Origin of the sequence: Aliirhizobium smilacinae (assembly GCF_006335145.1) — a bacterium.
Taxonomy (GTDB): Bacteria; Pseudomonadota; Alphaproteobacteria; order Rhizobiales; family Rhizobiaceae; genus Neorhizobium; species Neorhizobium smilacinae.
On the sequence record NZ_VDMN01000004.1, the window covers coordinates 283,793 to 341,463 of the forward strand.

Annotated in this window: 53 protein-coding genes and 1 other RNA gene (2 of these 54 running past the window's edge); 19 read left to right on the forward strand and 35 right to left on the reverse strand. The window is 58.9% G+C overall.

Going from position 1 to position 57,671, the window contains the following annotated elements; genetic code table 11:
* A protein-coding gene (locus tag FHP24_RS19300; protein ID WP_139677859.1) for an alpha/beta hydrolase crosses the window boundary here: on the reverse strand, positions 1–464 show its 5' portion. Its footprint begins 412 nt before the window's first position; 464 of the gene's 876 nt are visible here — the first part of the coding sequence; its start codon is at positions 462–464; its stop codon lies beyond the left edge, outside the window.
* 148 nt (positions 465–612) lie between these two features.
* On the opposite strand from FHP24_RS19300, the gene FHP24_RS19305 reads away from it, so the two are divergent.
* Complete coding sequence (locus FHP24_RS19305) at positions 613–1,758, forward strand: amidohydrolase (protein WP_139677860.1); 1,146 nt, start codon at positions 613–615, stop codon at positions 1,756–1,758.
* Between the two features lie 47 nt (positions 1,759–1,805).
* Here the strand turns inward: FHP24_RS19305 and FHP24_RS19310 are convergent, their stop codons facing one another.
* The 3 genes from FHP24_RS19310 to FHP24_RS19320 all read right to left on the reverse strand — a co-directional run bounded on the left by FHP24_RS19310 (position 1,806) and on the right by FHP24_RS19320 (position 6,566).
* Entirely contained in the window at positions 1,806–3,122 is a 1,317-nt protein-coding gene (locus FHP24_RS19310; RefSeq protein ID WP_246091839.1) for a DUF2778 domain-containing protein, read from the reverse strand.
* A gap of 512 nt (positions 3,123–3,634) precedes the next feature.
* Positions 3,635–4,855 (reverse strand): YeeE/YedE family protein, encoded by a 1,221-nt coding sequence (locus FHP24_RS19315; protein WP_139677861.1) that lies wholly within the window; start codon positions 4,853–4,855, stop codon positions 3,635–3,637.
* Positions 4,856–5,081: 226 nt separating this feature from the next.
* Positions 5,082–6,566, reverse strand: a complete 1,485-nt coding sequence (locus tag FHP24_RS19320; protein WP_139677862.1) for a hypothetical protein — start codon at positions 6,564–6,566, stop codon at positions 5,082–5,084.
* Positions 6,567–6,736: 170 nt separating this feature from the next.
* Between FHP24_RS19320 and pncA the strand changes: the two genes are divergently transcribed.
* The 3 genes from pncA to FHP24_RS19335 all read left to right on the forward strand — a co-directional run bounded on the left by pncA (position 6,737) and on the right by FHP24_RS19335 (position 8,628).
* Positions 6,737–7,363 (forward strand): bifunctional nicotinamidase/pyrazinamidase, encoded by a 627-nt coding sequence (gene pncA / locus FHP24_RS19325; protein ID WP_139677863.1) that lies wholly within the window; start codon positions 6,737–6,739, stop codon positions 7,361–7,363.
* A 203-nt stretch (positions 7,364–7,566) separates the two neighbouring features.
* The gene (locus tag FHP24_RS19330) at positions 7,567–8,295 is read left to right on the forward strand and encodes an AzlC family ABC transporter permease (RefSeq protein ID WP_139677864.1); all 729 of its coding nucleotides are present in this window, start codon (positions 7,567–7,569) and stop codon (positions 8,293–8,295) included.
* Positions 8,296–8,628: an AzlD family protein gene (locus FHP24_RS19335; protein WP_139677865.1), complete on the forward strand. Its 333-nt coding sequence runs from the start codon at positions 8,296–8,298 to the stop codon at positions 8,626–8,628. It begins immediately after the preceding gene.
* 2 nt (positions 8,629–8,630) lie between these two features.
* Here the strand turns inward: FHP24_RS19335 and FHP24_RS19340 are convergent, their stop codons facing one another.
* The gene (locus tag FHP24_RS19340) at positions 8,631–10,466 is read right to left on the reverse strand and encodes an aminopeptidase P family protein (RefSeq protein ID WP_139677866.1); all 1,836 of its coding nucleotides are present in this window, start codon (positions 10,464–10,466) and stop codon (positions 8,631–8,633) included.
* Positions 10,467–10,694: 228 nt separating this feature from the next.
* On the opposite strand from FHP24_RS19340, the gene FHP24_RS28785 reads away from it, so the two are divergent.
* Positions 10,695–10,868: a hypothetical protein gene (locus FHP24_RS28785; protein WP_180356055.1), complete on the forward strand. Its 174-nt coding sequence runs from the start codon at positions 10,695–10,697 to the stop codon at positions 10,866–10,868.
* A gap of 183 nt (positions 10,869–11,051) precedes the next feature.
* Here the strand turns inward: FHP24_RS28785 and FHP24_RS19345 are convergent, their stop codons facing one another.
* From FHP24_RS19345 to FHP24_RS28790, 3 genes are all read right to left on the reverse strand, one after another.
* Entirely contained in the window at positions 11,052–11,930 is an 879-nt protein-coding gene (locus FHP24_RS19345) for a 50S ribosomal protein L11 methyltransferase (RefSeq protein ID WP_139677867.1), read from the reverse strand.
* 87 nt (positions 11,931–12,017) lie between these two features.
* On the reverse strand, positions 12,018–12,617 hold the full coding sequence (locus tag FHP24_RS19350; protein WP_139677868.1) for an SCO family protein: 600 nt from the start codon (positions 12,615–12,617) through the stop codon (positions 12,018–12,020).
* Positions 12,618–12,715: 98 nt separating this feature from the next.
* Positions 12,716–12,874 carry a hypothetical protein gene (locus FHP24_RS28790; RefSeq protein WP_180356056.1) on the reverse strand — a complete coding sequence of 53 codons (159 nt, stop codon included), beginning with the start codon at positions 12,872–12,874 and terminating at the stop codon, positions 12,716–12,718.
* A gap of 190 nt (positions 12,875–13,064) precedes the next feature.
* Between FHP24_RS28790 and FHP24_RS19355 the strand changes: the two genes are divergently transcribed.
* Both FHP24_RS19355 and FHP24_RS19360 read left to right on the forward strand, forming a co-directional pair.
* On the forward strand, positions 13,065–13,532 hold the full coding sequence (locus FHP24_RS19355; RefSeq protein WP_112457808.1) for a chemotaxis protein CheW: 468 nt from the start codon (positions 13,065–13,067) through the stop codon (positions 13,530–13,532).
* Positions 13,533–13,798: 266 nt separating this feature from the next.
* Positions 13,799–14,125 (forward strand): hypothetical protein, encoded by a 327-nt coding sequence (locus FHP24_RS19360; RefSeq protein WP_139677869.1) that lies wholly within the window; start codon positions 13,799–13,801, stop codon positions 14,123–14,125.
* Positions 14,126–14,199: 74 nt separating this feature from the next.
* Here FHP24_RS19360 and FHP24_RS19365 read toward each other — a convergent pair whose 3' ends face one another.
* Both FHP24_RS19365 and FHP24_RS19370 read right to left on the reverse strand, forming a co-directional pair.
* Complete coding sequence (locus FHP24_RS19365; protein WP_180356057.1) at positions 14,200–14,709, reverse strand: CreA family protein; 510 nt, start codon at positions 14,707–14,709, stop codon at positions 14,200–14,202.
* Positions 14,710–14,784: 75 nt separating this feature from the next.
* Positions 14,785–15,396: a 3'-5' exonuclease gene (locus FHP24_RS19370; protein ID WP_139677870.1), complete on the reverse strand. Its 612-nt coding sequence runs from the start codon at positions 15,394–15,396 to the stop codon at positions 14,785–14,787.
* A 274-nt stretch (positions 15,397–15,670) separates the two neighbouring features.
* On the opposite strand from FHP24_RS19370, the gene FHP24_RS19375 reads away from it, so the two are divergent.
* Positions 15,671–16,210: a GNAT family N-acetyltransferase gene (locus tag FHP24_RS19375; protein WP_139677871.1), complete on the forward strand. Its 540-nt coding sequence runs from the start codon at positions 15,671–15,673 to the stop codon at positions 16,208–16,210.
* A gap of 63 nt (positions 16,211–16,273) precedes the next feature.
* Here FHP24_RS19375 and FHP24_RS19380 read toward each other — a convergent pair whose 3' ends face one another.
* Together FHP24_RS19380 and ligA are read right to left on the reverse strand one after the other, a co-directional pair.
* On the reverse strand, positions 16,274–16,732 hold the full coding sequence (locus FHP24_RS19380) for a nuclear transport factor 2 family protein (RefSeq protein ID WP_139677872.1): 459 nt from the start codon (positions 16,730–16,732) through the stop codon (positions 16,274–16,276).
* 124 nt (positions 16,733–16,856) lie between these two features.
* Complete coding sequence (ligA, locus tag FHP24_RS19385; protein WP_139677873.1) at positions 16,857–19,022, reverse strand: NAD-dependent DNA ligase LigA; 2,166 nt, start codon at positions 19,020–19,022, stop codon at positions 16,857–16,859.
* A 209-nt stretch (positions 19,023–19,231) separates the two neighbouring features.
* Here ligA and FHP24_RS19390 point away from each other — a divergent pair, with 209 nt between their 5' ends.
* Entirely contained in the window at positions 19,232–19,801 is a 570-nt protein-coding gene (locus FHP24_RS19390) for a cytochrome b (RefSeq protein WP_139677874.1), read from the forward strand.
* 26 nt (positions 19,802–19,827) lie between these two features.
* On the opposite strand, the gene recN is transcribed toward FHP24_RS19390, so the two are convergent.
* The 7 genes from recN to FHP24_RS19425 all read right to left on the reverse strand — a co-directional run bounded on the left by recN (position 19,828) and on the right by FHP24_RS19425 (position 28,852).
* Positions 19,828–21,501 (reverse strand): DNA repair protein RecN, encoded by a 1,674-nt coding sequence (gene recN, locus FHP24_RS19395; RefSeq protein ID WP_139677875.1) that lies wholly within the window; start codon positions 21,499–21,501, stop codon positions 19,828–19,830.
* Between the two features lie 27 nt (positions 21,502–21,528).
* On the reverse strand, positions 21,529–22,371 hold the full coding sequence (locus FHP24_RS19400) for an outer membrane protein assembly factor BamD (protein WP_139677876.1): 843 nt from the start codon (positions 22,369–22,371) through the stop codon (positions 21,529–21,531).
* 216 nt (positions 22,372–22,587) lie between these two features.
* Entirely contained in the window at positions 22,588–23,547 is a 960-nt protein-coding gene (gene lpxC, locus FHP24_RS19405; protein ID WP_139677877.1) for a UDP-3-O-acyl-N-acetylglucosamine deacetylase, read from the reverse strand.
* A 307-nt stretch (positions 23,548–23,854) separates the two neighbouring features.
* Complete coding sequence (ftsZ, locus tag FHP24_RS19410; protein ID WP_139677878.1) at positions 23,855–25,594, reverse strand: cell division protein FtsZ; 1,740 nt, start codon at positions 25,592–25,594, stop codon at positions 23,855–23,857.
* Between the two features lie 83 nt (positions 25,595–25,677).
* The gene (gene ftsA, locus FHP24_RS19415; protein ID WP_139677879.1) at positions 25,678–27,009 is read right to left on the reverse strand and encodes a cell division protein FtsA; all 1,332 of its coding nucleotides are present in this window, start codon (positions 27,007–27,009) and stop codon (positions 25,678–25,680) included.
* Entirely contained in the window at positions 27,006–27,917 is a 912-nt protein-coding gene (locus FHP24_RS19420) for a cell division protein FtsQ/DivIB (protein ID WP_139677989.1), read from the reverse strand. Before FHP24_RS19420 ends, ftsA begins: the two co-directional genes overlap by 4 nt.
* A gap of 8 nt (positions 27,918–27,925) precedes the next feature.
* Positions 27,926–28,852, reverse strand: coding sequence for a D-alanine--D-alanine ligase (locus FHP24_RS19425; RefSeq protein WP_139677880.1), 927 nt, complete (start codon positions 28,850–28,852; stop codon positions 27,926–27,928).
* Between the two features lie 383 nt (positions 28,853–29,235).
* Between FHP24_RS19425 and FHP24_RS19430 the strand changes: the two genes are divergently transcribed.
* Positions 29,236–30,540 carry an MFS transporter gene (locus FHP24_RS19430; protein ID WP_139677881.1) on the forward strand — a complete coding sequence of 435 codons (1,305 nt, stop codon included), beginning with the start codon at positions 29,236–29,238 and terminating at the stop codon, positions 30,538–30,540.
* Positions 30,541–30,647: 107 nt separating this feature from the next.
* Positions 30,648–30,992 carry a hypothetical protein gene (locus FHP24_RS19435; protein ID WP_139677882.1) on the forward strand — a complete coding sequence of 115 codons (345 nt, stop codon included), beginning with the start codon at positions 30,648–30,650 and terminating at the stop codon, positions 30,990–30,992.
* Positions 30,993–31,010: 18 nt separating this feature from the next.
* Here the strand turns inward: FHP24_RS19435 and murB are convergent, their stop codons facing one another.
* The 15 genes from murB to FHP24_RS19510 form a co-directional block, all read right to left on the reverse strand.
* Positions 31,011–31,985 carry a UDP-N-acetylmuramate dehydrogenase gene (gene murB, locus FHP24_RS19440; RefSeq protein WP_139677883.1) on the reverse strand — a complete coding sequence of 325 codons (975 nt, stop codon included), beginning with the start codon at positions 31,983–31,985 and terminating at the stop codon, positions 31,011–31,013.
* A gap of 2 nt (positions 31,986–31,987) precedes the next feature.
* The gene (murC, locus tag FHP24_RS19445; RefSeq protein ID WP_139677884.1) at positions 31,988–33,397 is read right to left on the reverse strand and encodes a UDP-N-acetylmuramate--L-alanine ligase; all 1,410 of its coding nucleotides are present in this window, start codon (positions 33,395–33,397) and stop codon (positions 31,988–31,990) included.
* On the reverse strand, positions 33,394–34,533 hold the full coding sequence (gene murG, locus FHP24_RS19450) for an undecaprenyldiphospho-muramoylpentapeptide beta-N-acetylglucosaminyltransferase (protein WP_139677885.1): 1,140 nt from the start codon (positions 34,531–34,533) through the stop codon (positions 33,394–33,396). The genes murC and murG overlap by 4 nt, the downstream gene beginning before the upstream one ends.
* A 4-nt stretch (positions 34,534–34,537) precedes the next feature.
* Positions 34,538–35,692: a putative lipid II flippase FtsW gene (gene ftsW, locus FHP24_RS19455; RefSeq protein ID WP_139677886.1), complete on the reverse strand. Its 1,155-nt coding sequence runs from the start codon at positions 35,690–35,692 to the stop codon at positions 34,538–34,540.
* A 4-nt stretch (positions 35,693–35,696) separates the two neighbouring features.
* The gene (murD, locus tag FHP24_RS19460; protein WP_139677887.1) at positions 35,697–37,103 is read right to left on the reverse strand and encodes a UDP-N-acetylmuramoyl-L-alanine--D-glutamate ligase; all 1,407 of its coding nucleotides are present in this window, start codon (positions 37,101–37,103) and stop codon (positions 35,697–35,699) included.
* A 16-nt stretch (positions 37,104–37,119) separates the two neighbouring features.
* Positions 37,120–38,220 (reverse strand): phospho-N-acetylmuramoyl-pentapeptide-transferase, encoded by a 1,101-nt coding sequence (gene mraY / locus FHP24_RS19465; RefSeq protein WP_139677888.1) that lies wholly within the window; start codon positions 38,218–38,220, stop codon positions 37,120–37,122.
* A 28-nt stretch (positions 38,221–38,248) separates the two neighbouring features.
* A complete protein-coding gene (locus FHP24_RS19470; protein ID WP_139677889.1) occupies positions 38,249–39,682 on the reverse strand; it encodes a UDP-N-acetylmuramoylalanyl-D-glutamyl-2,6-diaminopimelate--D-alanyl-D-alanine ligase in 1,434 nt (477 codons plus the stop codon).
* A complete protein-coding gene (locus FHP24_RS19475) occupies positions 39,679–41,139 on the reverse strand; it encodes a UDP-N-acetylmuramoyl-L-alanyl-D-glutamate--2,6-diaminopimelate ligase (protein ID WP_139677890.1) in 1,461 nt (486 codons plus the stop codon). Before FHP24_RS19475 ends, FHP24_RS19470 begins: the two co-directional genes overlap by 4 nt.
* A gap of 56 nt (positions 41,140–41,195) precedes the next feature.
* Positions 41,196–42,941 carry a peptidoglycan D,D-transpeptidase FtsI family protein gene (locus tag FHP24_RS19480; RefSeq protein ID WP_139677891.1) on the reverse strand — a complete coding sequence of 582 codons (1,746 nt, stop codon included), beginning with the start codon at positions 42,939–42,941 and terminating at the stop codon, positions 41,196–41,198.
* Positions 42,941–43,405: a cell division protein FtsL gene (gene ftsL / locus FHP24_RS19485; RefSeq protein WP_139677892.1), complete on the reverse strand. Its 465-nt coding sequence runs from the start codon at positions 43,403–43,405 to the stop codon at positions 42,941–42,943. Before ftsL ends, FHP24_RS19480 begins: the two co-directional genes overlap by 1 nt.
* A 2-nt stretch (positions 43,406–43,407) precedes the next feature.
* Positions 43,408–44,433, reverse strand: a complete 1,026-nt coding sequence (gene rsmH / locus FHP24_RS19490) for a 16S rRNA (cytosine(1402)-N(4))-methyltransferase RsmH (RefSeq protein WP_139677893.1) — start codon at positions 44,431–44,433, stop codon at positions 43,408–43,410.
* 403 nt (positions 44,434–44,836) lie between these two features.
* Positions 44,837–45,239: RNase P RNA component class A (rnpB, locus tag FHP24_RS19495), an RNA gene on the reverse strand.
* Between the two features lie 101 nt (positions 45,240–45,340).
* Entirely contained in the window at positions 45,341–45,973 is a 633-nt protein-coding gene (locus FHP24_RS19500; protein ID WP_139677894.1) for a lytic transglycosylase domain-containing protein, read from the reverse strand.
* 247 nt (positions 45,974–46,220) lie between these two features.
* A complete protein-coding gene (locus FHP24_RS19505) occupies positions 46,221–46,994 on the reverse strand; it encodes an N-acetylmuramoyl-L-alanine amidase (protein ID WP_139677895.1) in 774 nt (257 codons plus the stop codon).
* Positions 46,991–47,734, reverse strand: a complete 744-nt coding sequence (locus tag FHP24_RS19510; RefSeq protein WP_180356058.1) for a J domain-containing protein — start codon at positions 47,732–47,734, stop codon at positions 46,991–46,993. Before FHP24_RS19510 ends, FHP24_RS19505 begins: the two co-directional genes overlap by 4 nt.
* A gap of 354 nt (positions 47,735–48,088) precedes the next feature.
* Here FHP24_RS19510 and FHP24_RS19515 point away from each other — a divergent pair, with 354 nt between their 5' ends.
* From FHP24_RS19515 to FHP24_RS19525, 3 genes are all read left to right on the forward strand, one after another.
* Complete coding sequence (locus tag FHP24_RS19515; RefSeq protein ID WP_139677896.1) at positions 48,089–49,300, forward strand: pyrophosphate--fructose-6-phosphate 1-phosphotransferase; 1,212 nt, start codon at positions 48,089–48,091, stop codon at positions 49,298–49,300.
* Between the two features lie 40 nt (positions 49,301–49,340).
* Entirely contained in the window at positions 49,341–49,976 is a 636-nt protein-coding gene (locus tag FHP24_RS19520; protein ID WP_180356059.1) for a hypothetical protein, read from the forward strand.
* Positions 49,977–50,136: 160 nt separating this feature from the next.
* The gene (locus tag FHP24_RS19525) at positions 50,137–51,120 is read left to right on the forward strand and encodes a lytic transglycosylase domain-containing protein (RefSeq protein ID WP_246091840.1); all 984 of its coding nucleotides are present in this window, start codon (positions 50,137–50,139) and stop codon (positions 51,118–51,120) included.
* A gap of 3 nt (positions 51,121–51,123) precedes the next feature.
* Here the strand turns inward: FHP24_RS19525 and FHP24_RS19530 are convergent, their stop codons facing one another.
* Positions 51,124–52,464, reverse strand: coding sequence for a serine hydrolase domain-containing protein (locus tag FHP24_RS19530; RefSeq protein WP_246091841.1), 1,341 nt, complete (start codon positions 52,462–52,464; stop codon positions 51,124–51,126).
* Positions 52,465–52,628: 164 nt separating this feature from the next.
* On the opposite strand from FHP24_RS19530, the gene FHP24_RS19535 reads away from it, so the two are divergent.
* From FHP24_RS19535 to FHP24_RS19555, 5 genes are all read left to right on the forward strand, one after another.
* A complete protein-coding gene (locus tag FHP24_RS19535; RefSeq protein WP_139677899.1) occupies positions 52,629–53,879 on the forward strand; it encodes a DUF3419 family protein in 1,251 nt (416 codons plus the stop codon).
* Between the two features lie 35 nt (positions 53,880–53,914).
* The gene (locus tag FHP24_RS19540) at positions 53,915–54,532 is read left to right on the forward strand and encodes a class I SAM-dependent methyltransferase (protein ID WP_139677992.1); all 618 of its coding nucleotides are present in this window, start codon (positions 53,915–53,917) and stop codon (positions 54,530–54,532) included.
* 131 nt (positions 54,533–54,663) lie between these two features.
* Positions 54,664–55,446: a glycoside hydrolase family 25 protein gene (locus FHP24_RS19545; protein WP_139677900.1), complete on the forward strand. Its 783-nt coding sequence runs from the start codon at positions 54,664–54,666 to the stop codon at positions 55,444–55,446.
* A 148-nt stretch (positions 55,447–55,594) separates the two neighbouring features.
* Positions 55,595–56,809 carry a lytic murein transglycosylase gene (locus FHP24_RS19550; RefSeq protein ID WP_139677901.1) on the forward strand — a complete coding sequence of 405 codons (1,215 nt, stop codon included), beginning with the start codon at positions 55,595–55,597 and terminating at the stop codon, positions 56,807–56,809.
* A 96-nt stretch (positions 56,810–56,905) separates the two neighbouring features.
* On the forward strand, positions 56,906–57,671 hold the 5' portion of the coding sequence (locus FHP24_RS19555) for a DMT family transporter (RefSeq protein ID WP_139677902.1). Its footprint extends 149 nt past the window's final position; the window shows 766 of its 915 coding nt (coding positions 1–766); it begins with the start codon at positions 56,906–56,908; its stop codon lies beyond the right edge, outside the window.

The following is a 57,671-nucleotide window of genomic DNA, read 5'->3' on the forward strand; positions in this document are numbered from 1 at the left end:
GCGCCGGCTGAATGTCCCATCAATACGATCTTCGAGGGATCACCACCCCATGAGCCAGCTCGTCGCTGGGCCACCGCCATTGCGGCTGCAACGTCTGCCGCCTGCTGAAGTGGATCGGCAGCCGGCATCAATCTTGTCTCGACCGATACGAAGATGAAGCCCTTCGGCAACCAGTGCGCAACCTTGTTCTCTACTACACCTCGGGCGGATTTCGAGCCAACCGTCCATGCTCCGCCGTGCACCATAAGTATGATCGGGGATTTTCGAGCGTTTTTTGGTAGATAGACATCCATCCTTTGCTCGGACATAGGACCGTAGGCAATATCGCGTTCAACGCGTGCGCCAAAAAGATTATCCAATGGCTGTTGCGCGTAGACCGGGGCTGCCAGGGAAGCCGTCAGCATGGCCAATATCAACAACGCACGCTTCACAAACGAGCAACCCAAAAGACCGATGTCGGTCATATTTCTATTCCTTCAAAAACTTATCCAACAGAGGCGACTTGACGCCTCATTTGTTGCCGGAAAATTTCAGACGCGAAATTCTTTCGTCGCATTGCCGCGCTCAAGCGTGTTCGTTAGGTCTTTTGTCCAGCCACACGGAGCACATATAATGTCCCTCACCAATCACGACATCATCGAAACCACTGCATGGCGCCGCCATCTTCATACCATGCCGGAAGTGTCCGGCGAGGAGGTAGAGACCGCCAGGGAAGTCGTTCGCTTCATGCGAGAGACAGGGCCGGATGCGATCGTGGAGGGACTTGGCGGCACAGGTGTGGCGGTGATCTATGACAGTGGCACTCCCGGCCAGTCGGTGATGATCCGCGCCGAACTCGATGCCCTGCCGATCGAGGAACTGGGAGAGCCGGAATATAGGTCGAAAATTCCCGGCAAGAGCCACATGTGCGGACATGATGGCCACATGGCGACGCTTGCGGCTGTCGGCCGCGCGCTTGGCCGAGAACGCCCGAAGAAGGGTCGCGCGATCCTTCTCTTTCAGCCGGCGGAAGAAAACGGCGCTGGCGCCGCAGCCGTCATCGCCGATGAGAAATTCGCTGCACTGACGCCGGATTTCAGCCTGTCGCAGCATAACATGCCCGGTGTGCCCTTCGGTCATGTCTGGCTGAAGAATGGACCGGCCAACTGCGCTTCCCGCGGCATGAAGATCACGCTGACGGGCAAGACGGCCCATGCCGCCTATCCCGAAACGGGGACCTCTCCGGTAAGTGCCGTCGCGGCCCTGATGCCCGGACTCAATACCTTGTCGGTCGGCACGGTATTGGACGGCGACCTTGTCCGCGCCACAGTCACCCACGCCGCGATCGGAGAGCCAACCGTCGGTGTAGCGCCCGGCCACGGCGAGATCTGGGTAACGTTGCGAACGTCCACCGACGATCAGATGGCCGCGCTCGTCGATAAGGCAGAGACCATGGCCAGTGAGGCTTCCGCGGCGAGCGGACTGAAGCTTGAGATCGAATATCAGGAAGTGTTCGGACATTGCGTCAACGACGCTGAAGCCGCCGACATCCTGCGTGCCGCAATGGATGCGGAAGGCGTATCCCATGAACCGGGCGAAGGGTTCCGCGCCTCGGAAGATTTCGGTCGTTTCGGCGCGGTATCCAAATCGGCCATGCTGTTTCTCGGTGCCGGAGAAAACCACCCCGCTCCGCACAACCCGAATTACGATTTTCCGGACGACCTGATCCCGATCGGGGCAAAGATCTTCCTGCGTGCCATCCGCAATACGCTTGGCTGAACAAGACATGGCTGAATACGAAAACGGAGCCCTGAGGCTCCGTTTTTTTATGCGTCGTTGTTGTTGAACAGCTTGGCCAGGAAGCCACCGCCAGAACCTGAGCCGGGGCGTTTTCCGTCCCACTTGTTCACGATGATCATGTGGGTGATCTCGCCGCGCTGAAACGCCTTGAGGAAACGGTCGTAATCGGCGAAGGCGACGCATCCATGCGAATCGCCACGGACACGAAGCAGAAAACTGTGTGCCAGAAGGCCTGTGCGGCCCTGCGGCGGCTTGCCGTCAGTCGGCGTCAGGCGAATGGCGGCAACGCCGTGGAACAGAGATTCGCGCATCGAAAGCTTGTAGGTGCCGGGAGGCGTCGGACCGCGCATCTTCACATGGGTGAATTTAGGATTGTCGCGCATGCTGCCGATGCCGGAATGGGCTTCTAGCTTGGTGCCGTTCGGCATATGCACGACACCATTGGTGATGTCGTAGATTGCAACCTTGGTACCGAGACCCTGCCACTTGGGCGAAGGCGCAGACGGGGTTACCGGCTCCTCGCGCATCGGGTTGTCCGGCTTGGCGAAAGCAAGCACCGTCGGCTTGTCATCCCCGTCAGCCTTGCCCGGTTTCTGCGGCGCGACCGATGCGATCGCAGCAAGCGCATTGGCGCGGCCTGCCGGCTTTGCATCGTCGCCACGCATGCCAGCCGCTGGCCGGATGACGGGAAGCGGACCAGCCTTCGGAAGCGCGTAGGTGTCAGCAGCCGGCGGAACGGCGAGTGCCACCACATCCTGCGTGATTTCGACCGACGGCTGGTTGATCGAAACATCATCGCCATCCGACGTATCGAGTGAAGCCATTTCGACTGGCTTCATATCCTTCAGTGCGGCGACGTTGGTGACGTTTTCCGCGTCCTGGATCATGTCGGGCATTGCGCCCTCGCCTCGCGGCGCAACCAGAACGGTGCCTTCCATTGCCTGCCCAAGCGCCGAGCGTATGGCATCGCTGCCGGGACGTTTGGTCGTCAGAGCAGCAAACTGCTGGTCCGTTTCCACCCGACGCGCAGCTTTCGCCATGGCGTGGTGAAGAGCTTGCCGGACGGTTGAACCTTCAGGACGCAAAGCTGCCAAGGCAGCGATCTCGGCCCCGGCGAGACGCGAACCTTTGGGTTCAGCGGCTGCACGGCCAGGAAGCCGGGAGAATTTGGAGACGTCGAGGGTTCTCTCGCCGAGATCCCGCGTCAGATGCCCGCCTGTGACGACGGGCGAAAGAAGCGCGGTCTGAAAATGCAGATCCTTGGCAGGCTTCACCGCGGTTGCCACGGTGACGGCCGAAGCGCCGATCAGCGCTGCAACGGTAAGTCCGATACCGATGGTCATATTCAAGAGAATCGATCGGCCGCGCTTGCGCTTTGCCGATCGCTTCGAGACCTGATTCCGCTTCGTGGAGGCTTCGACCCTACGCACCATCACTCGTTACCCGAACCGTTACTCATCACTGCAAAGGTCGCAAAGGGCGCCTCGCTTACCAGACTGGGGTGGTTTTGCGAAACGGAATGATTCCGCGTAAAACCGCCCTGCGAATGGGTGAGAGAATGAACGATTATGGTAACCAATGTCTTTACGCCGCCCCGATCAGTTTCGATGGCGCTCATAAAAGCGCATGCCGCCGGAAGTTTAGCCGAAATGCGGCGAGGCTGTGTTTCTGGCCTCGGGAATTAAGGCGGGTCAAGCTGACGACCGTTGCTGTTTAGCGACAAAAGACCGGTTATTCAAGGCAAGGGGCTTAAATTACCGGGTATGCGGCACTATGCGACAGAAAAACAAGGGCGCTCGGCAACGGAAAACGGCCACGAAATACGTGGCCGTCAGGTTCTGCTCGGTCAGTATTTTCAGCCGTCGATCCGGCGGATCGTGCGGCCTTCGTTGAAGAACCACGGCCTGAACTTGACGCCGACGACATTGCCGACAAAAGCGGCCACCGCCCAAAGGTAACCATGAAGGCTCCCTGAAGCGATCCCCGAAAAATAGGCGCCGATGTTGCAGCCATAGGCAATCCGGGCGCCATAGCCCAGCAACAGCCCGCCAATCACGGCAGCGAAAACAGAGCGTAGCGGAATATCGAGGTTCGGCGCGAACTTGCCGGCGAGAGCCGCGGCCAGCATGGCACCGGCAATGATGCCGAAATCCATCACCGAAGTCACATCGGCAAATACGCTAGCTGCCAGCGCCTTGGCATTGCCCGGCTGCTGCCAATAGGGCCAGGAGGCCGGATCGATGCCGATCAGTTGCGCACCCTTGGCGCCCCACAGCGCGAAGGCCGAAGTGACGCCCCAGGGGCGACCCGCGATTGCAAGCGTTGCAAAGTTAAGGATGACAAGCGCGATCGCACCGAAGACCAGCGGCCATGGCCCACGCAAATACCGGGCAAAACCTTGGCGTGGCGACGGCGGAGCCTGTTCAAGCGCGCCGTTCCGCTTCTTTTCGACGACGACCGTGATGGCGGCGATAGCGCCGAAAATGGCCAGAGACACTGCAATGCCACCGACAGCACCAAAGGTCTGGAAAAGCGCGGTCGGCGGCAGCGCAGGCAGCGCCGCCCACCAGCCCGTATGCAGCGTGGCGACGAGCGAGCCGACAATGAAGAAGAACAGCGTGACCAGCATACGAGCATTGCCGCCGCCGGCGGTGAACAACGTGCCGGAAGCGCAACCGCCGCCAAGCTGCATGCCGACGCCGAACATGAAAGCGCCGGCAATGACACCGATACCGGCCGGCGAAATATTGCCGCGCACTTCATTGCCGAACAACGTGCCGCTGGCCAGAAAAGGAAAGAACAGGATGACTGCAAGGGCAAGCAGGATCATCTGGACGCGCAGGCCGCGTCCCCTGCCCTCGGCGATGAAAACCCGCCATGCCGAGGTGAAGCCGAAGGCCGCATGATAAAGCGAAATGCCCAGCGCACCACCGACAAGAAAAAGCGCGCCCTGGGCTGGTCCGTAAATGGCACCGAGCGCCAGCGTGCCGGCAACGAGAACGACAAGGGAAACGAGACCAGGCGTTCCGAGCGGCGGCACAGTCGCTCCTGATCCCAGGGAGGACGAAATCGACATCGAATTATGCTCCTTATTATACGCCTTACCTATTGGTATCGCCGGAGCATGACGAGGTTAGGTTTTCTGACCGCTGGCACATTTATGAGAATAAATTTCTCTCACGGCACCGAAAACCAGTCAAAGCAATGCTTAAAACATTCCACCCCGCGAGGGGAATCGCGGGGTGGAACGAGCCGAATGGCGGGGGGAGTACCAGTTCGGCAGGGGTTAGGAAGGGATACGATCAGAACTCGCCGGAGAGACCGACACGAACGCCGGGCGCGCCACCGCCAGGCGAATAACCGACCGAGGCATCGAAGACGACCGGATAGTTGCTGTCGAACATATGAGCCACCGCAAAGCTCGTCGCCATTTCGCCGTGGTACCCGGCGATGTTCGTCGACCAGGATGTCTTGCCCGGTGCAGAAGGTTTTGGCGCAGCCGTCATCGACATCGCAGCAGCAATACCCTTGCGTGTTTCGCTGCGCAGGCTGGAAATATCACCGCGTAGGCTGGAGATATCCGAGCTGATCCGGTTCACGTCGATATTGGCAGACGCTATATTGCCGGCCGCATCTGTCGTCAGAACCTGCGTGGGGCCGCTCTGCGCTGCCCGGCTTGCAGTCGATGTAACGCCCGGCATCGTGTAGGTATTCGTGGACGTACCGATCATCACCTGACCGGCCCGGGTCGTGGTCGCGCCACGACCGATCGCGGTGCTGTTGGCGTGTGCGGCACTTGAACCGTAACCGACGGCAGTCGCATCGGCACCGGTGGCAACGGCATTCGGCAGGCCGCTCGTGTTGTTGGCTGCCAAGGCCCCATTGGTGCCTGCACCTCCGATGAAGGAATTGATCGCCTGAAGCGCCGAGTTGACGTCGGTATAGGTGTTGCCCCGCAGCGTGTAGCTCGGGCCGGTGAAGACATTGGTGTTGCTGTTATAGCTGGATCCGCCGCCAAGCGCGATGGCCACGTCCCCCAGCCCGGTCGTGACGGTATTGCTGACTGCCCGCAGCTGCCTGACGTTGACGGCATCCGTATCGGCCGTGCCACCCGCGACATTGGTGATTTGGCGCTCGCCGCCTGCCGTACCGACTGAAACCGCACCGGCGGTCGAAGAGACCGCAGTTCCCGAAAAGAGTTCTGTTGCACCGGCCATACCGGCACGAGATGCCACCGAACCGGAACCGAGCGCAACGCCACCGGCCGCACTTACATTCGTGTCAGCCCCGAGCGCGACACCGTTTGCGGCAGTCACCGTGCCGCGCAGGCCGAGTGCGATTGCATTCGTGGCCGCCACGCTTGTATTTGCCCCGTTACCAATGGCAACCGAGTTCACCTCACCCGCGACAGATGCCGCATTGCCCGCCCCACCGAGCCCGGTGAGACTGCCGCCGCCCATCGAGATACCCCGAGCATCGTCGATATCGATCGAGTCGGCCGCCAGCCCGCAATCCGCACTGTTGACCGCCTGCCCGTTGGTATCGAGAACGTTGACGCCGATATTCTTGCCGCTCAGGGCGCCGGTGAGGTTGAGATCGATCAATGACGACAATGGGCTGAGAATAGCCCCGAGCCCGGAAGTGAGCGGTTGCAATACCGGCAGATCGACACTCAGGCCCGAGCAGACATTGACGAGCGGTGCTGACTGCGCATGCGCGGTGGTACTGTAAAAGCTGGAGACAAGCGTGACGGGCAAGGCGATTGCGGGAAGAATAAGGCGTTTCATGGTGACCCCTCCAATTCGGATAACCAATCATTTCGCAACATGCTTAATAAGCTATTTCTAATTTAGATAACTCAACAACACCTTCGCGATGACCATGAATTGCTTGAATAATTTTCTTGATCGCCGAATGGTGCCTTGGCATTCTGCTGTCACAAACGCGGGAGAACATCATGAAAGCACTGCTGTTGATCGACATGCAGAATGGTTTTTGCCCAGGTGGAAACCTGCCCGTACCGGACGGCGATTCGGTGGTTGCCGTCGCCAACCGCCTGATTCGCGACGGCGGATATGACGTTGTCGTCGCCTCCCAGGATTGGCACCCGGTCAACCATGGCAGCTTCGCCTCCCAACACCCCGGCAAAAAACCTTTCGACATGGGTGAACTGTCCGGCCAGCCCCAGGTCATGTGGCCGGATCATTGCGTCCAGGGCACCCCGGATGCGGAGTTCCATCCGGACCTCGATGTAAGCGAAATCGACTATATTCAGCAGAAGGGCGAAAACCCCGCAGTCGATAGTTATTCCGCCTTTCGCGATAACGATCGTGCCGCGTTGACCGGGCTTGCCGGTTACCTCAAGGCGCAACAGGTGACGGAACTCGACATATGTGGACTTGCGACAGACTATTGCGTCAAGTTCTCGGCTATTGACGCGCGCGATATGCTGCCGGAGGTCAACGTCCGCTTCATATCCGACGCGAGCCGCGGCATCGATCTGCAAGGCGTGAAGGATGCCATTTCGGAAATGCGGGAGCGCGGTATCGATATCGTCAGCAGCGACGTGATCCTGGCCGATTAACGCGAAATTCTCGGACTTCCAACTCGATCTTCATTGTCCTGCACTGGGTATCGATCAGCAAAATCGATAAGTTGAATAAACGCAATTCAATTGCCAGTTGGTGCGACTGCTTCTACACGCACATCCTATGGAGAAACATGCGGATAGTGCGGAAATCTGCCCAGTCAGACCCGCACCGAACCGCCGTGCCGCGGGAACAATGCATGGATAGTCACGAACAGCTGACAAACGGCCTGAAGAAGGGCGCCATCGTCGCCATTTCATCGGCCCCGTTCGGCATTCTTTTCGGCGCCATCGCGGTCGATAACGGTTTCAGCATAACCGAAGCCGCATTGATGAGTGGTCTCGTTTATGGCGGCGCCAGCCAGCTGGTCGGCATCGAACTTTTTGGCCACCACGTTGCGGCGTGGGTGATCGTGCTCTCCATTCTGGCGGTAAACTTTCGCCATATTCTCTATTCGGCCGCCCTCACACCCGTGCTTGGCCGTTATCCGCATGTCCAGCGCTGGCTGGCGTTTTTCCTGCTGGTCGATCCGCAATTCGCCGAAACGGTGAAACGTGAAGACAGCTGCAAGCCCGCGACTTTTCGATGGTACTTTGCCATGGGGGCCGTCGTTTGGGTCTCCTGGATACTGACGACGGTCATCGGCGCGTTCTTCGGCCGGATGATCGGCGATCCGAAAGCGCTCGGCATCGATGTGCTGCTGCCGATCTATTTCCTCGGCCTGACCATGGGTTTCCGTAGCCGCCACAACTTTATCCCCGTCATGCTCGCGGGAGCGATCGGTTCGGTCGCTGCTTTCCATATCGTCGGTTCACCCTGGCATATCAGCGTCGGAGCAGCGCTCGGCATTCTGGTCGCCGCCATCCTGCCGCCACCCAAGATGCATGAGGAACCGGACGTATCGGAAATAGAACGGGAGGCGATGTAAATGACCGAGATAAGCGCTTTCTCAATCGATCCCGACACGGCCATGCTTATCGTGGTCGCAGCGATCGCCACGTATTTCACCCGCATCGGTGGTTATGTGCTGATGAGCAGCATGAAACGCATTCCGCCACGAGTGGAATCGGCGCTGAACGCTGTGCCGGCAGCCGTATTGACGACGCTGGTGGCACCGCCTTTCATTTATGGCGGCTGGGACATCAAAATCGCCATGGTCGTAGCGCTGGTCGTTGGCCTGCGTTTTCCGGGCCTTACGATCCTTGCAGTTGGCTGGGCGGCCGTGATGGCCGCCCGTTACGGGCTTGGTCTCGGCGCCTGAAATCAGGCCGTGATCGGTGCGGTCGCTGTTTCAAGCCATGCCTGTACCGCGCTGTCCGTGATCAGCGGCACCAGCTTGTCACGCACAGTGACGTGATAGGCATTCAACCAGTCCAGTTCTTCAGACGTCAGCAACGCAGAGACGACGAGGCGGCGATCGATCGGGCACCAGGTCAGCGTCTCGAATGAGCGCATCATCATATCGCCGCCGGCAATTTCCTCGGCCTCGCGAACGAAGATCAGGTTCTCGATACGGATGCCGTAATGACCGGGGCGATAATAACCCGGCTCGTTCGACAGGATCATGCCGGGCAACAGCTCCTGCGTCGCCAGCCGAGAAATGCGCTGCGGACCTTCATGCACCGAAAGATAGGAGCCGACGCCATGGCCGGTGCCATGGGCGAAATCGCCGCCGGCCTTCCACAATGCGATACGTGCCAGCGGATCGAGATCGCAGCCGCGCGTGCCTTTGGGGAAACGCGCCGTGCTGATGGCAATCATGCCTTTCAGCACCAGCGTGAAGAAGCGTTTGCGATCTTCCGGGACCTCGCCGACCGCCACCGTACGGGTAATATCGGTGGTGCCGTTGATATATTGCGCGCCTGAATCGATCAGGAACAGTTCCCCGGCTTCGATTTTGCGGTCGCTTTGACGGGTGACGCGATAATGCATGATGGCGGCATGCTCACCGGCACCGGCAATGCTGTCGAACGAAACATCGCGCAACGGGTTCTGCAGGTTCTGACCGACACGCGCACGCGCTGCTTCGAGCGCTTCCACCGCCTGGATTTCGGTGATTGAGCCCGGCTTGGCCTGATCGAGCCAATAGAGGAACTCGACCATGGCGACCCCATCCTGCACATGTGCATCGGCTGAGCCCTTGAGCTCCACAGCATTCTTGATGGCGCGCGGCAGGCGTGCAGGATCGGTGCCCTCCACCACCACGCCGCCCGCCCTCTCTATGGCATAGATCAGCGCAAGCGCCGTCAGCTCAGGATCGGCGAGAATGCGACCACCATCGGCGGCATAACTGCCGATCCGGTCGATCAGCGAAGAAGGTTCCTGAACGATCGCGAGCGGCTGAAGGTGAGCGCGAGCCTCAGTGCCGAGCTTGCGCTCGTCGATAAACAATTCCGCCTTGCCATCCGCGCTGATCAGCGCGCGTGAAAGCGGATGCGGCGTGTGCGCCACGTCGGCGCCGCGAATATTGAATATCCATGCAACCGAAGACGGATCGGCGATCAGCGCTACCGCAATATCCTTTGCTTCAAGGCCGGCGGCGATCTCAGCTATCTTATCTGCCGCGGGCTTTCCGGCATGCACATCCTGCTGGACGGCAACGGCGCCAAGCGGCTCGGTCGGACGATCAACCCATGCGGTATCGAGAGGATTTTCGGAAAGAAGCACGAGCGATCCACCGATCTCCTCCAGAGCCTTCTCCAGTTTCCTTACCTCAGAGCCACCATGCAGCCAGGGATCGATACCGAGGCGAAAACCCTTCAGAGCATGCGATCGAAGCCAGAGGTGCGGCGGCTCGTTGACCAGATCGCCGGCAGTGAAAACGGCACCATCCACCTGTTCGGCAACCTGCGTGACATACCGACCATCGACAAAAACAACGGCCTCAGTCTGCGTGACAAGTGCCATTCCGGCCGAGCCGGTAAACCCGGTGAGCCATGACAAACGCTCGGCCGACTCCGGAACATATTCGCTTTGATACTCGTCGGCGCGTGGAACGAGAAAACCGTCGATATTCAGGTCGGCGAAACGTGCTCGAAGCGACGCAACACGCTCACCGCCGTACTGAGGAGAAGATTTATTGTCGAAGGACTGAAACATGACTGCCATTCCGCTGATGTGATTCCGCTTGTCATCGATATTAGGCGATCTGACCGAGATGTCGCCAGCCCGGCACGGGATGTTTGTCTGCCGCATATTCAAGCAGTCATCCGCCAAGCCATGCGATAATCACATGTCACCAATGAGCGAAGCCTACTCACTGTGCAACTCGATGGCGCATATATTCTCTCCATACTGAGTGAAACATCAGACCGAAGGATGAAATCGATGGCCAACTCCATTTTCCGCAATGCGATGAACCGTATGGTCCAGGCCCGTGAAAAGCAGGCTTCCCGTTATGCCAACGGCGCACTCTTGAGCCTCGATAACGAGACGCTGAAAAACCTCGGCACCAGCCGCGAAGAGCTTCGCCGCAAGGGTGCCAAGCCCTGCACCTTCTGATCTGCCGATCACAAGGAGCGGACCTGATCCGACAGAATAAACGCCGGCTTGAGCAGATCCTCCCTCGTGCTCGCAGGCAGTCAGGCTGAAAAGCCTGCAAAGGCGGCGCGAAAGCGCCGCCTTTTGATTTTCGGAAAATTACGTATTGATGTCATGCACACAGTGCAATGCTGAATAGCAGCTTCACCGATTGGTGAAATGCATCGTAACCCAGCCGTTTCTCCAGATCGTGGAAAGATGCCGCATACCCGCGCCGTTATAGGCGGCGATGACCTTCCAGCGCTGAGTGGCCAGAATTCCGGACAGGATCACCGATCCGCCGGGTGCCAGATGATGTTCAAGCTCCGGCGCCATCTTCATCAGCGGACGAGCAAGGATGTTGGCGATGATCAGATCGAACGGCCCGTCTTCGCGGAAGGCCGGAGAGTGAAACCCCGGTGCAGTTTCCACCCGTATGCCGTTGGCGATACCATTGCGCCTGACATTTTCCCGCGCAACCCGCACGGCGATGGGATCGATATCTGTGGCCAGAACCGGGATCTTTCTGACTTTTCGCACAGCAATAGCAAGCACGCCGCTACCCGTCCCCAGATCAAGCGCATTTTTGATCGGTCTGGCGCGCAGGACCTTGTCGATTACCTCTAGGCAACCAGCTGTCGTGCCGTGATGCCCCGTGCCGAAAGCCTGACCGGCATCGATTTCGATAGCGATGTCGTTCTCGCGAACCTTGTCGCGGTCATGCGAGCCATGGACGATGAAGCGCCCGGCGCGAACCGGCTTCAGCCCCTCCAGCGATTTTGCGATCCAGTCGACATCGGGAATGATTTCGCGAGCAATTGCGAGGTCAGGGAATGGCTCTGCGAGCGCCGCAGCGATCCGCTCACGGATCGCCGCTTCATCGTCGGCCAACATATAGACCGAGGCTTCCCATATATCGCGCTTTTCATCCACCTCGGTGGTGGCGATCGCGAGGTCTTCTTCGCCGAAGACATCCGACAGAAGGTCGAGAACTTCGCCCGCCGTTACTTCGGTGACTGTCACATAGAGGCGGATCTCACTCACGGTCTTCTCTCTCAGCTGATTGTTGCGCAGACCATTGCCACAGAAGCCGGGCGCCATTCAACCGGGAACGCACTCAACGGCTATCAATCAGCCCTTGATCAGATTGGCGAGTTTCTTTTCGGCAGCCTCGGGGTTTTCGCCATAGGCGATCGTGCCCGCGAACCGACCACTTTTATCGAGGAGAAAAACTGATGCTGTGTGGTCCATTGTATAGTCGCCGTTGGGATCAGATTCGTCCACCGGCACCTTTTTCGCGTAAACCTTGTAGCCCTTGATCATCGCAAGAACATCGGTTGGCGGTCCCGAAATGCCCTTGATGCGATCGGTGACGTTGGAAATGTAGAGGCCCAGCAATTCCGGCGTGTCACGCTCCGGATCGACGCTGACGAAATAACCGTTCAGCTTTGTACCGTCGGGGTCAACCTTGTGCATCCAGCCATTCAGCTCGAACAAGGTTGTCGGGCAGACCTCAGGGCAATGGGTAAAGCCGAAGAACAGGGCGGTGGGTTTTTCCCGGAAGGCCTGCTCCGTGATCGCCTGACCATCCTGTGCAACCAGGCGGAACGGCACGCCGAACGGACCTTCTGTCAGATCCTGTTTTTGCCGGGTTACCTCCAGGGTCAACCACACGAGGACGCCCGCGAGAGCAAAGACGGCGATCCACAAGGCTATCCGAAGGCTTTTCATGGTCAGTCTCTTATTCAGGAAAACAACGTCGCAGGGATAAACGCAACGGATCGCCGGCGCAATTCAACATCCCGTACCGAAACCTTCGGGCCACGAGATCAAAAGCACCATGACAAAGCCGTCTCTCCCGCTGAAAGCAGAATGGAAGAGCCGTATTTGATCCAGCCTGCAAATGCGACCACCGACAGGACAAGCGCCGCCAGCCCGAAAAAGAGCGCGGCAGGCAGAACGAAGGGATGGACGGGACTTGGTTGCATGTCCGTGTTCTATACGAATCGGATCTGCCTGAACAGATTACTTGCTGCCCTATGCCGCAGCCCGAAAACAATCCGGATTTTGCAAAGGATTCACCGGTTTTTCACTTCTGCGCGGCAAAGATCATACCAACATGATTCCTGAAGCCCCTGTTGTTATCCGGGCCTCTCAGCCAAACGGAAGAGTTCTGATATGAGCAATGCGATAAAGCAGTCCGGCGCCTATCTCGAGATCGTCTCGTTCCATCTCGGAGACCAGGAGTTCTGCATCGACATCATGGCGATCCGCGAAATCCGCGGCTGGGCACCGGTCACACCGATGCCGCATACCCCGCCTTACGTCCTCGGCCTTATCAACCTGCGCGGCGCGGTTATCCCGGTCATCGACATGGCATGCCGTCTCGGCATGAAGATGACTGAACCGTCCGAGCGCTCTGCCATCATCGTCACGGATATCCGCGGCAAGCTCGTCGGCCTTCTGGTCGAACAGGTTTCCGACATGATGACCATCAAGAGCGAAGACCTGCAGCCGGCACCGGAAATCATTCCCGAGGCGCAGCGCGATTTCTGCCGCGGTATCGTGGCGCTGGAAAAGACGATGGTCTGCTTCCTCAACCTCGACACGGTCATCGCCGACGAACTTTCGCGCGAAGCCGCCTGAGCGCCGACAACGTTTGAGAAACTCCAAGACGCCCGGTGTGACCTCACGCCGGGCGTTTTCGTTTGCCGAAGCGCGATCCTCACCAAACCGTGTCGCACGCATATGTGATGGAACAATAAGCCATTGCAAAATAAAGATTTTTTTATGAAACCTTCTTGGACGATAGGCGGTTTAGTCCCTGTCAACTCAGACACGATGCAACGAAAAAACGCTCCCTATAACGTTATTTCGTCGCGTGAAAGAAAACGACGACAAGGAGAATTTCGATGAAAAAAGCTATTGCACTCGCAGCACTGCTTTCCGCTTCCACTTTTGCTGGCGCCTATGCCCAGGATACAGGTGTGACGGCACCCGCTCCCTCTGCCATGGACGTGACCGTGGTCAACGTCACCAACGACCCGAGCGCAGATAACGGCAGCAGACTGCCCCAGACCATTTCGAACCCCACTCCTGACGTGATCCAGGCCGCTCAGGCCCAGGTATCATCCGACCCGGCACTGCAGAGCGCACTCAAGGAGCAGAATGTCGAGCTCCAAAACGTCGTGGCGATCGAAACGGCAGCCAATGGCGGCAAGACAGTCTACATTCGCTAACATCACCGCTTCTGTGACAGAAAAGCCGGGCTCATGAGGAGCTCGGCTTTTTCATGCGCATAGTCAAGCGGCGTTTAAGGCGCCGGCTTACCCTTCGTCCACGTCACCTGCTGGCCGTAAAGCGGCACCGTGGAAATCGCCATCTTGGCAGAGCCTTCCACAACCTGACGGGAATGGGCGAGATAGATCAGCGTATCATTGGTCTTGTCGTAGATGCGCTTGACCAGAAGGTCTTTCCAGATCAGCGACCTGCCCTGCCGAAACACCTCTTCGCCGCCCTTGTCCAACTCGATATCGCCAATCTCGATCGGTCCGGTCTGGCGGCAGGCAATGGAATTGTTGGAAGGGTCTTCGAACCAGTTGCCGTTTCTCAGGCGATCGATAACGCTTCGATCGAAATAGGTGACGTGGCAAGTGACGCCCTTGACCTGAGGGTCCGGCACGGCCTCGACAATAATGTCATTGCCGATCCAGTCGACCCCCACCTTGCCGACCACTTCCGCGATCGCAGGTGCGGCTGCAAGGCCGGTCAGAATGGTAACGGCAGAGACAAGCGAAACAACGCGGCGGCTCAGGCGGGGCATAGGGCAAATCTCCGGTCAACGATCCGTGATCAGAGATAAGGTGCAACCCACCGCTTGCAAGGCTTATCGGGGCCGTTAACGGCCAATCGCAATCATAGACTGCTTACGCAAAGTACATGCGTCGTAGCCGCCGGAAAACAGACGGCCGGCCTTCATCCCGATCGCCACCGGGATATCGCGGATTTCAGGCAGGTTCAGCGCACGCGCGATCGCGATCGAAGCCTCCGCACAGACGGCAGCATCCTCGGCAGCATTATGATGCAAAAAATTCAGACCGAGATGTTGCGCCAGAATATTGAGCTTGTGCGAGATCAGATGCGGCCAGACCTTCTGCGCCATCTTGACACTGCATAGATAGGAAAGCTCGGGATAGGATTGGCGGTACTGATCGAGACAAGCGCGCCAGACGCTGAAATCGAAAGCAGCATTATGCGCAATCATCGTCGCCCCGGCGAAATCGTCGGCGAACTCGTCCATCACCTCGGGAAATTCACCGGCATCCTCGACCTGCTCAGGGCGAATGCCATGGATCGCGATGTTGAAAGACGAAAAACGCATGTCCTTCGGCCGGATCAAACGTTCCTCGACGCGAACAACCTTGCCATTCTCGATCCATGCAAGTCCGACCGAACACGCACTTCCGCGTTGTTCGTTGGCGGTTTCGAAATCGATGGCGATGGTCTTCAAGGCTGACTTCCGGTTGTTCGTCCACCGGGCTTCTACGCCTCAAGAGATGATTCGGCAAAGCCGGCCGCCTCGCGCGGCTTGACGCTGCCTGCTTTTCGTGGCCCAATTCAACCTATGACCAGCTCTATCGCCCTTACCCATGTGACCATGACCATTCGCCCTGCAGGGCGCGTGGCGGGTTTGGCGCGTTAGCCGGTCATCCGTCCACCACCCTGCCGAATGATGGCAGGGTCGGCATCGTTCCGCTCTGCTTCGGCAAAACCAAGAGAGCGACATGAACGAACTGGAAAATCCCCCACCACTGGCAAGAGATGCTGCATGGCCCGACGGCCTCGTTATCCGCGCACGGCGACCAGCGGACGCCGAAGACATCGTTATGTTGCACAATCTTCCAGGCTACAGATATGGCACGTTGCGCACCCCGCACCACACGCCGGATGAAATTCGCAAGAGCATTGAAAGTCAGCCGGCAAACACGACCGGGTTGATCGCACTTATCGACGGCAGGGTCGTCGGCGATGCGGGATTGACGCGGCTTGCCAATCGCCGCGTCCATGTGGGCAGTATCGGCATGGGAGTAAACGACGCCTATATCGGCAAAGGGATTGGTCGTGCGCTGATCGGAGAGATCCTTGCGCTTGCCGACAACTGGTTCAACCTGCGCCGTATAGAACTGACGGTCTATGTGGATAACGACCCCGCAATCCGTCTGTACGAGAAAAACGGCTTTGTGACCGAAGGCCATCTACGGGAGTTCGCCTTTCGAGACGGAACCTATGTCGATGCCTATACGATGGCGCGGCTGAAGACATGATCGAAGACAGGCTTCCGCCGCAGGCCATGCAGAACATGCGTCACCACCGGCGGAAGTAAAACATCAGAACATGGTGTTCGAATTCGCCGACTTTTCCGGGATCGGCTGAACGGCATCCCAATGCTCCTCGATCTTGCCGTCCTTCAGCCGAAAGATATCGACAATGGCATTGCCGCGCGTATTCGGTTCACGAACGGCATGCACGTGCAGGATCACATAGTCGCCGTCGGTAAAGACCTGTTTGATTTCGCTATGCGATTGAGGAAATTTCTCTTTCAGGAAAGCCAGAAATCCCTTCAAGCCTTCCGGGCCATCGGCTGCGTTTGGATTGTGCTGGGTATAGGTGCCAAGATAGACCGACGCAGCATCAAAATCCTTCTGGTTCAGCGCCTTCTCGTAGAAATCGAGAACTACGTCCTTGTTACGCTGCTGCACGGTTTTGCCATCGACCTGCTGTGCAAGGCCTGGGCCGGCAAACGCCAGCGCCAAAGCCGCAATGGCGACAACACGCAAAATCCTCATGGGAATTTTCCTATCATTTCGTGACAAAAAATTGCCGCTCTCTACCGGGCCGGCAGAGGACACAGGTGCAAATTCCAATATGATTGGAAAATAAAATTCGCTTTACCGAAAACTACAGATGCGATCAGCCGCCGATAAAGGCCAGCCACTCGTCCTCCGTCATCACCTCGACGCCGAGTTCCCGAGCCTTGTCGAGCTTGGACCCGGCGCCGGGGCCGGCGACGACATAATCGGTCTTTTTCGACACCGAACCTGCCACCTTAGCCCCAAGACCTTCGGCGCGCGCCTTGGCTTCGTCGCGGGTGAACCGTTCAAGCGAACCGGTGAAAACCACCGTCTTGCCGGCCACGGAGCTGTTGGATGCAGCGACCTGCTCGGCCTCCTGCGGCGTCACTTCCCGAAGCAGGTCGTCGATCACCTTGAGATTGCGCGGCTCCTTGAAGAATTCGACGATGGCGCGGGCGACGATCTCGCCGATCCCCTCGATATTGTTGAGATGCTGCCAGGCATCACCGCTCAGTGACGCGGCCTCCTTCATCGCGTTGTCGAAAGCTTCGTAAGTGCAGTAGTGGCGCGCAAGCAGCTTTGCCGTGGTTTCGCCGACATGGCGGATGCCAAGCGCGTAAATGAAGCGGTTGAGCGCGATCGAGCGACGCTCGTCGATGGCATCGAACAGCTTCTTGACGCTGACCTTGCCGAACCCCTCGATATTTTCGAGCTTCATCAACGGCGAAGTTTCCTGCCGCGCCTTCAGCGTAAAAATGTCGGGCGCAGTGCGGATCTGCAGCGTGGGATCTTCGCTCTCAAAGAAGAAATCGACCTGCTTTGTCCCAAACCCTTCGATGTCATAGGCGTTACGCGAGACGAAATGCTTCAGGTGCTCGGTTGCCTGTGCCCGGCAGACGAAACCGCCCGTGCAACGGGTAACGGAATCGAGCTTGCCTGTCTTTTCGTTCTTTTCCCGAACCGCATGGCTGCCGCAGACTGGGCATTTGGCCGGAAATTCGTATTTCTTCGCATCGGCTGGACGTTTTTCCATCACCACGTCCAGCACCTGCGGAATGACATCCCCTGCCCGCTGCACGATGACCGTATCGCCGGTACGGATATCATGTTCTTCCTCGCGGATACGCTCGCCGGAATTGCCGATACCCTCGATATAATCGGCATTATGCAGCGTCGCATTGGTGACGACGACACCGCCGACGGTGATTGGCGTCAGGCGGGCAACCGGAGTCAGTGCACCCGTGCGGCCGACCTGAATATCGATATTTTCGACTGTGGTGAAAGCCTGCTCTGCCGGAAACTTGTGTGCCGTCGCCCAGCGCGGCGAACGGGAGCGGAAACCGAGACGCGCCTGCAGGTCGAGCCGGTCGACCTTGTAGACGACGCCATCGATGTCGTAGTCGAGGTCCGGGCGGGCAAGGCCTATCTCGTGATAATGTGCCAGGATATCATCGACCGAATTCAGCCGCTTCATCAGCGGATTGACCGGGAAACCCCAGTCCTTGAAGGTCTGCACCATTTCGTACTGGGTCTTGGGCAGGTCGTTCGGTTCGGAAATCTCGCCCCAGGCATAGGCGAAGAATTTCAGCTTGCGGCTTTCCGTCACCTTGGCGTCGAGCTGCCGTAGCGAGCCGGCAGCGGTATTGCGCGGATTGACGTAAAGCTGCTTGCCCTGCGCCTCCATCTCGGCGTTGAGCGCCAGAAAATCGCTCTTGGCCATATAGACCTCGCCGCGCACCTCGACGATCGTGGGAGCGCCTTTCGGCAGGCGGTTAGGGATTTCCCTAATCGTCTTCACATTGGCGGTGACGTTTTCGCCCGTCGTACCGTCGCCACGGGTCGCAGCGTTAACGAGAACCCCGTCCTCGTAGCGGATCGACATGGACAGGCCATCGATTTTCGGTTCGGCGGTAAACGCGATAGAGTTGTCTGGCAACTGTCCTAGGAATCGATAGACCGAACTGACGAAATCGCGAACATCCTCGTCCGAAAACGTATTGTCGAGCGACAGCATGGGTCGTGCATGAGTGATCGGCGAGAAAGTCGCCAGCGGCGCCGCACCGACGGTGATCGACGGGCTGTCCGAGCGGATCAGCTGCGGAAAATGCTCCTCTATAGCGGCATTGCGGCGCTTGAGTGCGTCATATTCCCCGTCGGAAATCTCCGGCGCATCCTTGGCATGATAGAGTTCGTCATGATGGGCCAGCTCCTTCGCGAGCCGTTCCAGTTCGGCCGCGGCCGTCTGTTCGGTCAATGTCTCGATCGGGGTCTGGTCGGCGGCCATGCGGGAATCTCCATCTTCACCGCTTTTCTAGTGCAATCATCATGGATTGGAAGAAGCTGAAAATGCAGCGCGCCCTAAAAATCACGAACATGTTGGGGAAACAGACGAGGATGTGTAGGTCCAGCGACTGGACGCCACGCCATGCCGAACCGTAATACCTGATTCCGACATTCAGGTTCAGATAGAAAACAGGCAGGGAGATAACGAAAATGGCGCATGGCTGGCAGGACACCGGACTGCGCTACGGTCTTGTCACCCGCATCTTCCACTGGAGCATGGCCGTAATCCTGCTTTGGCAATTCTCGGGCATCGTCATCAATCGGCTCATCGGCCGCTCTGCTCTCACCGACATGCTGAACAGCACCCATGGTGAAATCGGAGCAGTCATACTGCTGCTCGCGGCGTTGCGCGCGCTCTGGGGCTTCTACAATCTCGGGAACCGGCCGAAGCATGAAAGCGGTCCGCTGGGTACTGCCGCTCGGCTTGGCCATATCGGCCTCTATGTCCTGATGCTGTTCATTCCGGCTGTCGCTTTCCTACGCGCTTTCGGTTCCGAATGGGGGCTTGCGCTTTTTGGCGTCGAGATCGTGCCGCGCGGAGCTGAAGACATCGGATGGATGGTGACACCGGCCAACCTTCTCCACGGAATATTCGCCTGGACGCTGCTTGCGATGATCGCCGGCCATATTGGCATGGCATTGGTTCATCGCTTCGTGTGGAAGGACGAAGTCATCAGTCGCATGGCGGGAAAAACGGGAAAACTTCAGGCAGCCGAGTAACCGGACCTTATCCCTGAAATTCGGCTTCAGCGATTACCGGAAAGAAGAGCTGCCGCGGCGGCCCTCGCTTCGTCCGTCACCGACGCACCCGACAGCATGCGGGCAATCTCTTCGGCACGGTGTTCCGGTGCCATGGTGGCGACGCGGGTTGCGATCTTCTCGGATCCGTCACTTGCCGGTCCCTTCGAGATCAGAAGATGCGTAGCGGCGCGGGCGGCCACCTGCGGCGCATGCGTGACGGACAGAACCTGCACGGTCGACGACAGCCGTTTCAGTCGCTGACCGATCGCATCCGCGACCGCCCCACCCACACCGGTATCGATTTCGTCGAACACCAGTGTCGGAGCGGAACCACGGTCGGCAAGCGCCACCTTCAGCGCCAGCAGGAACCGCGAAAGTTCGCCACCGGAAGCGACCTTCATGATCGGGCCTGGGCGCGTACCCGGGTTGGTCTGGACATGGAATTCGACCAAGTCGATCCCCTCGGCAGCAGCAGCCTCCGGATCGGCGGTTACTTCGACCATGAAGCGTGCGCGCTCCAGCTTCAACGCCGGCAGTTCCGCCATCACGGCGGCAGCGAGCGCTTCGGCACCCGTCTTGCGCTTCTCCGAAAGAGCCGCAGCCGCAAGATCGAATTCGGTTTTGGCGGCGGCAGCGATCTTTTCCAGCTGATCGAGTTTTTCCTCGCCGGCATCGAGATCGGCCAGATCCGCAACCATCTTTTCGGCAAGCGCCGGCAGATCGACCACAGCAACGGAATATTTGCGGCCCGCCGCACGCAATGCAAACAGACGCTCCTCGACACGCTCCAGTTCGCGTGGATCGAATTCGGTACGCCTTAGCGCCGCCTCGACCTCCATCTGCGCATTGGAGAGATAGTTGAGTGCCTGATCCAGAAGCTCGACAGTCTCTTCCAGCAGACCGGGAGCCTCATGGCTCTTGCGTTCCAGACGGCGCACCATCGAACCGATCAGCGGCACGGGCGATGCATTGCCATTGAGGAATTCGGAAGCCTCCGAAATGTCGCCAGCAATTCGCTCGGACTTCTGCATCTTCGAACGCTGTTCGGCGAGCTCATCCTCTTCGCCATCACGCGGTGAAAGAGCCTCCAGCTCCTCGACCGACGCGCGAATATAGTCAGCTTCGCGGGCCGCAGCCTCCACCTTGGCGCGATGCGCCTTGAAGGCGCGTTCCGCATCCCGCAAAGTGCGGTAGAGACCGCCCACCTGCTGGACCTCTTCGGACAGCTGGGCGAAAGCGTCGAGCAGCATCCGGTGTGCATTGGTATCGATCAGGGCCCGGTCGTCATGCTGCCCGTGGATCTCCACAAGCACCTGCCCCACCTGCCGCATCAACTGCACGCTGACCGGCTGATCATTGATCGAAGCGCGTGTACGACCGTCTGCCGACTGGATACGACGGAAGATCAGGTCGCCGTCATCATCGATGCCGTTTTCCTTGAGAAGTTTTCGAGCCGCGTGCTGTCCGGGTACGTCGAAAACGGCAGTCACCTGCCCCTTGTCTTCGCCGTGTCGAACAAGGCCGCCGTCACCGCGGCCGCCGAGTGCCAGCGAGAGACTGTCGAGCAGAATGGATTTGCCGGCGCCGGTCTCGCCCGTCAACACGGAGAGCCCGGCCTCAAAGCCGAGATCGAGCCGCTCGATCAGAACGATATCGCGGATCGACAACTGGATCAGCATGTGGCCTCGTTAATGACCTCTGGCGCGTCAGGCGCCGATGAGCTTTGCACCGGCGCGCGAGATCCAGGAGCCCCTGTTTTCGCGCGGCTGCACGCCGCCCGACTGAAGCAGCTTATAGGAATCGGCGTACCACTGGCTATCAGGATAGTTGCGGCCGAGTACCGCTGCCGCTGTCTGAGCCTCCTCCACGATACCCATCGCGTAGTAGGTCTCGGTCAGACGCGCCAAGGCCTCTTCCACCTGATTGGTGTTGGGATAGGTTTCGACAACGTTACGGAAACGCTGGATCGCGGCAAGATATTCCTTACGCTCGAGATAATAGCGGCCGATCTGCATTTCCTTGCCGGCGAGCTGGTCGCGTGCGAATCGGATCTTCGCCTGGGCATCCTCGACATATTCCGAATCCGGATAGTCTTTGACGACGATGCTCATTGCCGCAATCGTGTTTGCCGCAGCCTTCTGGTCCTGCGTCACGTCGGAAATCTGCTTCGAATAGCTCAAACCAACAAGATACTGGACATAGGCCGAATCCTGAGATTTCGGATATTGCTTGAGATAACGATTACCGACAGATATCGCATCGTCGTTACGGCCCATGCGCTGCTTGACGAACGTGCTCATCACAAGCGCCTTGCGGCCCCATTCTGTGAACGGGTTCTGCTTGTCGATGGCGTCGAACTTGCGCCCAGCTTCGGCCATGTTGCCGGCCTTCATATTGGCCAGACCCTGATTATACAGGACCTCGGGAGACTCCGCCTCGAAGCCAAGCTTCGTGATGTCGATGTCCTTGTCGGACTGGCAAGCAGCCAAACCAACACCGGTCCCGATAAGTGCGATCGCCAGGAAGCCGATCCTCGTAAAGCTACGCATTTCTACAGACTTTCCATCAGCCATCCGACAGTCCCTGATCGTCCCCGCGTGAAACCACTCGTGCCCAGCGGCGTACTAGCCATAAAAGCATGGTCAGGGCAACGCAATGGGTCGGCATTAATGCATTTTTGTGGCGAGCCCTGCCTGCAAGTGCCTTTTATGAAAAGAAAAAGGCCGTTCCTTGCGGAACGGCCAGTCTGACGGAGATTACAAATTTTAGGCGAACCAGGGAGCGCATTCCGTCACGCTGACCGGAACGAACTCACCGGCACGAACGCGGGCTCCGACCGACGACGGAGCCTCGACCACCTCATAGGCAGTCGGGTCGCTCAGCAGGGCCTTCAGCGCATTCGCATTCATCTTGTGTCCGCCGCGATAGGAGCGGTAGCAACCGATGAACTGCGCACCGGCAATGGCCAGATCGCCAACGGCATCCAGCGTCTTGTGGCGAACGAACTCGTCCTTGGCATAACGCAGGCCTTCGATGTTCACGACCGTGTCGTCATCGGAAATGACGACCGAGTTTTCCAGCGAGGATCCAAGTGCATAACCAGCAGCCCAGAGACGCTCGACGTCCCGCATGAAGCCGAATGTGCGGGCGCGCGAAAGCTCGGACTTGAACGTCGCCGCCGTCAGGTCGCCCTTCCAGCTCTGACGGCCGATCAGCGAAGACGGGAAGTCGATTTCGACCTCGAATCGGGTTCCGTCATAGGGCCGGAACTCCGACCAGGATGCACCCGATTCGATTCTCACCGGCTTGACGACGCGAATGTAGCGACGCTTGATCCCGAGATTGACCGTGCCGACCTGTTCGATCGCTTCGATGAAAGGATAGGAGCTGCCGTCCATGATCGGCATTTCTGCGCCATCGACTTCGACGACGATGTTATCGATGCCCATCGCATAAAGCGCAGCCATGACATGCTCGATCGTCGCAACCCACTTCGCCGGGGATACGCCGAGTATCGTGCAGAGATCGGTCGGGCCGACCTGCGATGAAACGGCGCGATATTCGACCGAGGTCCCATCTTCGAGATTACGGCTGAAAACAATACCCGTACCGGCTTCCGCCGGCTGGAAGGTAATCATTACCGGCGCTCCAGAATGAACACCGATGCCGCTCAACGTAACCGGAGCAGCAATCGTTGCCTGAAATCCGAGCAATCCAATTGTCATTAACGTAAGCCTTCTTATTCCGCCGCACCCATGATCAGCGGGGGCGTATTCGCATATTGTTGAAACGAAAGATCGATGTTCCAACTCTGTCAGTGTCCTAAATACGCATGCTCAAAGCTCTTTCCAAATCACTGTTCGTTTCGGATTGTTACGGTTTTCTAACAGCCGAAACATCCTTTGCCAGCCTCCGTTCTGCAGTATCCAAGTAATTGAATGGAAAGGCTCATTTTCCGGGCCGAGATATCCAACAGCAAGAGGCCCGGATGCGATCACCCGGGCCTCTTCAACTTTGTTATACGCCGTTAACTCAGTTCGACTGGCGGCGCAGGAAGGCCGGGATTTCGAGCTGGTCGTCCTCGTGATGAGACTGGGGAGCAGCACGTCCGTGGTCGTCAAGGCTGCCGCGGCGCGGGGCATAGAGGCTGGCTTCAGCAGAAAGCGGGCGACGCTGCTGCGGTACCGGAGCGGAAGCCGTCATGTCCGACTGGACATGCTCTTCTTCTTCGCGGCGACCGAGAGAGTTGGTGATCCGCTTCAGCAGGCCCATCGGACCGCGCTCTTCCTGAACATGGCTCGCCGGCTGTGCACGGTGTTCCATCTCAGCCTTCACCACCGGCGGAAAATCTTCCACCTTCGGCATGCGAACCGGCTCCATCACGGGCTCGCGATGAAGGGGCTGATGCTGAACCGGCTGAGCCATCCGCGGAGCGGGCTGGCTCATGACCGGAGCAGGCGCCGGCTGATGATAGACCGGTGCGGGCTGAGGAGCCGGCTGTACCGGACGTGTCATGACCGGTGCCGGAGCTTCGGCCGGAGGAGCTGCGAAGATACGGCTCTGCGGACGGAACTCTTCCTGCTGCGGTGCCGGAGCGGCAGGCATCGGAATGGCGAGAACCTGTTCCATTTCGGCTTCCGCCTGGCGGATGGTCTCGGCGATAGGATCGGCAACCTTCTGTGCCTGGGGTGCCTGCATCATGACAGGCTGCTGCGCGGCCGGAGCCGGAGCAACGGCCGCTGAAGGACGGATAATCGGCTTCTGCGCGGCGCGCATTTCAGCTGCACGCAGGTCGATATCGCCATGAGCGCGATCGATTCCGGTTGCAACGACGGAAACGCGGATGAGGCCTTCAAGCGCTTCGTCGAAGGTCGCACCAAGGATGATGTTGGCATCCGGATCGACTTCTTCGCGAATACGGGTCGCAGCTTCGTCGACTTCGAACAGCGTCAGGTCGCGACCGCCGGTGATGGAGATCAGCAGGCCCTGAGCGCCCTTCATCGAGGTCTCATCGAGCAGCGGGTTTGCGATTGCAGCTTCAGCAGCCTGCAATGCGCGGCCCGAACCGGAAGCTTCACCGGTACCCATCATGGCGCGGCCCATCTCGCGCATCACCGAGCGAACGTCAGCGAAGTCGAGGTTGATCAGGCCTTCCTTGACCATCAGGTCGGTGATGCAGGCGACGCCCGAGTAGAGAACCTGGTCGGCCATTGCGAAGGCATCGGCGAAGGTCGTCTTGTCGTTGGCGATGCGGAACAGGTTCTGGTTCGGAATGACGATCAGGGTGTCGACCGACTTCTGCAGTTCCTGGATGCCCTGTTCGGCCAGACGCATGCGGCGTCCACCTTCGAAGTGGAACGGCTTGGTGACGACGCCGACGGTCAGGATGCCCTTGTTGCGAGCGGCCTGTGCAACCACCGGAGCAGCACCGGTACCCGTACCACCACCCATGCCGGCGGTGACGAAGCACATGTGGGTACCGTTGAGATGATCGATGATCTCGTCGAGGCATTCTTCGGCGGCCGCACGACCGACTTCCGGCTGCGAACCGGCGCCGAGACCTTCGGTAACCTGCACGCCCATCTGGATGATGCGCTCGGCCTTGGTCATGGTCAGCGCCTGGGCATCGGTATTGGCAACGACGAAATCGACGCCTTCGAGCCCGGCTGTGATCATGTTGTTGACAGCATTGCCGCCGCCACCGCCCACGCCGAACACGGTGATCCGAGGCTTCAGCTCGGTAATATCAGGCTTTGCGAGCTTGATCGTCATTGTACCTTTTCCTTCTGCTTCTGGCCGCGTTGCCGAGCTGACCAATTTTTCAGTTCACTTCGAAAGGGAGGGCTGTCTCCCTGTCAAAAACTCTCTTTAAGCCACTGCCCCATCCGGGCCAGTCTGCCATTTCCATTGCCGAACGAGGCGATCAAGCCACCCTGCGAGGCATGTGTTTCCATGTCCGCCACCTGCGGATAGATGATCAGTCCGACCGCCGTGGAAAATGCCGGCCCCTTAGCGGCCGCCGGCAATCCGGACACACCCATCGGGCGGCCGATCCGTACATTTCGGGCAAGGATGCGCCGTGCCGTTTCCGGCAATCCGGTCAGCTGGCTGGCGCCACCCGTCAGAACGACGCGTTTACCGACAATCGGGCTGAAGCCAGACCTCTGGATACGGTCGCGAATCAACTCCAGCGTCTCTTCGATACGAGCGTTGACGATACGGGTGACCAGCGAGCGCGGTACCTGGGTCGGCTGGTCGCGATCATCTTCGCCGATTGGCGGGACAGAGATCACGTCGCGTTCATCGCCTCCATTGGCGAGTGCCGAACCATGTACAACTTTCATGCGCTCGGCATCCTCTATCCGAGTCGATAGCCCTCGCGCCAGATCTGTCGTGACATGATGGCCGCCAAGGCCGATCGCATCCGTATGAACGAGCTTGCCTTCGCAGAAGACCGAGATCGTCGTCGTGCCGCCACCCATGTCGATTGCTGCACAGCCGAGTTCAACTTCATCGTCGACCAGGGCGGCAAGACCGCTGGCATATGGCGTGGCAACCATGCCTTCGACCGAAAGATGCGCGCGATTGATGCAAAGCTCGAGATTCTTGAGCGTAACTCGCTCGGCCGTCACGAAATGCATGTCCACGCCAAGCTCGTCACCATACATCGCCAACGGATCGCGGATGCCGCGTTCGCCATCGAGCGAGAATCCCGTTGGCAACGAGTGCAGAATTGCCCGGTCCTGGCGCTGCGACTGGTGGCTGGCGGCTATGAGCACCTTGCGAAGATCGGAACTCTCGACTTCCTGGCCACCGAGATCGATGGTTGCGGTGTAGACGTCACTTGCAAGGCGGCCCGCGGAAACGTTGACGATGAGACTGTCGACAGTGAGGCCTGCCATACGCTCGGCCGCATCGACCGCGAGACGGACAACGCTTTCGGCGGCATCGAGATCGGCGATGACGCCGGACTTCACGCCGCGCGAACGCTGATGACCGATGCCGATGATCTCGATGTGATGGGTGCGACCGGGAAGGATCTGGCTTTCCTGGCGCGGCGTCAGCCGTGCAATCATGCAGACGACCTTGGTCGACCCAATATCGAGGACCGAAACGACATGGCTGCGCTTGGACGACAGGGGCTTCATCCGCGGTGTGCCGAACTGAGAGGAACCGAACATACTCACGATTTCTCTCCAGCTTTTTTCAGGGCCTTGGTACGGGTATCGAGCGCCTGCTCGCGGCGCTCCGCAGCGGCCGAAGTCAATTGTATGGTCGTACGGTCTCCGAGGCGCAGATCGACAGCAGCGATATCCCGCTCAAGCACGCCCTGCTGCTTCTCCAGCTTGGCGAGCAATGCCAAGGCGGCAGGAATACGCTCTTCCGGAAGCTTGAGAACGATACCGTTGTCGAGATGCAGGTCCCAGCGGCGGCTCGAAACCCTCACATAAGCGCGTACCCGACTCGTGATTTCCGGCCACTTGTCCATTTCCTGCGCGAAAGAAGCCGCGGCAATTTCCGCATCGCGACCGACGAAAAGCGGCAGGGAAGCAAACTTGTTGTCCTTCAGCGGCGCAATGACAGAACCGTTCTTTTCGATCAGCGAAAGCTCAGAACCATGCTGCCAGATGGCGAATGCCTTGCGCTCCTTGAGCATGACTTCGATCGTGCGCGGATAGACCTTGCGCACCTCGGCATATTCGACCCAGGGCAATTCAGACAGCTTGCGCCGTGCAGCATCGACATCCAGCGCGACCAGCGACGTCGTACCATCCAGACCGATAAGCTGAAGGATATCGATTTCCGAGGTCTGATCGTTACCGGAAACGCGCACGTCTTCGATCGCAAAACCGACGGCCGCGGTCGTGGACTGCGCAACGTCGTGGCCATGACCGCCCAGCGACATGCCATAAAAGCCCACAGCCGCAAAGAATGCGAAGGTCGACAGCGTGCCGACGTGCTGCGGAATATCGATCCTGCCGGTCGCGAGGCTGACGGCAAAACGCACGGCGCGACGCAGCGGGCGCGGCAGCACGCGGCGATCATCCGCACCTGCAACACTTGCAGCAGCGCGACGATGCGATCCACCAGCCATTTTGCCGATCACCGTAGACAAGAAGCGTCCTCCACCATCCAGCGAACAAGCTCACCGAAGGAATAACCTGCGTGAGCAGCCATTTCAGGCACGAGAGACGTCGGGGTCATTCCAGGCTGAGTATTGACCTCAAGCCAAATGATTTCACCTTCGTCAGAGAACCGGTCATCGAAGCGAAAATCCGAACGACTCACTCCGCGGCAACCGATAGCCTCATGCGCCTTGACCGCCCATGCTTGTATTTTTTGGTAAATATTCGGTGAAATTTCTGCCGGAATGACATGTTTCGAGCCACCGGCAACATACTTCGCATCATAGTCATAGAAGCCGGGACCGGTCGGAATAACCTCTGTAACGCCCAGCGCCTGACCGTTCATGACGCCACAGGTCAATTCGCGACCATAGACATAACGCTCGACCATCACTTCATCGCCGTAAAGCCAATCAGGCGACGTCACGATCTGCGGCGGATGAGACTGATCCTCCCGAACGATAACCACACCGAACGAAGACCCTTCCCGTACCGGCTTCACCACATAAGGAGCTGGTATCGGGTGAGCATTGGTGAATTCCTTGCGGTTCATCACCAGAGCCTCGGCAACCGGAACACCGGCAGCCTTGGCGACATGTTTTGCCTGAGCCTTGTCCATCGCCAAGGCAGACGCGAGCACACCCGAATGCGTGTAAGGAATTTCCAGATATTCGAGCACACCCTGGATAGTCCCATCCTCCCCGAAAGGACCATGGAGAGCGTTGAGAGCAACGTCCGGACGGAGATCGGACAGCACAGCAGCAACATCGCGCCCGACATCGACGCGGGTGATGCGATAGCCCTCACCTTCCAGCGCATCCGCGCATGCGTTGCCGGACGACAGGCTGACTGGCCGTTCGGAAGAAAATCCTCCCATCAAAACAGCCACATGCTTGCCACTCATCCATCGCTCCTTGAAAAACACCAATTTTCGAATTTCGGAGATGCGCCAAGCTTGCGGCCTGCGACTCTCACCGAAGCCGTCCCCTATTGGTGCAGCAAAATGGTTAATAAATCGTTTACTTTACTTAACGGATAGAGTTAAGTATCTGAATATTATTGATAAAATTCATTCCAAAATGGTTAACGTCGTACTTTAACGCGTTGCATGTAATCATAGGCCGGCCAACCGGATCTGCTCAGCGCAGCAGCTCTTGATTCTATTCAGCGCCGGTTTTTTTTGCATTTATTGCGGCGCAAAGGGTTTTCGTCGTCATAAAATTGCGGTAGTGCGCATGCCGGCCCTCCCAAGAGCCGTATGAACAATCTTTTTGAACTGGAACCAGTATGACTAACGCGATGCCATCCGCTTCGCCGTCTGCTGAGCCGTTAGCGCCTGTTGCAACGAATTCTCCTGCACGAGTCCTGACGGCCAGTGTGGTCGGCACGACCATCGAATTTTTCGATTTCTATGTTTATGCAACGGCCGCCGTTCTGGTGTTCCCGGCGTTGTTCTTCCCGGGCAGCGATCCGACCAGCGCCCTGCTTGCATCCTTTGCAACCTTCTCGATCGCATTTTTCGCCCGTCCGCTGGGCGCCGTCGTGTTCGGTCATTATGGCGACCGCGTTGGCCGCAAGACCACGCTTGTGGCCGCATTGCTGACCATGGGTGTCTCCACCGTCGTCATCGGCCTTCTGCCGACCTATGAGCAGATCGGCGTTCTCGCACCACTGCTTCTGGCGCTTTGCCGTTTCGGCCAGGGCTTTGGTCTCGGCGGCGAATGGGGTGGGGCCGTTCTGCTTGCCACCGAAAACGCGCCTCCGGGCAAGCGCAGCTGGTATGGCATGTTCCCGCAGCTCGGCGCTCCGTTCGGCCTGTTCTTGTCTTCCGGCGTGTTCTGGATCCTCCTGCATTTCATGTCGCAGGAAGCACTTCTGAGCTGGGGCTGGCGCGTGCCGTTCATCGCTTCGATCGTGCTTATTGCCATCGGTCTTTGGGTTCGTCTGTCGATCACTGAAACGCCGGCCTTCCAGAAGGCCATCGACAGCCACGAGCGCGTTGAAGTGCCTGTTGCCGAACTGTTCCGCAAGCACAAGCGCAGCCTCGTGCTCGGCACCTTTGTGGCGCTGGCGACGTTCGTCCTGTTTTACATCGGCACGGCCTACCTTCTGTCCTACAACGTCAAGGTCCTGAAGATGCCGTTCCTCGATGCGCTGGAAGTACAGCTTCTCGGCTCCATCGTGTTCGGCATATTCATCGTCGTCATCGGCAAGCTTGCCGAACGTTACGGCCGTCGCGAAATGCTGATCCTCACCACCGCGCTGATCGCCGCATTCTCGTTCATTCTGCCGGCACTGATGACCAACGGCGAAGGCATGATCTTCCTGTTCGTGATCCTCGCCATGGTACTGATGGGCATGACCTACGGCCTGATCGGTACGGCGCTGGCAGCACCATTCCCGACCTCGGTTCGTTATACCGGCTCGTCGATCACGTTCAACATGGCGGGCATCTTTGGCGCCTCGCTCGCGCCTTACATCGCCACCTACCTGCAGGCGACCTACGGCATGACCTATGTCGGCTACTATCTCTTCTTAGCCGCCTTGGTCACGCTCGCCTGCATCTTCCTGTCGGGCAAGGACAAGGTCTGAGCCAAAAGGCAGAAATGCCGGAATCAAACTCACAGAAAAGCCCGCGAAGCCATTGGCCTCGCGGGCTTTTTCTCTACAGGCTGTAATATTTATTTGCCGGAGCGAATGTGCACCTTGCGGCGATTGCTCCGCTCATTCAAAAGCACGGCAATCCACCCTGCACCCGCGATCACGAACGGCAAGATGTAAAGAAAAAAGAATGTTGGGGCATTCATGCGATCAGCCCTCCGAGCGCTCGTCTTGCGCTTAAATGTAGTATCAAAGCACCTAAAAGCCAAGCCATCGTGGAAATAGCCGTCGACAAGGAAATGCCGAACGACAGCGAACTGCTGGAAAGGGACACCGCAGGTGCGATGAAACCCGCAGCGACACATGCCGTCGAAAGTCTATCCAGCGAGTTGGCGAGAAGCTTCGTCCGTTCATTATGTACAAGCGTCATTCACGCCTCCTGAACGGACCGAGACGGTCGGTCACTCCGTGGCTGCACCCTGGAACGGCTTCACTTCCCGGCCGGGCATGAAAATGCCGAGCCGCTTGATTTCCCATTCCAGCTTGATGCCTGCATGTTCGAACACGCGCTGGCGCACCATCTCGCCGAGATATTCCAGATCGTATCCGGTCGCATGGCCGATATTGATCATGAAATTGCAATGCAGCGACGACATCTGCGCGCCGCCATTCATCAATCCACGGCAACCAGCGTCATCGATCAGCTTCCAGGCGGAATGGCCTTCGGGGTTCTTGAAGGTCGACCCGCCGGTCTTTTCCTTGATCGGCTGCACCGTTTCACGGTGCTGGCGAACAGCGTCCATCTCGGCGCGGATCGTTGCCCGCTCTTCCGGATAACCTTCGAACACCGCATGCGTGAAGATCAGGTCTTTAGACACCTTCGTGTGCCGGTAGCTGTACCCCATGTCCTCCCTGGAGAGCACATGAAGGTTACCCTGCCGGTCGACGGCATGGACTTCGACAACGCGTTGCGCCGTCTCGCCGCCATTGGCGCCGGCATTCATCCGCAGGGCACCACCGATCGAGCCGGGAATACCGTAATAGAAGGCAAAACCGCCGATACCGTTATCCATCGCCATTGCAGCGATATGCTTGTCGGGGCAGATCGCGCCAGCGCGGATGCGGTTTTCGCCGACCAGCTCCACCTGTCCAAACCCCTTGGCCGAAAGCCGCACGACCACGCCCGGAATCCCCCCGTCGCGAACGAGCAGGTTTGAGCCTACGCCGACAACCGTCAACGGCACCTCGGGTGGCAATATTTTCAGGAACGTCACCAGATCATCGACGTCATGCGGCTGGAACATAAGTTCAGCCAGACCGCCCGCCTGGAACCAGGTTACCCTTTCCATCGATGCGTCCGGCGTAAGCCGCCCGCGCAACTGGTTGACGCCCTCCCCGAGCGAGGCCAGCAGCTTTTCCCCATCTACCTGCTTCATACTTACTGTCCTGATATGCTTTCCAGTTCCCTCGGCAATGATGCCGCCCACTGTGTAATGTTACCTGCTCCCAGAAGAACCACGAAATCACCTGGTTTCGCAATGCCTGAAACAATATGCGCCAGTTCGACCGGCGTTTCCATAAAGCGCGCGTCACGATGACCGCCTGCGCGGATGCGAGAAACCAGTGCCTCGGAATTGATGCCTTCGATCGGATCTTCTCCAGCCGCATAGACCGGTGCAAGGATGATGCTGTCGGCGTCGTTGAAGCAGGTCGCGAAATCCTCGAACAGACTTGAAAGGCGTGAGTAGCGATGCGGCTGGTGAACCGCGATGATCCGACCGTTGCAGGCCTCGCGCGCAGCTCTCAGCACCGCCTTGATCTCGACCGGGTGATGCCCGTAGTCATCGAACACCTGAACGCCGTTCCAGGTTCCCGTCAGCGTGAAGCGGCGTTTGACGCCGCCGAAAGCTGCAAGCCCCTTGCGGATAGCGTCTTCGGAAATACCAAGCCGATTGGCCACTGCAATCGCGGCCGTGGCATTGGAAATATTGTGCCGCCCCGGCATAGGCAGGGTAAGATCCTTGAAATTGAAAACCCGGCCGGTGCGACGGCGGCGGATCTCGACATCGAAGGTCGCCTTGGTCCCATCCATACGGATATTCGAGAACCGCGCATCCGCCTGCGGATTTTCACCATAGGTGACGATCTTGCGGTCCTCGATCTTGCCGACCAGAGCCTGAACCTCGGGATGATCAATGCAAAGCACGCCGAAACCATAGAATGGCACGTTCTCGACGAACTGGCGGAAGGCGGCCCGCACGGCATCGAAATTGCCGTAATGATCCAGATGCTCGGGATCGATATTGGTGACGACCGCCACTTCCGCCGGCAGCTTCAGGAAGGTGCCGTCCGATTCGTCTGCCTCGACCACCATCCACTCGCCTTCGCCCATGCGGGCGTTGGTGCCGTAGGCATTGATGATACCGCCGTTGATCACGGTCGGATCAAGGCCGCCCGCATCCAGCAGCGTGGCAACCATGGACGTCGTCGTGGTCTTGCCATGCGTACCGCCGATGGCGATCGCATTGCGGAAACGCATCAGTTCGGCCAGCATCTCGGCACGGCGCACGATCGGCAGCGATTTTTCACGCGCAGCGATCAGCTCTGGATTGGTCTTTTTGATCGCGGTCGAGACGACGACGACTTCCGCATCGCCGAGATTGTTGGCCTCATGGCCGACGAAAACCTCGATGCCCTTGTCACGAAGGCGTTGCACATTGGCGCTATCCGATTGGTCGGACCCCTGCACCCGATGGCCGAGATTGTGCAGCACTTCGGCAATGCCGCTCATGCCGATGCCGCCAATACCGATAAAATGTACGAGGCCTATGGCCTGGGGCATCTTCATGCCTGAACTCCACTTATAATCTTCTTCTTGTATTCGGCGATCGGGCGCTTTTCTGCAATAGCAATGACGAGATCGGCCAGATGTTCGGTCGCCTCGGGCTTGCCGGCCTTTTTCGCATCGGCCGCCATTGCTTCGAGACGATCGGGCTCGCTCATGGCTGCAGCAAGCAGCCCCGACAGTTTCTCCGGAGAAAGCTCAGATTGCGCCACGACCTGCGCGCCGCCCTCGGCAACCAGAGCAGCGGCGTTCGCAGCCTGATCATGATCGAGTGCGTAGGGATAGGGCACGAGGATCGATGGACGTCCGATAACCGACAGCTCGCTCACCGTCGATGCGCCGGAACGGCAGATGACGAGATGCGCTTCGGCCAGGCGGTCGGCCATGTCGCTAAAGAATGGCGCGATATCCGCTGGAGACTTCAGCTTAGCGAAGCAGGATGTGACACGATCCTTGTCCTCCTTGCGCGCCTGCTGCGTCACGATAAGACGCTCCCTCAAACCCGGCTCCAGCAGGCTGATCGCCGTCGGCACGGTAGAGGAAAAGAACTGCGCGCCCTGGCTGCCGCCGAACACGACGAGCCGGAACGGCTCCTGTCCACGCGATGCGACATAAGGGATCTTGGCAGCATCCAGCACAGGTGGACGCACAGGATTACCTGTCACCACGATCTTGGCCGCATGTTCGCCACGGCCCTCAGGCAGAAAACCGCCCGCAATCGCCTGCACGCGTCTGGCAAGCGCCTTGTTGGCTCGGCCCATGACGGCATTCTGCTCATGGATCAGTGTCGGAATACCGATTCCCGTCGAAGCCAGAAGGGGCGGAACGGTCGGATAACCACCGAAACCGACAACCGCGAGCGGACGAAGACGGACCATCAGCTTTCGCGCCGTACGAAGGCCCTTCCAAAGGGTGAATGCGGTCTTCGCCATGGCAAGCGGGTTCTTCGAAGCGAAGGTCGCGGAAGGCACGACATGAATGTCGTCCGCCGGAAACTTTCCGGCAAATCGCTCTGCCCGGCTGTCCGTCACCAGATGAACGGCATATCCGCGACGACGCAACTCATGCCCGAGAGCCTCGGCCGGAAAGAGATGGCCGCCGGTACCCCCGGCGGCAAGAACGATCGTACCATTGCTCATTCGCTCACTCCGCCGGAACGCCGTGTGCAACCCGGAACAGGCTTCGTTCCTGTGCACGCTTCTCCGGCCGGTGGCGGGTCAGCGCAAGGATGAAACCGGCCGTAATGCAGATGGCGACCTGTGAGGATCCGCCATAGGAGATCAGCGGCAGCGTCATGCCCTTGGCCGGCATCAGTTCGAGATTGACACCGATATTGATCATCGACTGGATGCCGATCTGCAGCACGAGGCCGGCGACGGCAAAACGGTTGAAGTCATTGCGCTCCTTGAAGGCGTGGTTCAGTCCGCGCAACACGATGAAGGCGAAGATCAGCACCAGCGCCATGCAGAACACGATGCCGAATTCTTCAGCAGCGACGGAGAACACGAAGTCGGTATGGCTGTCGGGAAGGATGCGCTTGACGATACCCTCGCCCGGCCCCTGACCGAACCAGCCGCCGCGAACGATGGCTTCATGCGCCGTCTCCACTTGGAACCGATCGCCTTCCCCGGTTAGAAACTTGTCGAAACGCGCCGTCACGTGCGGCAGCATGTAATAGGCGGCAAGCAGGCCACCGGCGCCGACACCACCGAGCAGCACGATCCAGATCCAGGGCATTCCCGCCATGAAGAACATGCCGCCCCAGACGACGCTGGTCAGGATCGTCTGACCAAGGTCCGGCTGAGCGACCAGAAGTGCGGCGACGATGCCGAACAGGATGATTGCAAAAAGATTACCGGGAATTTCCGGCTGCCGGGCATGTTCGGAAAACAGCCAAGCGCAGACTACGACGAAAGCCGGCTTCATGAATTCCGAAGGCTGGATGGACAGCGCGCCGATACCGATCCATCGGCGTGCACCCTTGACCTCGACACCGAAGAACAAGGCGAGCACCATCAGGACCAGGGAAATGGCGAGGAGCAGAATGGCCGTCCGCCGCACCTGTCTCGGGGTGAGGAAAGAAAGGCCAAGCATGACGGCCAAGGACGGCACGATAAACACGGCATGCCGCTCAACGAAGTGGAAACTGTCGAGACCGATACGCTCTGCAACCGCAGGCGAAGCGGCGAAGGATAGCATGAAGCCGATCCCCATCAGCAGGATGAAGGCCGCCAGAAAATAGCGGTCGATCGTCCAGAACCAGTCTGCGAGCGGTCCTCGGTCTGCGCGGCTTACCATTGTCTCAGCTCCTGTTTCCGGTATCGACCAGCATCGTCACGTCCTGCAGGTCGGCCACGAGATGCACGAAAGCATCCCCGCGGACCTCGAAATTCTTGAATTGATCGAAGCTTGCACATGCCGGCGAAAGCATCACCGCCGAGGACATTGTGTCGTCATCGGCGTCTGCGGCTGCATGGGCGACAGCCTGATCCAGCGTACCGGAGATTTCGTATCGCACGCTTTCGCCCAGGGTGGCCGCGAATGCCGGCGCGGCCTCTCCGATCAGATAAGCTTTCACTATATGAGAGAAAAGTGGTGCGAGGCTTGCGATGCCGCCTTCCTTGGGAAGACCACCCGCGATCCAGTAAATCCGTTCATAGCTGGATAACGCCGGAGCAGCAGCTTCGGCATTCGTCGCTTTCGAATCGTTGACGAAAACCACTTGGGCACGACGGCCGACCGGCTGCATCCGGTGCTTGAGACCGGGAAACGACTGCAGACCTTGGCGAATTTCATCGGTTGAAAGCCCGACAGCCAGGCAAGCGGCAATCGCTGCAGCAGCATTCTGAGCGTTATGAGCTCCCTTGAGCGTCTGGATGCCGTCGAGATCGGCGATCTTCTCCGCAGCACCACCATGCGCCTGCATCAGCTGCATTCCGTCGGCATAAATGCCATCCGCCACCGGGCTGCGCTTGGAGATCCTTTTGACGGCCACACCTGCTCGCTCCACCCGATCGGCAATCAGCGCGCAAAAACTATCATCCACGCCGATGATTGCGGTATCGCTGCCGGCAACGAGGCGTTCCTTCGCATCGGCATAATGCTGCATCGTCCCGTGCCGATCGAGGTGATCAGGCGTCAGGTTGAGCAATATCCCGGCGGTCGGATTGAGCGTCGGCGCAAGATCGATCTGATACGACGAGCACTCGACGACATAGAACCGGCCGGCCTTGGGTTCGTCCAATGTCAGGACTGCAGTCCCGATATTGCCGCCAAGCTGGGTGTCCCGGCCGCTTTGCTTCAGGATATGGGCGATAAGCGCCGTCGTCGTCGATTTGCCGTTGGTGCCGGTAATCGCGATGAATGGGCAACCCGGCGCTACGGCGCGACGCTCGCGTGCGAAGAGTTCGACATCGCCGATAACTTCGACACCGACGGCCTTAGCAAGGTCGACGGTCCAGTGCGGCTTCGGATGGGTCAGCGGCACGCCCGGCGAAAGCACGAAAGCCGTCTGTTTCGACCAGTCGATGCCCCTCAGATCAGCAACCATTATCCCGGCCTGCGAAGCCCTGGTCACGCTTTCAGGATTGTCGTCCCAGGCGGTCACATACGCACCGCCGGCGACAAGCGCCTGCGCAGTCGCGAGGCCCGATCCGCCGAGCCCGAAAAGCGCTACATCTTTACCCTTGAAGGTGGTGACCGGGATCATCGCATTATTACCGAATTTACCGAAGCTTGAGGGTCGAAAGGCCGAGCATGGCGAGGCCGACGGCGATGATCCAGAAACGGATCACGACCTGGCTTTCTGTCCATCCGAGCTTTTCGAAGTGGTGGTGGATTGGAGCCATCAGGAATACCCGCTTGCCAGTCATTTTGAAGAAACCGACCTGGATGATCACCGAAAGCGTCTCGATGACGAAAAGACCGCCGATGATCGCCATGACGATTTCGTGCTTGGTGGCAACGGCAACCGAACCGATCAGGCCGCCGAGCGCCAGCGAGCCGGTATCGCCCATGAAGATGGCCGCGGGCGGAGCATTGAACCACAGGAAGCCGAGGCCTGCACCGATCACGGCGCCGAGAATGACCGCAAGTTCGCCGGTACCGGGCACGAAATTGATCTGCAGATAGTTCGCAAAAACGGCGTTACCCGCGAGATAGGCAATCACGCCGAAGGAAGCGGCAGCAATCATCACTGGCACGATCGCAAGACCGTCCAGACCGTCCGTCAGGTTCACGGCATTACCGGCAGCGACGATGACGAAGCCGCCGAACAGGATGAAGAAGATGCCGACGTTGAGAACGTATTCCTTGACGAACGGGAAAGCGATCGACGTGGCAAGCGACGGGTTGGAAGTCTGGCCATGCATTGCCATGCGCATCATGAAAAATACCGCAATGCCCGCGACCAGAAACTCGATGCCGAGACGCGCCTTGCCGGAAAAGCCCTTGTCCGACTGCTTCGTCACCTTGAGATAGTCGTCATAAAAACCGATGGCGCCGAAACCGAGCGTCACGAGCAGAGTTGCTACGACATAGACGTTTGAAAGGTCTGCCCAGAGCAGCGAACCGCCGACGATGCCGGCAAGGATCATCAACCCACCCATAGTGGGCGTGCCGGCTTTCTTGAAATGGGTCTGCGGACCGTCAGCACGGATCGGCTGCCCCTTGCCCTGACGCACACGCAGCGAATCGATCATCCGCGGCCCGAACAGGAAAACGATCAAGGCCGACGTGAACAGGGCTGCGCCAGTCCGGAAGGTGATGTATCGGAACAAATTGAAAAACTGCAGTTTGTCCGACAGTTCGACAAGCCAGATCAGCATGAGGGCCCTTTCCCGAAGCCGCTAAAATTCAAAGTTGGTGGTCCGTGTCGGAGAATGCCGGATAGTTGTCAAGCAAGGCGGCAATGATCTTGCCGAACCCGATCCCGAGCGAAGACTTCACCATCACCACGTCGCCGGGTCTCACGGAGCGGATTGCATAATCCGACAACTCGGATGTCTGCTCGAAATATGCGACTTCGACACTGTCGGGAAGCGCATCGCGCAGAACGGCCATTTCCGCGCCTGCAAGCCAGACATGCTCGATCCCGGCAGCAAGCAGCGGGCCAGTCAGTTCCTCGTGCAACTGAGCGGAGAACTCGCCCATTTCCAGCATGTCACCCAAAACGGCGATGCGTCGGCCCGTCAGTTCCGGTGTGGTCGAGGCAAGCAGCGCGATCGCCGCCCGCATGGAAGCCGGATTGGCGTTGTAGCTTTCGTCGATCAGCGTCAGATGCCCTTCGCCGATACCCAGACGGTGACGTTCGCCCCTGCCCTTGACGGCCTTCAAGCCCACAAGTGCCTCGATCGCCCGATCGAGATCGGCGCCGACAAGGTCACAAGTGCCAAGCGCTGCAACCGCATTTTCGGCGATATGCCGTCCCGGCGCGCCGATCTTGATCTCCCGCGTTTCGCCATCGAGAACGGCCCAGATGGTCGATCCCTCGCCGTCACCCTCGAAATCCGCGAGGCGGAAGTCCGCCTTGGCGTGCTGGCCAAAGCTGCAGATCCGCGTAACGCCTGCTTCCTGCGCGCGTTGCGCCAGAAACTCGAACTGCTTGATATCCCGGTTGAGCACGGCAACGCCGCCTTCGACGACACCGTCGAAAATCTCGGCCTTGGCTGCGGCGATCTCTTCCAAATCCTTGAAATGGCCGAGATGCGCGGCGGCTATCGTTGTGATGGCCGCGACATGTGGTTTGACCATCTTCACCAGCGGGGTGATCTCGCCGGCATGGTTCATGCCGATCTCGAAGACACCGTAATCGGCATCGACCGGCATGCGGGCAAGTGTCAGCGGCACACCCCAGTGATTGTTGAAGGACGCAACGGCCGCATGCACCTTGCCCGAGGGAGCAAGCACCTGGCGCAGCATTTCTTTCGTCGTCGTCTTTCCGACCGATCCCGTCACCGCAACGATGCGAGCGTGACTGCGCGCGCGGGCAGCCACGGCCAGCTTGCCGAGCGCCACCAGCACGTCTTCGACCACGATCATCGGCACGGTCAACCGACCGAGCGCGGGAAGCTTGCCTTCGCTGACGACAATCAACGCGGCGCCATTGGCAACAGCGATGCTCGCATAATCATGACCATCGACACGATCGCCCTTGATCGCGAAAAACGCTTCGCCCGCACCGATGGAGCGGCTGTCGATCGAAATCCCGGTAATGCCTTCAGGAAGCGTACCGATCGGGCGACCTTCCATGACCGCCGTCATCTCTTGCGATGTCCACAGCAAGCTCACGATGCCCTCTCCTCCAATGCCCGACGTATTTCGAGATGATCCGAGAACGGCAGCACGGTCGTACCGATCGTCTGCCCCTCCTCGTGCCCTTTGCCGGCAACGATAAGCGTATCGCCCGATTTGAGCAGGTTCACAGCATGACGTATCGCACTGGCCCGATCACCGATCTCGACTGCGCCAGGTGCAGCGGCCATGATCTCGGAGCGGATAACCTCCGGCACCTCGGAGCGTGGATTGTCGTCCGTCACAACCACGATATCTGCCAGACGTGTGGCAATCTCACCCATGATCGGCCGTTTGCCCTTGTCGCGGTCGCCACCGCAACCGAACACCACAAGCACCTTGCCGCTGGTGAAAGGGCGAACGGCGGTCAGCACCTTTTCCAGCGCATCGGGCTTGTGGGCATAATCGACATAAGCGAGTGCGCCGTCCTTTGTATGACCAACGAGTTCCAGTCGGCCGGCCGCGCCGGTCAGCGTTTCAAGCGCCTTGAAAGCAGTCTTTGCATCGACACCCGTCGAGATCGCGAGACCAGCCGCAACGAGGGCATTCGCCAGCTGAAAGTCTCCGGCAAGCGGAATGTCGATCTCGAATATCTGACCGTTGTGATGAACTTCGGCCGTCTGTTTGTGGCGGAAATGTTCGACCCGTTTGATACAGAGATAATCGCCCTTCCGACCGACCGTGCGGACATTCAACCCCGAAGCCTTGGCAACGCGGATCGCTTCATCCGACCACGCGTCGTCGGCGAAGATGACGGCGGGAGAGCCTTTCGGCATCAGCGTATCGAACAGCCGCATCTTGGCGGCCATGTAGTCCTCGACCGTCGGATGATAATCCATATGGTCGCGACCGAGATTGGTGAAGGCGGCAGCTGAAAGCCTGACGCCGTCCAGACGCGACTGGTCCAGACCGTGGCTGGACGCTTCCATGGCGGCGTGCGTGACACCTTCGTCCGCCAGTTCAGCCAACAGCTTTTGCAGTTCCACCGGATCCGGAGTTGTCAACGATCCATAATTGTTCCGGCTTGGCGAAATGACGCCGGTCGTTCCGATCTGCGCGGCGCTCAAACCTGCTTTCGCCCAGATCTGCCGAACAAAAGACGCGACGGATGTCTTGCCTGCCGTGCCGGTCACGGCCACCATTGTCTCGGGCTGCCTGCCGAAGACCCTGGCTGCAGCGAGTGCGACGAAACGTCTTGGGTTGGAAACGACAAGAACCGGAATACCCGCATCAACCGGATGAGCGGAAACGGCAACGACTGCACCGCGCGCCGCGGCATCGCCGATAAAACCCTGCCCATCGGCCTTGGCGCCAGCCAGAGCGGCAAAAAGCATGCCCGGCTTGATCTTGCGGCTGTCCAACGAAAGCCCGGTGATCTCGGTATCTCCGAGAGGACCAGCGAGAAGGTCGTTCACTTCCGGAAAATCCGGACCAGCAAGATCACGCAGTTTCATCAATCTATTCCATCTTCCGAGCGGCGTTCACGAATCGCCGCTCGAGTTGTTGTCGCTCAATAAGACACAAGCAGGGCAGAGCCGTCATTGCCGAACTTTGGCTTTACACCGAGAATGGGAGCCGCCCGGCTGATGATCTCCTTGACCATCGGGGCTGCCGAGGTCGCGGCAATGGCTGCACCGTTGCCCTTGTCGGTTTTAGGTTCATCGCTGAAGCTCAAAACGACATAACGCGGATTATCCATCGGGAAAGCCGACAGGAAGGCGTTGAAGTTCTTGTCGTGAGCGTAACGTCCATTGACGACCTTGTCCGCAGTGCCCGTCTTGCCGCCAACATCGAAGCCCGGGACGCGCGCATTGCGGCCTGAGCCGTTGGCGCCATTCCATTCGAACAGGTAGCGCATATCCCTGCTGGTGGAAGGCTTCAGTACCTGAGTGGCGACGACATCTGCCTGCTCTTGGTTTCTGGGCAGGAAAGTCGGCTCGATCAGCTTGCCGCCGTTGACCAGAGCAGCGCCGGCCACCGCAGTCTGCAGCGGTGTTGTCGCTACGCCATGGCCGAAGGAGATCGTAATCGAATTGATCTTCTTCCACTGCCGCGGTTGGCTTGGCATAGCAACTTCGGGCAACTCGGTCTTCATTCGGGAGAGAAGGCCCAGTCGCGTCAGAAATTCCTTGTGACCTTCGATACCAACCGCATCAGCGATCTTCGCGGTACCGATGTTGGACGAATACTGGAAGATTTCCGGAACGCTCAGCACACGACCCTTGCCGTGAAAGTCCTTGATGGTGAAGCCGCCGATGCGGATCGGGAAACGCGCATCGAACGTGCTGTTCAGGTTCATTTTGCCGTCGTCGAGGCCCATGGCCAGCGTGAAGGACTTGAAGGTCGATCCCATCTCGAACGTGCCGTTCGACATGCGGTTGAACCAACCTTCCTCGCCGCCGGCGGCCGGATCGTTCGGATCGAAATCCGGAGCCGAAGCCATGCCGAGAATTTCACCCGTATGCACGTCGATGACGACGGCACCCGCTCCGATTGCCTGGTATTTGCCGATCGAGGCAGAAACGACGTCCTGCACGATCGCCTGCACCCTGAGGTCGATGGACAACTTGACTGGCTCCAGCGGCTGGTTCGATGTCATGCCGACTGCGGCGAGATCTGCGAGCCCCTGGCTATCGACGTAACGTTCCATGCCGGCAACGCCGCGATTGTCGATATTCACATAACCGACGATATGCGCTGCGGTACGGCCGCCGGGGTAAAAGCGGCGCTTTTCCGGCCGGAACCCGATACCGGGAACACCGAGCGCGAGAATCTGGCTCTGCTGCTTCGGCGTAAGCTGGCGGCGAAGCCATTGGAAGCGCGAATTGGACTTGAGTTTTGAATAGGTCGATTTGACATCGAGGTCCGTCAGCACGGTCGAGAGCTTCTCGACCACCTCGTCGGCATCGACGATCTTGTGCGGCTCGGCAAACAGCGAGACGGTCCGGATGTCGGTGGCAAGTATCGCGCCATTGCGATCGACGATGTCAGGACGCGACGCCATCAGCCGGTCCGCGGGCAGAATGCTCGATGTGATCTCCGGCTGTGCCACGCCATATTGCACGAGGCGGCCACCGATGAGCACGTAAAATGCAGCAAAACCTGCGATCAAAAGACCAACACGGTTGCGCGCCTGCGATGATTTCCGCTTGCGCGTTCCTTCGAATGCCGCGCCGTTGACGGGTGACCTGCCCTTGCGGTCGGATGAAAAATGCGCCCGGCGCTTGACCACCATGACTCGGGAAAGAAAAGACATCAGCGCCTCACCGAACCAGTGGACATGTTATCAGGGCTCCAGCCACGCGGGGCCGGCAACGGAACCTTGGGGGCTGGTGTCGCTTTGGCCTGCGCGACACCCTTGAGCGCAGCAGCGACTTCACCGCTCTTGCCGGCAATGATATCCTCGATCGTCGTATCGGGTTGCGGGAGTTGCGACCTGTGCATGGGCAGCTCCTTCGGCATGGCGAGTTGCGTCGGCTCGGTGGGAACGAGACCAAGCTCCGAGTCGTAATTTTTGATAAGGGGCTGCAGGCGGTTCGGCTGGGTCACCAGCGCCCAGTCAGCCTTCAGAAGGTCGATCGTGTCGCGCTCGAGCTTGATTTCCGCCTCGAGCCGACGAACCTCCGTCAGCTTCTCGTCGGCCCGGTGCTTGATGGTGTAGGTGACAACCGCCATCGTGGTCATCACGCCAATCAGGACGAGATCGAAACTCCTCAGCATCCTCAGGCTCCCATGGTCGCAAGGCTGGCAAGATCGGGCAGCGCGAAAATAGAAAGGTCGGCAGTGCCCGGTTTCGCTGCGGTACGGACACCCATGCGGAGCTTCGCCGAACGGGCCCGTGGATTGACATCCGCCTCCGCCTCGCTGGCTGCGATCATCTGCTTGCCCGGAAAATCGAAAACGGCAGACCGAACCTCGACCGCCGGCATGTGCCGCGAGCCGGATGCCTTGCCGGAACGATCAGAGAAGAACTGCTTCACGATCCGGTCTTCGAGAGAATGGAAGGTCACAACGACCAGCCGCCCACCCGGCTTCAACGACCGTTCGGCGGCGAAGAGAGCACGAGCCAGCTCGCCGAGCTCATCATTGACGAAAATCCGCAGCGCCTGAAAGACGCGGGTCGCGGGGTGGATCTTATCCTTGGCTTTGCGCGGATTGACGCTCTCGATCAGATTGGCAAGATCGCGCGTCGTTTCGAAAAGCTGGGTCTCACGGCGCTTTTCGATGGCGCGGGCAATACGTCCCGGATGTTTCTCTTCACCGAGAAACCCGAAGATACGGATGAGATCACCGACCTTTGCACGATTGACGACATCAGCGGCCGAAACACCCGCAGACGACATGCGCATATCGAGAGGCCCGTTACGCTGGAATGAGAAGCCGCGCTCGGCCTCATCGATCTGCATCGAAGACACGCCAATATCGAGAACGACCCCATCCAGACCTTCATCCGGAGCAAAGTCGGCCAATTGAGAAAACTGGGAATGGATGAGCGACAGGCGCCCCTGGTTTTTCTCTACAAGCGCCTGACCCGCCGAAATCGCCGTCGGATCCCGGTCGAGAGCGATCACCGACGCACCAGCAGAAAGAAGCGCAGAAGTGTATCCACCTGCGCCAAATGTGCCGTCGAGAATGATCTTTCCTGCTTCTGGCTGAAGCGCATCAACCACTTCCTTCAGCAGAACCGGAATATGGCGAGCCGGCCCACCTTCGGCCTCGACCTCAGCAATATCCGACGTATTCACCATACCGCACTCTCGCTGCCATTGGAGCACAAAACCGCAAACCCCTTTAAGCCCGCCACACCACCCTCACCCCACGATCGCCAGACGGAGGGATCGACACCGGATCGAGAGGCACGAAACCGCCCCACCACAGCATGAAAATGAAACGGCATTCGACAAAAGAGACATTCTCGAAAAGAGCTCCGCAAGCTCCTCCCGATCAGCATTTATTTATGACCCGTTAAGTTTAACAAAACATTACCAAGGCGCTGCCGTCGGCTCGGTAGAGGAGCTCGAAAACATTGCCGAAACGTGGCTCAAGCCACTGAAATAACAGATATTTTCAATCGACAGGCGAGACATTCCGCACTTCCGTGCACCAACATTCGCAGGGCATACATCGCCCAATTATCGTCGTCAGGTTAGATTCGCCAGTTGGCCTGTAAGCCGGGTTCTGTATGGCCCCGATGCGAACACCGGAACGTGGCAGCCATTCATCTGGGACGATGCTCGCACATCGCCTCGCGCAACCCACCCGGATGACTGGCCCAGAAACAGGCTGTAGGCGCTTGTGGCGCCCCGCATCATCCCTATTCGGTCTTGCTCCCGGTGGGGTTTACCTTGCCACCCCTGTTTCCAGCGGTGCGGTGGGCTCTTACCCCACCCTTTCACCCTTACCCCGCATAAAGCGAGGCGGTTTGCTTTCTGTGGCACTTTCCCTAGGGTCGCCCCCGCCGGACGTTATCCGGCACCGTGTTTCCGTGGAGCCCGGACTTTCCTCACCTTACCGCCTTTCGGCATTGGTAAAGCGCGGCTGCCCGGCCAACTGGCACCGGCTCCATAAACGGTTTGATCTGCAAAGGCCACAGCTCAAACCAAAGAATTCGTCAGAATAACATGGAACGCAAAGCGCTTCGGCCGGTTTCCGGAATCAAAACATCAGCGGGTATGTTCGTCCGTAATCGAGAGCGACAGTCGCATAGGAAATCGCCTCCACCGGCTTCTCGCGCTCCATCGACGCAATAACCGTCTCGACCTTGTTGCAGTAGCTTTGCGACACTGGGTTCATCCGTTTGGCACCATGTCCGGCATTGTATTTCAGAATGGTACGGCAAAGCTTTCCGTCACCGAGATCACGCGCTTTGGCGAGATATTTCATACCGTAACGGATATTGGTCTCCGGATCGTAGAGACCGGAAGCGCGCCCTTTATACCCCATCAGCTTGGCTGTTGCAGGCTTGATCTGCATGAGACCAATTTCTCCAGCACTGCCTCTGACGGTCGGCCGGAAGTTGCTCTCGATCCGCACCACAGCCATGGCGAGTTCGGCCGGCACGTCATACTGATCAGCATATTGACGGATCAGCCCTTCGTAACGCGCCTGGCGAAGCACGAGCTGCTCCTCGGGCGTTGCCGCCTGCGCGGCGGTTTCCCGCGTTTCCCAGGGCTCGATTGCCCGTTTATCGGTAGAGGTCGTGTCCCCACCATCCTCGGCGCGCACAAAGTTCGTACCCGCAGCAAGCACGGCCATGCTCACTGCGGCTGCAACAGCCAACATTCTCATGAAGTAAGTCAGTCTCCGGGTGAGGCCCTCAAACTCGTGGACCTGCAAGGTTCGCGGATGGCACATGCCGATCCATCGGAAGCATCGCCGGAAGGACGATGCTTCTGTTGACGAAACCTGTTCGTTTTTCTTTGCAATCCCCGCCTACAAGGCGACTGCGCGAGCCACTGCTTAGACCCGGATAATAAGGAAAGTCTGTGGCAGCACAGGAAAGCGAGGGTTTCACAGCCACGCCATCCGCGGAAATTCAGGCTTCGGCTTGGCTGTATTTCGGCAATGAGGTCAGCAAACGATGCAGCGTGTCGATGGTGGAAAAATCAGCGATCCCATCCACCAGAGCCGGGCGAAAATGCCGTTGGAACGCCTCAACAACGCCCTTGGTGCGTTCGCAGAAATTGCCAGTTATCTCAAGATCGTAACCATAGAACGACAGCATCGATTGCAGCGCCTCGATCGGCTGCCCCGTTTCGCCGAGCTGAAAGAATCGTCCACCAGCAATCGGACTGGCGTCGACCCAGTGCCCGATGCCCGCCTGATGCAAGATATGCCAGGGGAAATTTTCGCCCGGATCGACCTTGCGGATCGGCGCAACATCGGAGTGCCCCAGCACCCGTTCCGGTCGGATCGACCACCGTTTGCCGCAATCCAGACACAATTGAACGACCGTCTCGATCTGTATCGCGGGGAATTCGGGCAGCCCACCCGGATGCCCGGTATTGGCAATCTCGATCCCGATCGAACAGGAATTGATGTCGATCTCCCCTGCCCACGCGCTTTTGCCCGCGTGCCAGGCGCGCCGCGCCTCGGGAACCAGTTGGATCACGCGTCCGTCCTCATGGACAAAATAGTGACTGGAAACCTGGCTCTCCCCATTACAGAGCCAGTTCAGTGCCTGATCCGCTCCCGGCATGCCGGTGTAATGAAGGATAATCGCATCGGGTTTGCGCCCGGAGGCGCGCTCCCCGTGATTGGGAGAGGGCCGGACCGATGCTCCCGCATAGTCCGCGACGAAATCAGTCATGCTGCGCGACGCTCTTTCTCGATCGCTTCATAGGCGGCGTTCAGTGCAGCCATCCGCTCGTGGGCAGCCGCGTGAAGCGTGGCCGGCACGCCGCGCGCGATCAGACGGTCGGGATGGTGCTCCGAGACCAGCAGGCGATATTGCTTGCGGATCGCCGCAAAATCATCCTCGGGCGAGACCCCGAGCACGAGATAGGGATCGCGGCCATCGAGATGCACATGCCTCGCCATGATGCGACGGAAATGATCGTCCGTAATGCGGAAAATCTCGGCGATACGGCCGAGGAAGAGCAGTTCCTTTTCATGCACAAGGCCATCTGCCTTGGCGATATGGAACAGCCCGTCCACGACACTCTCCAGCATCGGGCAATTCTCTACGGCACCCGAACTGCAAAGGCCGGAAAGCTTCGTCGCGTAAGCTTCGTAGCCTGCCACGTCCTGCCGCGCCAGATTGTAGAGGCGAGCCACGTTGCGGGCTTCCTCATCCGGAAAATCGAAGATCTGCTGGAACGCCCTCACCTCGGCTTCGGTGACGATTCCATCGGCTTTCGCCATCTTCGCCGAGAGCGCGATGATGGCGACCGAGAACGATACTTGCCTGCGCGTCTCGGGGTCACCTTCGAAAAGCGTGCGGATAGCCTCGACCACGCGCCCCAGCGCACTCCCGGCGGCATCGCCGATTGCACTGACGAGTCGCTCCAACAAGGAGGAAATCTGCAAACAGGAAAAATCGAATATCATGCGCGTAAATGACCAGATAACGCCGAAAATTGCAACGGACCGGACGGCCGCTGCCGGATTAAACTCTGTTCATGTTATCCGAACAATGAAGGTAATCCTCGATCGGACCTGCGGTTCCATCGAATACCGGAGTTACATAGCCTTTAGCAGCATATCCGCTGCAAAACGTCCCTCCATCAGATGTGATGGGACCTCACGTACCGCTGTATCTATCTGAAAGAACAGGATTATGCGCCAAAGAAAAGTGGGAGGCAAAACGGCTTCGGCAAAGAAATGCACTTTACATGGCCTGCCCTCTACCGCATCCATGTTGGTGGCAGATAAAGGGTAAGCGCAACGCGCGACGGAGGATCCATGGCCAAACAGAAAGTCGCAATGCTGACCGCAGGCGGTCTCGCTCCCTGCCTCTCATCGGCCGTGGGAGGCCTTATTCAGCGTTATACCGACATCGCTCCGGACGCCGAATTGTTTGCCTATCGATCCGGATACCAGGGCGTTCTGCTCTCGGATAGAATCGACATCACGCCCGAGATTCGGGAGAAGGCCCACCTGCTCCATCGTTATGGCGGCTCTCCGATCGGCAATAGCCGCGTCAAGCTGACCAATGCCGCAGATTGCGTGAAGCGTGGCCTGATCAAGGAAGGCCAGAACCCGTTGGCCGTTGCCGCGGACCGCCTGGCCGCCGATGGTGTTACCATTCTCCACACGATCGGTGGCGACGACACCAATACGACAGCCGCAGATCTCGCAGCCTATCTCGGCGCCAATGGCTACGACCTGACGGTTGTCGGCCTGCCGAAGACCGTCGATAACGACGTCATCCCTATTCGCCAATCGCTCGGCGCCTGGACTGCGGCCGAAGTCGGCGCCGCATTCTTCGACAATGTCGCCAACGAACAGACGGCTGCGCCGCGCACGCTTGTCATTCACGAGGTCATGGGTCGCCATTGTGGTTGGCTGACTGCCGCGACAGCGCGTGCCTATATCCAGAAGAGCAAGGCGAACGAATATATCGACGGCTTCCTGATGAATGAGGAAATGAAGGGCATAGACGGTCTCTACCTTCCCGAGATGGCCTTCGATGCCGACAAGGAAGCAGCTCGTTTGAGGGAGGTCATGGACAAGCGCGGTTTTGCGACGATATTCGTTTCGGAAGGCGCCTGCCTCGATGCGATCGTCGCCGAGCGTGAAGCCGCGGGCGAAAGCGTCAAGCGCGATGCGTTCGGGCACGTCAAGATCGATACGATCAATGTCGGAGGATGGTTCCAGAAGCAGTTTGCAGCGCGGCTCGATGCCGAACGGTCGATGGTGCAGAAGTCGGGTTATTTCGCCCGGTCGGCCCCGGCCAATGGCGACGATCTGAGATTGATCCAGGGAATGGTCGATCTTGCCGTGGAAAGCGCGCTGAACAAGGTATCCGGCGTAACAGGGCATGACGAAGATCAGAATGGGAAGCTTAGAACCATCGAATTTCCACGCATCAAGGGTGGTAAACCGTTCGATATGACGGCAAGATGGTTTGGCGATGTAATGGAGTCCATCGGCCAGTCCTTCGAACCGGCCTGATGGAGAAATGACAGGTGCCGTGGCACCTGGGAGGGTGATGATGACCGTAGAGACATGGCTCGCTTTTGCGGCAACGGCAGTTGCCGTGCTGCTAGTGCCTCATCCCATTGCGTCGCTGACCGCCGCGTTTTCCACTTCGTGGGGACGTACCAGCGCGCTCATCACCATCCCTGCGTTTGTTCTGGCCTTCGTTCTGGGCGGCGTCCTCGTAACTACCGTCGTTTTCCTGATCTCATTCTATTGGCCGGCAGCGATCGGTGCGCTATCCTGGATAGGACTTTCCTATCTGATGGTTCATGTCCTTTATGCTTATCAGGACCCTCAGCTACGGTATGGGCCTGCAGACAATGACAACCTTCCCGAAACGCGGCCTCTACGCATTTTCGGCTATTTCATTCTCAAGACATTCAAGAGCATTCGCTACTTCGCACTGACGGCAGCAATCGCCGTTCAGTTTTTCAATCCGACGCTGTTACCCCAGGCGCAATATTTGAACATGATTTCTGCGCTTGCCGTTGCTGCAATGGTGGCAGCCCTCGCCCACGCCACCCTTCCCGGCCGTTTTGCCCGCAAACGGCGCCGTTCCACAGTCCGCAGCAAGGCTCCATACAGGCCCGGAACGCGCTTTATCGCCCGTCGCGCAGTGACTGCCGGATATCGGCGCATTGCCGCCTGATTTTCTGCGACGTGCTGGTGGCTTGTCGATCTCTTTCGAATAGGTTAATTGACATCCAGTTTCACTGGTCTTGTTAACGTTCTGGGCAACGATTTTTGATGAAAGCGACCCAATGGCAATGATGCGATTTGTGGGCCGGAAGGCAGCCGTGGTTCTCGCCATGTCCTCTGCCTTGGCCGCATGTTCCAGCGTTGACCACAGCAACAACGTGGCGTCGAACGAGGCGCAGGATGCGTCCGTTCAGCAGACAGCCGATGCGTCACAGGCCACGCAATCTGGTGCCGTCGTCGCTCAGGCAGGCTCCGAAAATACCGTCACACTCGTGAAGACCAGCCGGCTCCCGGTTCCCGTACCCGCAGTCATCGAGGCCGCCGCGGTTCAGACAGCTGCGATGGAATCGCCGGTTATGGCGCCGTTTGTCGCCATGCAGGTCAGTGCACCGGCTGTTTCTGCCACGACGGCCGCAGCGCCGGTGGTTCTCGCCTCCGCCCAGCCTCTGGTCCACAGCACGGCAAAGGGCAGCCGCCTCATTTCTCCGCCGGTCGCCCCGGCCGTCCAGTCCGGACAGATCCAGCCGGCAGCGGCCCAGGCTATCGCTCTCGACGAACCCGAACTGACGCCGGACATGGTGGCGCTGCAATCGGTCGTCCCTATCCCGCGTCCCCAGATCGCGACCACGACACTGGCCTACGCAGCGCAGCCAAAGGCCGTTGCCGCCGTTTCGGCGATAGACAACCGGATGGAATTCCCGCCGGCTCCCGGTGAGCCGATTCCGGAAACCGCATCCGAGGCGCCGTCCAGCCTGAAAAAGCTTATCCACCGTTACGCCGGTCTTTATGGCGTGCCGGAATCGCTGGTGCATCGCGTCGTGCATCGCGAAAGCAAATATGACCCCAAGGCCTATCACAAGAATGGCTATTGGGGCCTCATGCAGATCAAGTATTCGACCGCCAAGTCGATGGGCTACGAGGGTCCGCCGGAAGGTCTTCTCGACGCCGAAACCAATCTCAAATACGCGATCAAATATCTTCGCGGCGCCTGGCTCGTCGCCGACAACCAGAACGACAACGCCATAAGGCTTTATGCGCGCGGCTATTATTACGATGCCAAGCGCAAGGACATGCTCCACGTCCTGCAGAAATAACCGCTAATCTGCTCTCACACGCTTCACGACTTCCGATACGAGCATGGCTGCATCGTAACCTTGCGACCGCGGCGTCAAACCCAGCCTTACGATCACCAGATCCAGCGACGGAATGACGAAGATCGTCTGCCCGTCGTGACCGCTAATGACAAATGCATCGGATGGCAGGCCCGCCTCCGGTTTCGGCAACCACGTCTGCATTTTCGAGTAGCGTCCGCCTGAACTCCTGTTCGGCGCATGCATCGCCTCGACAAATCCTTGCGGCAGCAGCCTCTCACCGTTCCACACCCCATCATGCGCCAGAAACAGGCCGAAGCGAGCCCAGTCACGCGCCGTGGCATACATGTAGGAACTGCCGACAAAGGTACCGGCCGCGTCGGTTTCCATCACGGCAGACGTCATGCCGAGAGGATTGAACAGCGAGCGCCATGGATAGCCAAGCGCATCCGACGCATTACCGATGCGATCCATCCAGATTCGGGAAAGCAGTACGGCAGTACCGGACGAATAGTTGAAGCGCGATCCGATATCCGCTTCCAGCGGCACGGCCTCCACGAAACCCGCCATGTCGGGCTCTAGAAACAGCATCCGAGTGACATCGGCAACTGCACCATAATTCTCGTTGAACCCGAGGCCGCTCTCCATCGCCAGCAGATCGGCAATACGGATATCGGCACGGCCGTCGCTCCGCCATTGGGGAAACAGGTTCTTCTCATCCGCGGAAATCCGGTTCTCCATCATCAACCGGCCGATGATCGCGGTGTTGACGGTCTTGGTCATCGACCAGCCGAGAAGCGGAATGTCCTTGGAGAACCCATCACCATAGGTTTCGGCGCTGATCTTCCCATCCTTGACGATCACGACTGCCCGCATGCCCGGCCCGGTTAAAGCGACGTCTGAAAGCAAGGCCGCAAGCGATTCGTCCGACTCGATTTTATCCCCTGCGGGCCAAACCCCATCAGCCTCGGCCAATGCCTCCGCCTTCGTAGCGTCGGAACCCGCTACAACTGTCCCGACCGGCACGACCGTGCAGCCTGTCCCTTCCCGATAGATCGCCTCGCTTGGCGCAATCGATCCGAGAAGGGCGGCATCGACGCGTTTCTCTTCGCGATCCACGGTGATGCGCATCAGGTGCAGCAGCGGATGCCCAGGCGCCTGGACATCTTCAGCCAGCACCTCGTCGGGATCCCGGTTGGCGATAAAGACGTTGGAGCAAACGATCTTGGCCGCGTAACCGCTGCCGACACGCAGCAGATCGGGCGGGATGAAATAAAGCCAAAGCCCGGCGCCGATTGCCACGATGAGCAACAACACCACAAGACCACGAAAAATCCGCTTGAGCACCAGCGCCTCCATTTGTCCGCGCCATGCAAGCAAAATCCGCGACCAAGGGAAAGGCCCCTGGTGGTCAAGACTCCGGCAGCAGGAGCAAGTCACACTGTGCGTCACGAAGCTGTTGCACGAAGCGGCTAAACGCCTCGCAACTCATGATGAAGCAGGATTTGGTCATGGCAGATATCGTTGAAGACCGTGGATTGCAGCGCAACCGCAAGCTCAAGGATGCACTTCTCCAGCATAAGGCCCTGTCACCCCACGGCCTTTCCGAGCGCCTGTTCGGCCTGCTCTTTTCCGGCCTGGTCTACCCCCAGATCTGGGAAGACCCCTCGGTGGACATGGAAGCGATGGAACTGTCCGAAGGGCACTCGGTCGTCACCATCGGTTCGGGTGGGTGCAATATGCTTGCCTATCTTTCCCGCTCGCCGAAGACGATCGACGTGGTCGATCTCAACCGGCATCACATCGCCCTGAACCGCCTGAAACTTGCGGCATTCAAACATCTTCCGTCGCATGCCGACGTTGTCCGCCAGCTCGCCATGAGCGGCCTGAAATCCAACAGCATGGCGTTCGACGAACACATCGCATGGAAACTCGACGAACAGACGCGGACCTATTGGCAGAAGCGCTCGCTGACCGGCCGCCGGCGTGTCGAGGTCTTCAACAGGAATATCTATCGCACCGGCTTGCTCGGCCGGTTCATCGCCATCGGCCATATCGTCGCCCGTCTCCATGGCGTCGATCTGAAGGAGTTTGCCAAGGCCCGCTCGATCCGTGAACAGCGGCAGTTCTTCGACACTCATATCGGCCCGCTTTTCGACCGCCCGCTGATCCGCTTCGTGACCAGCCGCAAAAGCTCGCTCTTCGGCCTTGGCATCCCTCCGCAGCAATATGACGAACTGGCAAGCCTCGCAGCAGATGGCTCGATCGCACCGGTGCTGCGCGAGCGGCTGGAAAAACTTGCCTGCCACTTCCCGCTGAACGACAATTATTTCGCCTGGCAGGCCTTTGCCCGCCGTTATCCCCGCCCGGAAGAGGGCAACCTGCCCGTTTATCTCCGCGCGGAAAATTACAGAGAAATCCGACAGAACACGGATCGGGTTACCGTTCATCATGAAAGCGTCACCGGACTTTTGGCGCGCAAGCCGGCCGGTTCGGTCGATCGTTTCGTTTTGCTCGATGCCCAGGACTGGATGAACGACGACCAGTTGAACGCGTTGTGGAGCGAAATCAACCGCACAGCCGCACCTGGCGCTCGCGTCATCTTCCGCACCGCCGCCGAAAAGAGCGTGATCGAGGGGCGCCTGTCGGATGCACTCCGGCAGGAGTGGACCTATCTTGAGCAGCGTTCCGCCGAACTGAACCTTCAGGACCGCTCTGCCATCTATGGTGGCTTCCACATCTATGTGAAGGCGGGCCAGTGAGCGCCGGCGCCACGACGGAAGGCCACGCTGCCGATATGGACAAGATGTACCGCTACCAGCGGCACATCTACGACCTGACGCGAAAATATTATCTCTTTGGCCGGGACCGGATGATCGCCGGTCTCAAGGCTCCGGCAGGTTCGAGTATTTTGGAAGTCGGCTGCGGAACCGGCCGCAATCTGGCACTGGCCCGTCGCCACTATCCAGAGGCAAAACTCTATGGCCTCGATATCTCAGCCGAAATGCTGCAAACGGCACGTGCCAATATGGCCGGCAGCGAGCAGCAGCCTGTTTTGATCGTGGCCGACGCGACGACCTTCCGACCGGAGAATTTCGGCGTTGCCGGCTTCGACCGCATCATGATCTCCTATGCCGTTTCGATGATACCCGCATGGGAGGACGCAATTACCGCAGCACTGGCCGCACTGAACCCGAACGGCTCGCTGCATATCGTCGACTTTGGCCAGCAGGGGCGCCTCCCGGTCTGGTTCCGCCGTGTGCTTCAGGCATGGCTTCGCCGCTTTCACGTCACGCCGCGGGCAAGCCTTCGCGAAGTGCTGGAGAAAAAGCTGGAGCCCATCGGCGCCGACATGATCTTCGAGGAAATCGGTGGCGGTTACGCATGGCATGCCGTAATCCGCAAACGAGACTGACGCACTCGTTATCGGCATTACAATTACGCCTTACCCATTTCCTGCGGCGCTATGGTAAACGGGAAGCTCGAATGCCGCCCTGCCTGATTCCGGCGGACAGCGGCATCCCTGCAGAGCAACCCGGATGATCAATGCCGCGCCCCCTTCTCGTCCTCGCCCTGACTGCCTTGATGGCGACGTCCTGCACATCCACCAGTGACCTGATGGACACGGCTTCGATCAGCGGGACGAAATTCAAGGACAACGATCCTCAGAATTTTGGCCGAAATCATCCCGGCCGCCATGAAGTTCACGGCATCGATCTGTCGAAATGGAACGGCACCGATATCGACTGGCAGACGGTGAAAAAGTCAGGCGTTGCCTTCGTCTTTATCAAGGGCACCGAGGGCAAGGACCGGATCGACCCAGCCTTCTCAACCCATTGGCGCGGGGCTGCCAACGCCGGCATTCCGCACGCGGCCTACCACTTCTACTATTTCTGCTCGACACCGGAGGATCAGGCCGACTGGTTCATCGCCAACGTGCCGAAGGAAGCCAACATGCTGCCGCCGGTCCTGGACATGGAATGGAACCATGCCTCACCCACCTGCAAACTGAAGCCCGATGCGGCAACGGTACGCGACTTGATGCGACGCTTCATCGCCCGCATTGAAGCCCATTATGGCAGAAAACCGATCATCTACACGTCGGTTGATTTCCATCGCGACAACCTCGTCGGCGCTTTCAACGACTATCACTTCTGGGTCCGCTCCGTGGCCGCCCATCCGAGCGAGATCTACACCAATCGGGAATGGGCGTTCTGGCAGTACACCGCCACGGGCGTTGTGCCCGGTATAAAGGGCGAGACGGATATTAACGTCTTCGCCGGCAGCGCCAAGAACTGGAACAGCTGGGTTACGGCTGCAAACGATTGAGACACAACTCAAGCGATTCGTAATGCTGGCAATGTGAATGCGAGTGCGCTAAATAGCCGACTGCCGCGGCATTGCCAAATACGCCACGGCGCAACTAGCGTCTCATTCAAATCATCCCAAAAACGCCACAGATCGCCAGGATCGCCAAATGCCCTTCCTAGACAGCCGCCGCTTTGTCATTGCTGCCCTTATCGCCGGGGGCATGACTGCCCCTGCATTCGCTCAGACGCCTTCGACCGCACCTGCCCCCGCCTGCGGTGGTGATCTGACTGCGTTTCTGGCTGGCGTGAAGCAGGAAGCCGTCTCCAAGGGCATTCCGGCATCTGCTGCCGACGAGGCACTCGCCGGTGCCCAGATCGACCCGAAGGTTCTCAGCCGCGACCGGGCGCAGGGCGTCTTCCGCCAGACATTCCTCGAGTTCTCGCAGCGCACAGTCAGCCAGGCCCGCCTCGATATCGGCCGCCAGAAGCTGAAGCAGTATGCAGATGTTTTCTCTCGCGCTGAAACCGAGTTCGGCGTTCCGGCCGGTGTGATCACTGCCTTCTGGGCCATGGAAACCGATTTCGGCGCCGTTCAGGGCGATTTCAACACCCGCAACGCGCTGGTCACGCTCTCGCACGACTGCCGCCGTCCGGAACTTTTCCGACCGCAGCTGATCGCACTGATCGAGATGGTACAACACGGAGATCTCAACCCGGCGACCAATACGGGTGCATGGGCCGGCGAGATCGGCCAGGTCCAGATGCTGCCGGAAGACATCATCGCCCAGGGTGTTGATGGCGACAATAGCGGCCATATCGACGTCAAGGGCAGCTCGCCGGACGCGATCCTCACCGCAGCGAAATTCATCCAGAGCATGGGCTTCAAGCCCGGCCAGCCCTGGGTTCAGGAAGTGACCCTGCCGGAAAGCCTGCCCTTTGAAAAATCCGGCCTTGGCAACGAGATCCCGGCCAGCGAATGGTTCTCCTATGGCGTTACCCCGCGCGACGGCGACACCAAGTTCGGCAATCTGCCGGCAGCCCTCATCCTGCCGCAGGGACGCAAGGGACCGGCTTTCCTGACCTACCCGAATTTCAACATCTATCTGCAGTGGAACCAGTCGTTCATCTACACGACCTCCGCCGCCTACTTCGCCACCCGCCTTTCCGGTGCGCCTCCATACCAGAAGACGACCCCGGAACCGGGCCTGGATGTCGAAGCGATGAAGCAGTTGCAGACCAAGCTTGACACCCATGGCCATGACGTCGGCAAGATCGACGGCATTCTCGGCTCCGGCACACGCCAGGCGGTGCAGAAGGAACAGGCCCGCCTGGGCATGCCTGCCGACGGCTGGCCGACGCAGGCGCTGCTTCAGGCACTCTGACCTGCAAATAAAAATTCAGACACAACATAAAACGGGTGGCGATATCAGCGCCGCCCGTTTTATGTTCCAGGCTCCCATTTCGCTCAGGTAGATCAGATGACATCCGAGACCCAAAGGTTGACACCACTTGCCTGGGGCCTGCTGTTCCTGCTTGGCCTTCTATGGGGCGGATCTTTCTTCTTTGCCCGCATTGCAGTCCATGAAGTGCCGCCCTTCACACTGGTCCTACTGCGACTCGGCCTCGCGGCGATTGCCCTGCACATCTACCTTCATGGCCGTTTCGGCACCTATTCGATATTGAGAGAGCACTGGCGATCCTTCCTGATCCTCGGCCTGGTCAACAACGCCCTACCGCACACGCTGATCTTTTTCGGCCAGACGCAGATCGGCGCCGGCCTCGCCTCCATTCTCAACGCCACCACGCCGATCTGGACGGTGATCATCGCCAATCAGTGGACGTCGGATGAAAAGCTCACCGGCGCAAAGCTCGCCGGCTGCGCTGCAGGCCTTGCCGGAACCTGCATCCTGATCGGGCCAAGCGCGATTGCCAACAGCGCCGCCCCGCTCTGGGCGCTCGTCCTGCCGGTCATGGCTGCAATCTCCTATGGCGTCGCGGGAACCTACGGCAAGCGTTTCCGAGGCATTCCGGCTCCGGTGACGGCAGCAGGACAGTTAACCGCCTCCAGTCTCATCATGCTGCCGGTCTCGTTGATTGCAGATCAGCCATGGACATTGGCGACACCATCCATCCATGCGATTGCGGCCATCATCGCATTAGCACTTCTATCGACCGCACTCGGCTACCTGATCTTCTTCAGGATACTATCGATCGCCGGCGCGACGAACACCTCGCTCGTCACCC

Excerpts from the sequence above, each read along its gene's own strand:
- FHP24_RS19305 (WP_139677860.1), top strand. The coding sequence starts at position 613 with ATGTCCCTCACCAATCACGACATCATCGAAACCACTGCATGGCGCCGC.
- FHP24_RS19310 (WP_246091839.1), bottom strand. The coding sequence starts at position 3,122 with ATGACCATCGGTATCGGACTTACCGTTGCAGCGCTGATCGGCGCTTCG.
- FHP24_RS19315 (WP_139677861.1), bottom strand. The coding sequence starts at position 4,855 with ATGTCGATTTCGTCCTCCCTGGGATCAGGAGCGACTGTGCCGCCGCTC.
- FHP24_RS19320 (WP_139677862.1), bottom strand. The coding sequence starts at position 6,566 with ATGAAACGCCTTATTCTTCCCGCAATCGCCTTGCCCGTCACGCTTGTC.
- pncA (WP_139677863.1), top strand. The coding sequence starts at position 6,737 with ATGAAAGCACTGCTGTTGATCGACATGCAGAATGGTTTTTGCCCAGGT.
- FHP24_RS19330 (WP_139677864.1), top strand. The coding sequence starts at position 7,567 with ATGGATAGTCACGAACAGCTGACAAACGGCCTGAAGAAGGGCGCCATC.
- FHP24_RS19335 (WP_139677865.1), top strand. The coding sequence starts at position 8,296 with ATGACCGAGATAAGCGCTTTCTCAATCGATCCCGACACGGCCATGCTT.
- FHP24_RS19340 (WP_139677866.1), bottom strand. The coding sequence starts at position 10,466 with ATGTTTCAGTCCTTCGACAATAAATCTTCTCCTCAGTACGGCGGTGAG.
- FHP24_RS28785 (WP_180356055.1), top strand. The coding sequence starts at position 10,695 with ATGGCCAACTCCATTTTCCGCAATGCGATGAACCGTATGGTCCAGGCC.
- FHP24_RS19350 (WP_139677868.1), bottom strand. The coding sequence starts at position 12,617 with ATGAAAAGCCTTCGGATAGCCTTGTGGATCGCCGTCTTTGCTCTCGCG.
- FHP24_RS28790 (WP_180356056.1), bottom strand. The coding sequence starts at position 12,874 with ATGCAACCAAGTCCCGTCCATCCCTTCGTTCTGCCTGCCGCGCTCTTT.
- FHP24_RS19355 (WP_112457808.1), top strand. The coding sequence starts at position 13,065 with ATGAGCAATGCGATAAAGCAGTCCGGCGCCTATCTCGAGATCGTCTCG.
- FHP24_RS19360 (WP_139677869.1), top strand. The coding sequence starts at position 13,799 with ATGAAAAAAGCTATTGCACTCGCAGCACTGCTTTCCGCTTCCACTTTT.
- FHP24_RS19365 (WP_180356057.1), bottom strand. The coding sequence starts at position 14,709 with ATGCCCCGCCTGAGCCGCCGCGTTGTTTCGCTTGTCTCTGCCGTTACC.
- FHP24_RS19375 (WP_139677871.1), top strand. The coding sequence starts at position 15,671 with ATGAACGAACTGGAAAATCCCCCACCACTGGCAAGAGATGCTGCATGG.
- FHP24_RS19380 (WP_139677872.1), bottom strand. The coding sequence starts at position 16,732 with ATGAGGATTTTGCGTGTTGTCGCCATTGCGGCTTTGGCGCTGGCGTTT.
- ligA (WP_139677873.1), bottom strand. The coding sequence starts at position 19,022 with ATGGCCGCCGACCAGACCCCGATCGAGACATTGACCGAACAGACGGCC.
- FHP24_RS19390 (WP_139677874.1), top strand. The coding sequence starts at position 19,232 with ATGGCGCATGGCTGGCAGGACACCGGACTGCGCTACGGTCTTGTCACC.
- recN (WP_139677875.1), bottom strand. The coding sequence starts at position 21,501 with ATGCTGATCCAGTTGTCGATCCGCGATATCGTTCTGATCGAGCGGCTC.
- FHP24_RS19400 (WP_139677876.1), bottom strand. The coding sequence starts at position 22,371 with ATGCGTAGCTTTACGAGGATCGGCTTCCTGGCGATCGCACTTATCGGG.
- lpxC (WP_139677877.1), bottom strand. The coding sequence starts at position 23,547 with ATGACAATTGGATTGCTCGGATTTCAGGCAACGATTGCTGCTCCGGTT.
- ftsZ (WP_139677878.1), bottom strand. The coding sequence starts at position 25,594 with ATGACGATCAAGCTCGCAAAGCCTGATATTACCGAGCTGAAGCCTCGG.
- FHP24_RS19420 (WP_139677989.1), bottom strand. The coding sequence starts at position 27,917 with ATGGCTGGTGGATCGCATCGTCGCGCTGCTGCAAGTGTTGCAGGTGCG.
- FHP24_RS19425 (WP_139677880.1), bottom strand. The coding sequence starts at position 28,852 with ATGAGTGGCAAGCATGTGGCTGTTTTGATGGGAGGATTTTCTTCCGAA.
- FHP24_RS19430 (WP_139677881.1), top strand. The coding sequence starts at position 29,236 with ATGACTAACGCGATGCCATCCGCTTCGCCGTCTGCTGAGCCGTTAGCG.
- murB (WP_139677883.1), bottom strand. The coding sequence starts at position 31,985 with ATGAAGCAGGTAGATGGGGAAAAGCTGCTGGCCTCGCTCGGGGAGGGC.
- murC (WP_139677884.1), bottom strand. The coding sequence starts at position 33,397 with ATGAAGATGCCCCAGGCCATAGGCCTCGTACATTTTATCGGTATTGGC.
- murG (WP_139677885.1), bottom strand. The coding sequence starts at position 34,533 with ATGAGCAATGGTACGATCGTTCTTGCCGCCGGGGGTACCGGCGGCCAT.
- ftsW (WP_139677886.1), bottom strand. The coding sequence starts at position 35,692 with ATGGTAAGCCGCGCAGACCGAGGACCGCTCGCAGACTGGTTCTGGACG.
- murD (WP_139677887.1), bottom strand. The coding sequence starts at position 37,103 with ATGATCCCGGTCACCACCTTCAAGGGTAAAGATGTAGCGCTTTTCGGG.
- mraY (WP_139677888.1), bottom strand. The coding sequence starts at position 38,220 with ATGCTGATCTGGCTTGTCGAACTGTCGGACAAACTGCAGTTTTTCAAT.
- FHP24_RS19475 (WP_139677890.1), bottom strand. The coding sequence starts at position 41,139 with ATGAAACTGCGTGATCTTGCTGGTCCGGATTTTCCGGAAGTGAACGAC.
- FHP24_RS19480 (WP_139677891.1), bottom strand. The coding sequence starts at position 42,941 with ATGTCTTTTCTTTCCCGAGTCATGGTGGTCAAGCGCCGGGCGCATTTT.
- ftsL (WP_139677892.1), bottom strand. The coding sequence starts at position 43,405 with ATGCTGAGGAGTTTCGATCTCGTCCTGATTGGCGTGATGACCACGATG.
- rsmH (WP_139677893.1), bottom strand. The coding sequence starts at position 44,433 with ATGGTGAATACGTCGGATATTGCTGAGGTCGAGGCCGAAGGTGGGCCG.
- FHP24_RS19500 (WP_139677894.1), bottom strand. The coding sequence starts at position 45,973 with ATGAGAATGTTGGCTGTTGCAGCCGCAGTGAGCATGGCCGTGCTTGCT.
- FHP24_RS19505 (WP_139677895.1), bottom strand. The coding sequence starts at position 46,994 with ATGACTGATTTCGTCGCGGACTATGCGGGAGCATCGGTCCGGCCCTCT.
- FHP24_RS19510 (WP_180356058.1), bottom strand. The coding sequence starts at position 47,734 with ATGATATTCGATTTTTCCTGTTTGCAGATTTCCTCCTTGTTGGAGCGA.
- FHP24_RS19515 (WP_139677896.1), top strand. The coding sequence starts at position 48,089 with ATGGCCAAACAGAAAGTCGCAATGCTGACCGCAGGCGGTCTCGCTCCC.
- FHP24_RS19520 (WP_180356059.1), top strand. The coding sequence starts at position 49,341 with ATGACCGTAGAGACATGGCTCGCTTTTGCGGCAACGGCAGTTGCCGTG.
- FHP24_RS19525 (WP_246091840.1), top strand. The coding sequence starts at position 50,137 with ATGTCCTCTGCCTTGGCCGCATGTTCCAGCGTTGACCACAGCAACAAC.
- FHP24_RS19535 (WP_139677899.1), top strand. The coding sequence starts at position 52,629 with ATGGCAGATATCGTTGAAGACCGTGGATTGCAGCGCAACCGCAAGCTC.
- FHP24_RS19540 (WP_139677992.1), top strand. The coding sequence starts at position 53,915 with ATGGACAAGATGTACCGCTACCAGCGGCACATCTACGACCTGACGCGA.
- FHP24_RS19545 (WP_139677900.1), top strand. The coding sequence starts at position 54,664 with ATGCCGCGCCCCCTTCTCGTCCTCGCCCTGACTGCCTTGATGGCGACG.
- FHP24_RS19550 (WP_139677901.1), top strand. The coding sequence starts at position 55,595 with ATGCCCTTCCTAGACAGCCGCCGCTTTGTCATTGCTGCCCTTATCGCC.